The organism is Marisediminitalea alba, assembly GCF_002993365.1.
Classification (GTDB): domain Bacteria; phylum Pseudomonadota; class Gammaproteobacteria; order Enterobacterales; family Alteromonadaceae; genus Alteromonas; species Alteromonas alba.
Genome location: NZ_PVNP01000180.1, coordinates 1 through 42101 on the forward strand (window position 1 = coordinate 1; position 42101 = coordinate 42101).

A 42101-nucleotide genomic window follows, 5' to 3' on the forward strand; every position below is an offset into this window, starting at 1 on the left:
CGCTCTAAACACCCTAAACAATCACAGCAAACCCAAGATACTTTTAAAAAACTTCCAGTTGGAAACGATCCTTCACACTCCAGGTCATCTCCCTCTGGATCGCGTTGACGTCTGGTTCCAAGACGAAGCACGATTCGGTCAGCAAAATCAGACGTCCAGAATATGGGCTGCGAAGGGCAGCAGACCAAGAGTGGTAAAGCAACAGCAATTCGATTATGGCTATATCTTTGGTGCGGTGTGTCCGAGCAATGGCAATACCCAGGCGCTTATCAGCCCTCTTGTCAATAAAGAGGTGATGAAGCAGCATCTGAAATTGATCAGCGAAGCGACAGAGCCTGGGCGTCATGCCGTTGTTGTGATGGATGGCGCTGGCTGGCATACATTCGACACGGCCAGCCCATTTACCAACGTCAGTCTCGTAAAACTCCCAGCCTATTCTCCGGAGCTGAACCCGATGGAACAGGTATGGCAATGGCTGCGGCAGCGTTGCTTATCCAACCGAGTATTTCGAGGTTACGAAGAAATAGTAGAACAGGTCTCTCGCGCCTGGAATACATTCATTGCGGATGTTGAGCGAGTCAAAACTCTCTGTTGGAGAGAGTGGATAAATTTGGTCAATTAATTAATGCAATGGTTATAAAACTTTACTTATGTTCATCATCTTTCCTACACCTGATTTTGTTTGAATGGGTATTTCGCTGGCGATACAACTGCTCAGACCCTAGGATTGTAGGCCGATATAGAGGCTTTCGTCGCTGACAAAACCATGACGCTTAGATGACAAATTTAATCTGCCTTATTTCATTCGCTTAGCCTGGAAATGTCATTTCTTTGTCATCGTCGTCATTTGTTTTTCATTTGTTCTGCTAAACTTTAGTAGCAGATAACGGGTTAGCTTTGTAAAGATTTGCTCCCATGACTTACGATAAACCTTCAAGAACAATTACCGACTCAAAGGGTGAGCAACGGGTACTTTCACCACAGTGTGGTGACCTGTTAGATTTGCTAATGGAAAATGAAGGTGAGATTGTTACCCGTGCCGACATGCGCCAGTCAATATGGGGCCACAAGGTAGTCAGCGAAGACCGGATAAACCACCTTGTCTGTCGACTGCGAAAAGAGCTTAAATCACTTCCCGAACCGCCGCCCTGGCAAATTGAGGTTATCCCCAAGCGCGGCTATCGCTTGACGACTCTTGAACCCAGGCATAATATTCCCCTGTGGTTACACCGCTGGATTGACTGGGTGCATGACATCATCCGCTAGCTTATCCCTTGTAATATCCCTTTCGCTTTGCATTACGTTACAGTCCCTTACAATTCGACAGGCTCATTTCGCCTGTAACACTGTCTGTCCAATCACTTAATACGCTATGATAATAAATTAACAGGCACAGGAAACAGGTATTATGATGGCAGAAAAAATATTACGCAGTGCAAGCTTTAACCCGAAAGTAAAAACTTACTGGCTTATCAGCCTGTTGATTGTCTCCGGGCTTACCGTCATTGGTATTCCGCTGCTGTTAATCTCTATTCCCATAATGTTGTTTATCAGTGAAAGAATGCTGCGGGCGATGTCGGCAGACCTTACCGAACGAAAACTGGTGGTGAAACGTGGTGTATTCTTCAAAGTGGAAAAGTCGATTCCTTTGGAAAAGATCACCGATGTAGCCATGAGTCAGGGTCCATTGATGCGTGCCCTGGGGCTTTTTAGCCTGAGCTTTGAAACCGCAGGTCAATCAGGCCAGGGCGCTTTAGTTTCAATGCTTGGGATCGACGACGCGGCAGATTTTCGCGAAGCAATACTGAATCAAAAAGACAATTGTTCAACCTCCTCCCGGACAGACACATCGCATTCTGAGCAGCCAGCTTCAGAACTCACTGAGCTTACCGAAAGTGTGAAGCGCATCGAGAAAATGTTGGCGACACTCATTAATAACAATGCTTAACCATAGCCATAACAGATAAGTACCTGACTGGACTCATACGTATAAAAAAAGCGGACTAACGAGTCCGCTTTTTAGCTTTCAACATAGATGAAATCATAACCGTTAGGCGACGGCGGCCTGCTCTTCAAGCTCTTCTTCTGTCTGGTGAGACAGCAGATATTCAAAGGCTGCCAGTGAAGCTTTAGCGCCCTCACCCATCGAGATAACAATCTGCTTGTAAGGCACAGTGGTTACATCACCTGCTGCATAAATACCTGGTTCAGAGGTGTTACACTTACTGTCGACCACGATTTCGCCGTATTGAGTGAGGTCTACAACACCTTTCATAAACTGGCTGTTAGGTACCAGGCCAATTTGTACGAATACCCCCGCCAGTGATAACGAATGCTCTTCGTTTGTCGCTCTGTCCTGATATTCGATAGCGCTGACTTTACCGTTTTCCGCCACAATCTGTTTAGTTGCCGCGTTTTTGATGATGGTAATATTGTCGCGCTTTTCAGCCTGGTCAATCAGTACCTGATCCGCTTTTAACGTTGGCATAAACTCAAACACGGTCACCGACTTAACGATACCGGCTAAATCCAGTGCCGCCTCGATGCCGGAGTTACCACCACCAATTACCGCCACGTCTTTGCCTTTAAAGAACGGGCCGTCACAGTGTGGGCAGTATGCTACGCCGTTACCTACATTTTCTTTCTCGCCGGGTACACCAAGCTCTCTCCAGCGGGCACCAGTCGCTACAATAAGCGATTTGGTTTTAATCTGTTCGCCAGATGATAACGTCAGGGTTTTAATATTCCCTTTTTCGATGTTGTCCACGCGGACATGCTCTTTTAGGGTAATATCGTAATCTTTCATATGCTCTGTCAGATTACCAACCAGCTCAGGACCCGTGGTTTTTGGCACAGAAATCAGGTTTTCAATACCCATGGTGTCTTTTACCTGACCACCAAAACGGTCGGCTACCACTGTGACTTTCAGGCCTTTACGAGCACTGTAAATTGCCGCGCTTACGCCTGCCGGACCACCACCTATAACGGTAACGTCCTGAAGCGGTAAAGACTGACCTTTATTAGCCTCTTTCAGGCTCGGGTCGAATTCCAGTAATTTGTCGATCAGTGTGGCGGCGTCAACTTTACCATTTGCAAAGAGTTCACCGTTTAAGTACACACTGGGTACACCCTGAATATCGCGCTCTTCTACCAGAGACTGATAAAGACCGCCGTCAATCATTTCTGATGAGATATTCGGGTTGAGCAGCGCGAACTGATTTAACGCCTGGACAACGTCCGGACAATTATGACAGCTCAGGCTGATAAATACTTCGAACTTAAGTTCGTCTTTTACACCTTTCACCAAAGATGCAACGCTGTCATCAATTTTTAGTGCGGTGCCTGACGCATGCAGCAGTGCCAGTACGAACGAGTTAAACTCGTGTCCGCCTGGGATCCCGGAAAAACGAATACCGGTATCTTCACCATCAGCTTCCAGTAAAAAACTGATTGAGCTGCGTAGTACGCCGTTTGTATCACGTTCTTCCAACTGGATCTTGTCGCTCACTTCTGCCACACCAGACAGAAACTGCTTCAGCTCGTCACGTTTAGTGTGCTCGCCGGTTTGCAGAACTAACGTGATGTTTTTCTGCATCGACGCGAAGTAACCTTTTAGCGCCTTTTTAATATCTTGCGTAATCATATTTAATTCTGCCTTAGATAATGTGGTTGAGGAAATGTGCGGGCCACAGCCCGCACCGACATTACTCGTTGGTTAAAACGGTAATTAGATTTTGCCTACCAGGTCTAATGATGGAGCTAAGGTTTCTTCACCTTCTTTCCATTTAGCCGGGCATACTTCACCTGGGTGAGACGCTACGTATTGAGCCGCCTTAACTTTACGTACCAGGTCATCTGCGTCACGGCCGATACCTTCAGCAGTGATTTCCATTGCCTGAACAATACCGTCTGGGTCAACTACGAATGTTGCGCGGTCAGCCAGACCCATCTCTTCACGCATGCAGTCGAAGTTACGGGTAATTTCGCCTGTTGGGTCGCCGATCATGGCGAACTTGATTTTACCGATAGTTTCTGACGCTTCGTGCCATGCTGCGTGAGTAAAGTGAGTGTCAGTTGATACTGAGAATACTTCTACGCCACGAGATTGCAGCTCTTCGTATTTGTCGGCGATGTCACCTAACTCCGTTGGACATACGAAAGTGAAGTCAGCCGGGTAGAATACAAATACTGCCCACTTGCCCGCGATGTCTTCGCTGCTTACTTCGATTAATTCACCATCTTTAAACGCGTTCGCTTTGAATGGTTTGATTTGAGTGTTGATTAAAGCCATTTACTTTCTCCTAAAGTTAGGTTTATTTAACGCTTTCAATATTAACTGTGTGAACAGGACGACAACTTAAATCCACCACGTTCACACCGTTGATGTGCAGTTTAGGTTACGGGAATTCAACCTTTACGGTTTGCTTCTTTCTCGTTCCCTTTCGACTTGGGATAAGAATAGCGACTAACCTCAAAGATTTATAATTGGATTTGTTGAAAGTCTGATTCGAAAAAAACTATCAAGATGATTTTTTTGAATAGGAATTAATCAATTAAATTAAACCCGCCTGAATTGGCGGGTTTATTGCGGTATTTATTCTGGTGTGACGTGAACGGCGGCTTCATTGAGAGATAGCGCACTGAGATACTCATCGCACTTTTGCTGTTGATTAGCCGGCAAACTGCTATTACTGAGCATATCTGCGGCATTCATTGCCATCTCATGCTGGCTGTCTGATAACGGCTCATTCTTATTAATCTGCACCAGCACTTTTAGCAGGCTTAGCGCTATCGACTTATCGTGAGGCGACAAGATCATGGCCTGGCAAAGATTATTGTAGGCTGGAAAAATGCGGTTTTCGCGGTAGTTTACCGCCGCCATCTCTTTTAGTTCTTTGGTGGTAAATTTGATTTCCCGACGTTCAATTTCTTCACGTTTGAGGTATTCATCTACCACCTGACTGGCCAGGGTATCACCCGCCAGTTGCGCTCGCAGCGTGTCGAGAATAGCAAGGCAATCTTCTTTCATGCCAAGTTCATGGTACGCCTTCATTAAATCCAGGTTATCTTCCAAATTCATCGCTGCGTCGGCTTGCAGGTTTTCTTTCAGCAGTTTTTCGGCATCGCGTTTATTGTTTTTCAGCGACTCGATACGCGCCTTTATCACCAACATTTTGTTAGCCAGAGCAGGCTCCACAAAGTCGCCGCGGGTTAAACCTTCAATCTCGCGGGTTACCTGACGCAGCAGTTTTTCCGACTCTGAGCCCGATACAGTTGCGGCCAAATCAATCATGGTGCGCACCACGTTAAGGCCAAGCTCCGGTGAATCATGAATGGAGTTTCTAGCAAATTTTGCCATATTCTGCACGGCGGACAGCTGCCCGTATTTGTCGCGGTTAAGCCTGGCCAGATCCCACAATTTTTTATTTCGTTCAATATTGCGAGGAGCCAGTTTACTTGCCGCTTTGACCTGCTCATAAGCAACATCAAACTGCTCTTTGCTGATGTAGTACTGAGCCAGTAAATCGTAAGTTAAGAAACGGGTATCATTGCGCTGCAATAAATCTTCGATCAGCAGCTCGGCTTCATCCACTTTGTCCTGGCGGAAGAGGGTTTTAGCCAGGCCAATATGCACCCAGGCATGATCGTATTCTTCCTTGAGCCGGCTGAAATAGCGCTCAGCGGTGGCATAATCACGCAGATGGATAAGACATTCGCCTATCATTCTTTTCAGGCGCGGGTGATACTCAGCTACGCCTTCATCTTTGAGGCCACGCTCGGCATGATAGATCGCCGCCGCGTAATCGCTGTTATCCATGCAATGCATGACTTTGTGTAATTTACGGCGGATATTCACCAGGTAATTAAAGCGCTGCTGAACCCGACTGGCATCCAGCGGTTTTACCCAGAAGTCATCCGGTTGCAGTTCGATAATGCAGTTAACCAGCTCCATACTGGTTTCTGCACTTAAGAACACCACGGTAGACTTGTCGCCGATATAATTGTTGTGTTTGAGCTCTTCAAACAGGTGGAAACCGTCTTTGTCGCTGCTGACGTTAAATGCCAGCAGAACAACATCGAAGGTGTCTTTCTGACACAGGCGAACGGCATGAAAAGCGTTTTGCGCGCTGCTCACCTGTTTAACGCCCAGTTCCAGCAGGGCCGACTTGATTAGGTCATGAATAAGCGCCTGGTTGTCTACAACCAGTACTTTTAACTCATCAATTGCTTTCGGTAATGGGATTTTATCCATTGTCACAACCACTTAACACGAAAATGCTTTCCTTGTCTGTGCAATGCCCGGCTTGCGGCAGCTCGGTGTTGACCACGTCTGCCACTGCACGAAGCGCTAAACCTGAGGGTATTTATTACCTGATGTTATCCCGAATTTCATAAAACTGCCATACTGATATTTGGCAACAGGGACATATTTAGCCACTTCCGGACAGAATCCGCTCTTTATCGCGGCGGATCGACCCGTTGTGCAGTAGAACTGTTCACCCTGAACCAACCGGCAATTGAGAACCGATCACGCCTGGCAGGCAGTACTTCATGCGGAAACTCCTCACTGAGAAATATCACCATAGTGCCAGCCAACGGGGTGACGGAAACCGCTTCATCCGGCGTTGCCGGCGGGTAAATTACCAGCTCACCGCCGTCGTCCTGTGTCCAGTCAGAATTAAGGTAATAAACCGTCGACAGTACCCGGTTTGATTCGCCCTGAAACGCATCCATATGTCGTTTATAAAAACTGCCTGGCGGGTAATGGGCAAAGTGACTTTCGTATGAGAACAAGCCCAGAAAAAGCCGCTTATTAAGATACGCTTTTAAACAATCCATCCAGTTTAACCACGCAGTCGTTACCGCAGCGGTACCCTGGATCCAGCATATTTCATCGGTGCGAACGAATTCATTCTGATGATACTGCCCGGCCCGGCCAATCCCGGCGGGATCAAAATTAATCGCTTCCTGCGCATAGGCTGTCAGCCGGGTAGTCAGTGCCGGCGGCAGTGCGGCAGGGATGACACTGTAGCCTCGCTGATATAGATCATCAGCAATGCGTTCAAACAATTCCTCAGGGGCTTTAGACCCGGCAAGAACATAATTTTCTAAAGAAGTTGTCAACAGAAGGGTTATCCAAATAAATCAGGCGTGTTAAATATACTGAAAACAGCGATTAGACAAGTTATTTTTTGTACGATCCGGTATTTTTTGCTCCAGCCTGACCGATTACGCCACTAGTACTGATCAAATGCCCTGGCCGCAAGGTATAGGTTTGTAATAACTGGAAAACTTGGAGTGCATCACAGGTGCATGCTATGTTGCCAACAGACAAGTCATTTTTGAGAAAGTAGCATGAGCGACGAATTATATACTGAAGATACTGAACACCATCTCGACCTGAGACACCTGACCCTGGATGACTACCAGGATGTGAAGGAACTCATGGACGATGTCTATCGCAATGTTGGTGGTGCCTGGCCCTATAAAAACTATAAGGCACAGATAACCACTTTCCGCGACGGTCAGATTTGTATAGAAGACAAAGGCAAGGTAGTGGCCTTTGCCATTTCAGTCATTGTGGATTACGACCAGTTTGGTGATAAGCATTCCTATGATGAAATTACCGGCGATGCCTATCTCACCACTCACGATCCAAATGGCGACGTGCTCTACGGCGTAGAAGTTATTGTCTCACCGGAATACCGCGGTTTACGCCTTGGACGACGCTTGTACGAAGCGCGCAAAGAGTTATGCCGTAACCTGAACTTAAAATCCATTATGGCCGGCGGGCGTATTCCTAACTATGCCAAGCATGCATCGGAAATGACGCCCTACGAATATATCGAGCGGGTAAAATCGAAAGACATTTTCGACCCTATCCTCACCTTTCAGCTTTCCAATGGATTTGAAGTTAAGCAAATCATGCAGGCCTACCTGCCTGAAGACAAAGCGTCAAAGGGATATGCCACGCTGCTGCAATGGCACAACATTTATTATGAGCCCGGCAATCCGCAGCTGATCGGTGGTAAGAAAAGTTCGGCAAGAATTGGTTGTGTGCAATGGCAGATGCGCTACTTTGAAAACGTCGAAGAGCTTATTCAGCAAGTAGAGTATTTTGTCGACGCGTTGTCGGATTACGGCTGTGACGTGGCCCTGTTCCCGGAATTTTTCAATGCCCCGCTGATGGGCCTGGCAGAGTCAGAATCCTCTATTGATGCGATCTGGCATCTGGCCGAATATACCGACGAAATCCTCACCGCCACCTCGCTACTGGCTGTTTCGTACAATATTAATGTTATTGCAGGGTCCATGCCGGTAATTGAAGACGAAGAGCTGTATAATGTGAGCTACCTGTGCAAGCGTGATGGGACCATAGAAGCTCAGTATAAATTGCATCCCACACCGCACGAGAAAAAAGACTGGATCATGAAAGGCGGTAACTACCTGCGCTGTTTTGACACCGACTTCGGTAAAATCGGGATTTTAATTTGTTACGACGTAGAATTCCCGGAGCTAGCCAGGGTGCTGTCTGAGCAGGAAATGCAAATACTGTTTGTGCCGTTCTGGACCGATACCAAAAACGGTTACCTGCGGGTACGTCGTTGTGCCCAGGCACGGGCAATTGAGAACGAGTGCTATGTAGCCATTGCCGGCAGCGTAGGGAACTTGCCGAAGGTAGATAACGTGGATATTCAGTACGGCCAAACCGCGGTATTTTCACCGTCTGATTTTGCTTTCCCGCACGATGCCATTGTCTCGGAAACCACGCCTAACACCGAAATGACGCTGATTGTTGATTTGGATCTGGATAAATTAACTACCCTGCAAAATGAGGGCTCAGTACGTAACTACCTCGACCGTCGCCGCGACCTTTATCGGGTGGAATGGCTGGGTGGTGAAGACTAATTATGTTACGTAAATTCACTGCGGTATTAATGCTGGTTGTTGCCTGGCCTCTGCAGGCCGGCGACGACACCGGTGTTTTTTATCAGCGCTATGATAACGAGGCCGCGATGGTAGAGCATACCATCACCCAGGCCAGCGAGAATCAACAACTGGTTGCCCTGGTGCTGGGTGCCGCATGGTGTCATGACTCACGGGCGCTGGCCGGTTATTTTAGTGATCCGGCACTGGCACCTGTCACCGAAAACATAGCTGTGCTACCTGTGGACGTAGGCTATTTAGAAAACAAACGAACATTGTTGAGCCAATTTGGCTACCCGGTATATTTTGCTACACCTACATTGCTGTTGATTGATCCGCAAACCCGGCAGGTGATTAATCGCGCAAGCTTACCTGCCTGGCAAAGTGCCCACAATGAATCTGCCGTGACTCTACAAGACTATTTGCTGGCTCAGCATCAGTACTGGCAAACCCAGTGGCTACCGGCCCCAATGGTGGCCGAAGTTGAGGCTTTTGAAACACAGCAAGCCAACCACTTATATAATCACTACCAGCAGCTTGGCAAATTACTGGCTAAAGAAGATAACGGCCAGCCAGCGCCAGACCTCAACGCGCAGTGGCGTGCTGTAAAGCAATACCGCATGGCATTGCAGTCAGACCTTATCCGGATGCATCAGGCGGGTGAAATTGGGGATAAAACACCCAACTATCCACCAATCGACTGGTAAACTGCCAAAAAGTGCCGGCTAACATTGGTATTGCACAGAAATTAGCGATAACATCAGAGGATAAGGGCCCAGCGCCCGTTTTCATGAATAATTATATCGCCACAGTTGTCATTAAGAGGGAATATGGCTAATAACTCGCGCAACGATGACTTTCCCACAATCAGACTCGACGAAGAAGACCGTCGCGGATATCAAACCAAAACGGCACCGGTTCACCGCTCGGTGACTACTTCACAGACAGCGGCTACCAGTGAACCAGTCAATGCCAAAGGCGGCTCAGGCTGGGGTGTAGTTGCCCTGTTGGTAGCCATTGTAGGTTGTGGCGCGGCAGGTTACTTATTTACAGTTACGCAAAAGCAAAATGCAACGCTGCAAAACGCAGAGCAACGCATCCAGCAGTTGGAAAACAAACTGTCTGCCACCGGCGAAGAGATTGGCGAGTCAACCGTAGCTTTGCAGGTAAAAGTTACCGAACTGACCAACAAAACCGCTGAATTATGGGAACAAATGGATAAGCTCTGGGCTTCCGCCTGGCGCCGTAATCAGAAAGAAATTGCCGACCTGACCGATAAAGTCGCCGGCGATAAGAAAGATCTGCAGGAGTCTGTATCACAGGTTTCACGTAATCTGGATAGCCAGAAAACGCAGTTAGCAACGCTTAACAGCAGCCTGGAAACCGTCTCGGATGAAATGCTCGCCATCAATGTTCAGATGGAACAGGTTAATGCTAATAGCAGCTCTCGCCAGCAGGAAATTAAAAGCCTGAGCGATAAACTGGCTTTACTGGAGCAGCGCAACAACGCCCTGTCTAGCCGAATAGCTTCTCTGGAATCTGAAATTCGTGAACTGGCTACCAAAGTAGTGAGTTCACCTTCGGCTAGCGTGCCCGCTTCACCTTCCGGTTCTACCGGCGGTTAGTAGGCGTCTGCCATCACCCCTATCAAAGTTTGGTTAATTAAATGCCGCCGGATCCACTCCGGCAGCATTATATTGTGCATTTTTTAAACTATTCAGACTAATTTTGCGTAATAATAGCTTTCCATGCTGCACCGCAGCACTTTTCAGGGATGCTACTTATGAAATCCGTAAAATTATCCTTAGCATTACAGGGCGGTGGCGCTCACGGTGCTTTTACCTGGGGCGTACTTAACCGCCTGCTCGAAGAATCCTGGCTCACCATTACGGGTATTAGCGGCGCCAGCGCCGGTGCCATGAATGCCGTGATGTTCGCTGAGGGCTGGCGTAAAAACGGTCGAGAAGGCGCTAAACAACAACTGGATGACTTCTGGTATACCGTAGCTGAGCAAAATGTCGGCTTTGAACTCCCTGGCGAACTCAAAAATTCGGTGACCAAGTGGTGGCTGAGTGCGTTCCAGTTTCTTTCCCCTTACGATATCAATCTGCTGGACATCAATCCGTTACGTGACATTGTAGATAAGCAGGTTGATTTTAAAGCCTTACAACAGGCTAACCCTCTACCCTTATATATTGCTGCCACGGAAGTCAGCACCGGTAAGCTGGCCCTGTTTAACACGCCGGAACTCACCACCGACCATCTGCTGGCTTCAGCTTGTTTACCTAACGTATATAAAGCTATTGAGATAGACGGCAAACATTATTGGGACGGCGGTTATGCCGGTAACCCGGCGATATTTCCGCTGATGAACGAATGTGCAGGTAAAGATGTACTAATTGTGCTGTTGCAGCCGTTAGAACGCGAGGAAGTTCCCAAAAGCTCTGATGATATCAGTGATCGTATTACCGAAATCGGTTTCCACAGCAACTTTATGCGTGAAATGCACGCCATTGCCAGTATTAAACGTCTGGTAAGCGGTAAGCGTTTTTTATTAGGCAAGGTTGAACGACAAATGAAGCAGCTGCGCACTCATCTGCTGACCAACGGTGAGTTGCTCTCCTCCCTCGATAGTGCCACCAAGTACGACAATCGCAAAAAGTTTCTCGAGTATTTACGTGAAGCCGGTGTAGAAACGACTGAAAAATGGCTGGCAGAAAACGCCGACCATCTGGGTAAAAAGGCCAGTTGCGATATTCAGGCGATGTTTGATTAACCCTGCTTGAACAAGTAAAAAAGCACCCGAAGGTGCTTTTTTACTGCCGGAGAATGCACTATTAATTATTTATTGCGACGACCAGCAATCCCCAGTCCGACAAGGCTTAAGCTGAGCAAGCCTAAAGTAGCAGGCGCTGACGCTTCTACTGCAGTAACGTTTAAGTTATCAAATGAGCTAAAACCACCGTTGCTTTGCAATTCAACAGAGTAAATACCTTCGTAATTGAAGTTAAATAAACCGCTTCCCGTGTAGTTGTCTGAGCTTCCAACCTGGATGCCGTTATCATCAAAAACGCGGACACTCCAACTAGCATTGCTTGATGCATTATTAAACCAGCCAATGTTCATCGCGGTGAAATTAAAGGCCTCGCCATTTTCCTGACTTAAAGAAAAAATAGAATAAGTATTCCATGTTTCGAGGAAACGACCGGTTGCCCCCCACCCTGCCGCGGCAGCGGGTTGAGTACCGTAACCAGAAAACGCAATTGCTTCACTGGTGCTAAATACATTTACGCAGTTCTGACAGCTAACATCTAAAATGAAACCGTTTTCGGTATATGCAGGAAAGTTTTGGGCTCTAAAGTCATCAGGGATATCTTCAAACCCGATAATAGTGGCATTTGCCTGACTGGCAAACATTAAACCGATTAACGCTGAAGCTGAAACTTTAAAAAGGGATTTAAACATCTGATTATACCTTGTACTACTAAACCAATTAATGATTGAAGAGCTAAAACCATGCCACTTTTTATTTCTCTTATTTTTCATAGCTCTACACAAGGTTTTCACTATATTTAACACTAAATGTAAAAAAAATTGACACAAATAAGAAATAAATGACTAAGAGTCAGATGAAATAAACTCTCTCTTTATCGGGTCTGTTGCGGTATATCTGATTTTGAGAGCGCAGACATGTTGAAATCAATTGGCCGCAAAGTGATGGTGGGCTACCTAGTTCTTATTATAGCCATGGTGCTGACTGGCATCATATTTCAGTTAAGTCTCAATCAAATCAGTAAACAAAACCGGCACTTTACAACGCATACCCTGCCCGCTTTTACGTTGCTTCAACAAACACAGGATGAGCTGGCTCAACTGCATAACCTTAGCTTTGCCCTCTATGGTTACACTATTGACAGTGATTCTTATGCTGAGCGCTCTGAACAGCTAAAATCGCAACTACACGACAAACTCTCTCAGTTAGGTGGGCGTCACCTGTTTAACACAGAAGCTCTGGAAACCTCATTGTATGAACTATTCACTGCCATGGACCGTTTGGAGACTATTCTGAACGCGGCGGATACTGACTGGGATGCGGCAAGGCACGCTCTGACGTTGATTGAAAATGCCAAGCACACTAACCGAGAAGTGCTCAGCCTGATAAGCCAACAGTCAGCGCAGCAGGTGTTTCAGGCCACAGAAGAAGTCAGTGTCACCATGGGCCTGATGCGCTGGATTAATTACGCCTCAGTGATGCTGGTTGTGGTAGTGGCCTTGCTCTCTTATCGCTATCTGTATCAAAAACTGGTCACGCCATTACTGAGTATCACTGCAGCACTCACCAGCCTGAGTCACGATAAGAACCTGGAGGTGGTGTTACCTAATGTCGGTAATGATGAGCTCGGACAGGTGGTTAATGCCCTGAAAAATCTGATTAAAGCCTTAACCGAGGATTACACGGCTCTGAACGTTATGACAAGCCAGTTGCGCAGTGCGAGCATAACCTTTATTGAATCAGCCGCATCTTCTGATAAACAAGCCCATCATTTATCCGATCTTGCGGTTCAACTGGACAATGCTATCGCAGAGGTAGGAGTGCAAATCGCCAGCGCCTCTGAAGATTCAAAAAGCGTGTCCGAATCAGCGGCGTCTACTGCGGCTCTGGTGAGCCAGGGCAAGCAGGAAGTGGCAGTCAGTGCCACACAGATAGCCACGTTGCAGCGTGAAATCAATGAATCTGCCCGGCAGCTTTCGTCGTTACAAAACGCCGGGAATCAGGTGGGTTCGGTAGTAAAGGTCATTGCAGAGATTGCCGAGCAAACCAATCTCCTTGCGCTCAATGCAGCTATTGAAGCCGCCCGCGCAGGCCAACACGGCAGGGGCTTTGCGGTAGTTGCAGAAGAAGTTCGTACCCTGGCCTCGCGCACTCAACAATCGACACATCAGATCAACACCATACTGGCACAAATAGTGGATTCCATTACAACAACTGTGCAGGGAATGGAAGCCAACCTAACACTTACCACTGAGGCATTTAAGCAAGCTAACCATACGGAAAACGCCCTTAAACAAAGCCAGCAAAGTGTATTATCGCTAAGTGATGATAATCAACAACTGGCAGCTTCAACCGGGCAAGTGGTGGTGGCCACACAAACCATTCAGAGTCAGGTTAAGGGGATTAGCCAGCAATCCAACGAATTACTGCAGCAAAGTGAACTTACTCGCGCCAAGGCAAGTGAACTCGATGAGCTAATGACAACCCTCACCCAGATAGCCACGCGTTACCGTTTTTCATCCACCTGACCGCTCAGCCCCGGCTCTTTTCGACAAACCCAACCATTAAAACCATCAAAAACCTGGCTATAGTGCCGGGAGATTCCTTAAAATGAGGCTTTGGCTGAGCACTCGCTCTGCTTATCCGGCCCCTGGCTGATTTTTCCGGAGTCTATTATGTTAGAAGTCATTATTTTAGCGCTGGCGTTAAGCATGGATGCATTGGCTGTTTCCATCGGGCTCGGCTCGAAACATGTTCTTAATGCCAAATCGCTGTCTTTATCAGCAGCTATCTATTTCGGCGTTTTTCAGGGGATTATGCCATTAATTGGTTACCTGGGCGGTCAGGGGCTATTTGGCCTGATTGGCAGCTTTGCACACTGGATTGCATTTATCTTATTACTCTTTATCGGCGCTAAAATGGTTTTTGAGGCAATGTCTGAAGGAATTGAAGAAGGTATCGCCAAAATCACATCCCGGGTCATGCTAGTGCTGGCGATTGCCACCAGTATTGATGCCATGGCGGCCGGGTTCTCGCTGACATTAATGGATTTAAACCCCTTCCTCGCATGCCTGATAATCGGTATCACTACTTTTATTTTTAGTTTTCTGGGTGTGCATATCGGTGCTAAAACCGGTACCTGGCTGGAGAGTAAAGCTGAGCTTATCGGCGGTATAGTGCTCATCCTGATAGGGTTTAAAATATTATTGTTTTAGCTCTGGTCAACACCACCGTGCCTTCTGTAGAACCCCGAGACCAGGCTTATGCAGCGCTCGGCCTTGCCAGTGAAATGGTTAAAACCGCACCGGACAGGTTATTCAGATTGATAACGGCGGATTTCGGTTATTATTAATTCACTGAACCGGCCAAACGCCGATTCTTTCACCCAGGCTTGACCCCGTCGCCATCATCATTGTCAGCAACTCAACGACAAAGAGGCGATAATGATGATTAGACATCGACAAATGAGTTTGTCAATTACACGGGGGGCGGCAATAGCTTTAACCGCCATACTGGCAAGTGGCTGTGTTTCAAAATCCTCGCTCCCGGCAATATCCCAAACCAATGATGCTGCCACTGTAACTATCTATCGTTCAGATGAATTACAGGGCAGCCTGACCGATGTGTACATTGGTTGGGATGATGAGTACTTTATTTCACTGGCACCGCAGCAGCATACCCAACTGTCAGTTAACCCGGGATTTAAAACCTTCAAAATTCGCGCTCACGCTGACTGGAGCAATGAGCTGGCCCTTGATTTAAGCCCACAACAAAAGGTGTGCCTGATAGCCGAGGTGAATCCACAAAATGTGGTGGGGCTTAACTGGGTTGTGTCTGGCTATCGGTTGCGACAGCTTCCCTGTGAATCACTTACGCTGTAAAGAGAGCCTGTTTCATTTACCATAAAAAAGCGGTAACTTATCTTTAACCAGCCACTCATGAACATTACAAGGATTGTTATGTCGGCCGTTTCGGGATATTTAGTTGCCGCTTTACTTAACCTGGCCAGTGTTACCCCGGCCGCTTATCAGAAGCCCGCATTTTTGCACAACCACTCCTCTGCCGTAGTATCGCTATACCAGACGCTCAGCCAGTACAGCAACAGTAAAGATGACGCTTCAGAGGTTATCCAACAAGTGAATAGTCTGCTTGCTTCAGGGGTTGAATTAAAGCTTGCTGATATGGTGGTGATAAGTATGGCGATGCAGAACGCCATCAACTATCAACCGGAGCAGGTAGAACAAATTTACCTGTCGATAAAGTGTCGTTACAAGCATTCCCGCAGGTTAAGAAATTATTTTTTTAGTTGCACTTTATCCGGCCGGCAAAAATTACGTTCAACCATAAAAGCCCTACGTTACAGCTTGTCTATGCCGAGCGAATTTGAACAAGAGTTGTCTTTTATAGGCCATACCTCGGATGATGAGGAGCTAATGTCACTGGCTAACACCCGATACGGTGAGATCAGCTATGAATCGGTGTATCAGGCTTTTTTGTATCGTGCTCTGACAAGTAATCCCCTCGAGCATCCAAATACCATCGCACTATTGTTACGAAACCTGGCCCTCGCCCATAACCAAATTGGCAGTAAAAATATTGAACGACGGCTGATTGTACTTATCAGGGAGTTGGAAACAGAGAACGTTATACCCCATTTAACCAACGGCCCTTCAGTATACAGCTACCTGACTCCGTAATAGTCACCGTTCAGATGTAAAGAATCCACCTTCTAAAGAAGGTGGCTTTGCATTCCCCTCCTACAAGGGGGCTCTGTTTAAATCGAAGAAAAGACAATAATTATGCCCTTCTTCAGTGTTGTGATTGTCACTGGCAGACATAACAAACTAGAAGAATCATCATGGATGAGGATTCAGTCGATGCGGCACAGGGGTGACGAATAACCGAAATGCCAGTGGCATTTCGCAGTATGAGGAACGACACGCCATGGATGGCGTGGCTGGGATGAATCACAGGGACGTTTGTTACTATAGCTGTCGGCGACTCCGACAACAATGTATAGACACCTTTCTTTGCCAGCTTAAATCTAGGCGGGCAAAGCCCTACCACGAATGATAACCACCGACTGACGTAGGTGGTTTAGGGCCGAAAACAAAAAAAGCGCCATTCAGGCGCTTTTTTGCGTTGGTCAATCGCCGATTAGCGACGCAGACCAAGACGTTTGATCAGATCAAGATAACGTTCTGCGTTTTTACCTTTCAGGTAATCAAGCAGTTTACGGCGCTGGCTAACCATGCGCAGCAGACCACGACGTGAGTGGTGATCTTTCTTGTTTGATTTGAAGTGTGATTGCAGCTTGTTGATGTTGTGCGTTAACAGTGCAACTTGTACTTCAGGTGAACCAGTATCACCTTCTTTAACGCCATATTCAGCAACGATGCCTGCGGTTTCTTCTTTAGTTAGTGACATAATTTTCTCCTGTTTTTAAACCTGCCGGACCGATCACTAATTCAGTCTGACAAAACTGAGCGCGTATTATACTTGGCGTGGCCCCATGCGCAAGTGATTTTAAGCGTTTACGACTCTGCGCTGTAAACCACACTACGTCGGGGCGCAACAAACACCTGATCAGCCGGGGCTTTTTGATCTTTAGGTGCACAGACCCCCTCGCCGACGCCGAGAAAACGAGCGGGAGTGGTGCTGCTATCGTAAATACGATACTGCTGCCCTTCGGCAAGGCCATCCGTGTGCAATGGCGTGACACTCTGGCCGTGCTGTAACCGGTGTGTTTCAGCTGCGGATAGCTCAACAGCAGGTAAGCTTTTTACAGCGGTGTCCATCGGTAACAACAGCGCATCGATGGCCTCGTACTCGCGCTTGGCAATCTCCTGTTCCACCATCGCTTCGAGGGCTTCTACGGAAATCATATTCGGCGTTGGATAATCTGCCACTTTGGTTCGGTGTAGCCGGGTGACATAAGCGCCACAGCCTAACTGCTGACCAATATCATCTACCAGTGAACGGATGTAAGTTCCCTTACTGCAGCGCACCCGCAAATCCACTTCAGGCAGCGCGATACGCGTAATTTCCAGCTCAAAAATAGTGATATCCCTGGCTTCCCGAGGCACTTCAATGCCCTGTCTGGCATAATGGTATAATGGCTTACCCTGGTACTTAAGCGCCGAAAACATCGATGGCACCTGCTTGCTGCTGCCTAAAAACGACAAACACGCAGCCCGCACTTCCTCTTCAGAGCATGAGACATCTCGCTCTTCAACGATTTCGCCATCAGCATCAGACGTAGTGGTACGAATGCCAAGACGGGCGGTGACTTCATACTCTTTATCGGCGTCGAGCAAGTACTGAGAAAATTTAGTGGCTTCACCTAAACACACCGGTAACATGCCGGTAGCCAGCGGATCGAGTGCACCGGTATGGCCGGCTTTTTGAGCCTGATATAGCCAGCGCACCTTTTGTAAAATTTGATTTGATGAACCGCCCAGGGGTTTATCAACTAACACAATGCCGTTTACTGCCCGGCCTTTGCGTTTTCTTGCCATGCCTGATTATTCCTGCTCGTCGTCGTTATTCGACCGTTCTTTATCACGAGCGATAGTTTCACTCACAAGATTAGATATACGCATGCCTTCGGTAATCGACTTGTCTTCAAAGAAATGCAGGTGCGGTACAGCACGCATACGCAAGCGTTTAGCTAACAAGCTACGCAGAAAACCGGTATTTTCGCCCAGCTGTTTCATTTGCGCTTTGGTTTCCTTTTCATCACTGTTATAAAACGTGATAAAGATCTTGGCATGCGCCAGGTCCCGGGACACCTCCACATCAGAAAGCGTAATGAAAGGCAGACTTCCTACCCGATGTTTGTATTCATTTTGCAGCAAACTGGCCACTTCTTTGTGGATTTGCTGGGCAACCCGATCAGTTCGAGAAAATTCCCGAGCCATAGTTACTCTCCTCTGTTTTGCAATCTGCTCTGCCTTTAGTGTAGCGGACTATTGCACAGACAAAAGCGGGGGCTTCAGAGCCCCCGCTATACTTTAGTTATTCGCTGAGCTTAGATTTCGCGTTTAACTTCAACTACCTGGAAGACCTCGATTTGGTCGCCCACTTTTACGTCGTTGTAATTTTTAACGCCGATACCACATTCCATACCGTTACGAACTTCCTGAACGTCATCTTTAAAGCGACGCAAGGATTCGAGCTCACCTTCGTAGATAACCACGTTTTCACGCAGTACGCGAATCGGATTACTACGTTTAACAGTACCTTCAGTTACCATACAACCGGCGATCGCGCCCAGTTTCGGTGACTTGAATACGTCACGTACTTCGGCAAGACCCATGATTTCCTGTTTGAACTCTGGTGCCAGCATACCACTCATGGCCGCTTTCACTTCATCAATCAGATCATAGATAACGCTGTAGTAACGTAAGTCGATTTCTTCTGCTTCAATCACGCGACGTGCCGTTGCATCGGCACGAACGTTAAAGCCCACCACGATAGCACTTGATGCTGCAGCAAGACTGGCGTCGGTTTCAGTAATACCACCTACACCGCTACCCACGATATTCACTTTAACTTCACTGGTAGACAGCTTAGTCAGTGACTCAGAAATCGCTTCAACAGAACCTTGTACGTCTGCTTTCAGCACTACATTCAGCTCGCTTACGTCACCGGCTTCCATGTTAGCAAACATGTTTTCCAGCTTGGCTTTCTGCTGACGAGCCAGTTTAAGTTCACGTTTCTTCTGATGACGTTTACCGGCCACTTCACGCGCCTTACGCTCATCCTGCACTACCAACGCGTCCTCACCCGCAACCGGTACGCCTGAAAGACCCAGAATCTCTACTGGCGTTGACGGACCGGCCACTTTGACATCGTTACCGTTCTCATCACGCATGGCACGAACACGACCGTATTCTTCACCACACAGCAGGATATCTCCTGATTTAACTTCACCTTCCTGCACCAGTACCGAGGCAATCGGGCCACGACCTTTATCCAGGCGAGACTCAACTACAATACCGCGACCAGGTCCGGTTGGCGTTGCTTTCAGGTCGAGAACTTCAGCCTGCAGGGAAATAGCTTCCAGCAGTTCATCAACGCCCATACCCGTTTTGGCTGACACGTTTACAAACTGGTGCTCACCGCCCCACTCTTCAGAGATAACTTCCAGTTGCGACAGTTCGGTTTTAACCCGATCCGGATCAGCAGCTTCTTTATCCATCTTGTTCACAGCAATGATCAGTGGTACGCCTGCTGCGCGACTGTGCTGAACCGCTTCTTTAGTCTGCGGCATGACACCATCGTCTGCAGCAACAACCAGCACAACAATATCCGTTGCCGTAGCACCGCGTGCACGCATAGCCGTAAAAGCGGCGTGTCCGGGCGTATCCAGGAACGTGATCTTGCCATTTTCAGTGTCTACACTGTAAGCACCAATGTGCTGGGTAATACCCCCCGCTTCACCGGCCGCCACTTTAGCGCGACGAATATAATCAAGCAGTGAGGTTTTACCGTGGTCAACGTGACCCATGATGGTTACCACCGGCGCACGGGTAGTTTTATCACCATTACCAGAGCCCGCTAACAACTCGTCTTCTAACGCGTTGTCATTAACCAGCTCATATTTATGACCCATCTCTTCAACTACCAGTACAGCAGTGTCCTGATCCAGCACCTGGTTGATGGTTGCCATTTCGCCCATTTTCATCATGGCCTTAATGACTTCCTGCACCTTGATTGCCAGACGGCTGGCCAGTTCGCCTACCGTGATGGTTGCACCAAGCTTAACCACACGCTCAACAGGCGCGGCCGGCTTGTTAAAGCCTTGTTTCAGGCTTTCACTGGCTTTCTTGTTCGGCTTCTTACGACGACGTGAAGAACGCTCAACCTGCATATCTTCTTCGTCTTCCGCTTCCTGAGCATAACGGTTAGAGTGCATGTGCACTTCTTCGGCTTCTGCTTTCTTACGGCGCTCTTCTTCTTCTTTCCAGCGACGTTCGTTCTCTTCAGCCAGTTTACGTGCTTCATCAGCGGCTTTTTTGGCGTCTTCTTCCAGTTTACGCTGCGCTTCTTCTTCCTGCTGCTTGCGTAAACGCTCTTCTTCCTGACGCGCTTCTTCCTGCTCTTTTAACTCTTCTTCTGACAGCTCAGACTCAGCTTCTGCGCGAGCAGCAGCTTCCTGCTTGGCTTTTTCAGCACGGCGAGCTTTCTCTTCTTCCGCCGCTTTACGGGCTTCTTCAGCCTTACGCGCTTTTTCTTCGGCCGCTTTACGGGCTTCCTCAGCCGCTTTTTCTTCCGCTTCACGCTTCAGACGGGCTTCTTCTTCGCGGCGTTTGGCTTCTTCTGCCTGACGCTGCTCTTCAATGTCCGTTCGTTTCACGTAGGTACGCTTCTTACGAACTTCAACCTTTACTTCTTTCGACTTACCTAAACTTAACGTGCTGGTTGTTTTACGTTGCAACGTCATTTTCTTAGGTTCACCACCATTGGTGCCACCGTGCTGTTTGCTCAGGTGGTCCAGTAGTTTGCGTTTCTCATCTTCAGTCACGTTCTCACCGGCGGCTTTTTTAATGCCGGCGTCGCTAAACTGACTCACTAACCGGTCAACGCTAGTCCCGATATCACTGGCGAGTTTTTCAATGGATACATCTGCCATTACGCGTTTTTCCCCTTGTCGACCTTATTCTTCGTTGAACCAGACTTTGTTTCGTGCAGCCATAATCAATGCACCGGCTTTCTCTTCGTCCAGTCCTTCTACATCACTGATATCATCGGTGCCCTGTTCAGCCAGCGCTTCCAAATCGATAATACCTCTACTTGCCAGAACGTACGCCAGGTGCTTGTCCATACCTTCAAGGTTCAGCAGTTCCTCGGTGGGTTCTGAGCTCTCAAGCGATTCCTCGTTGGCTAGCGCCTGAGTGGTCAGTGCTGCACGTGCACGATTACGTAATTCTTCAACGGTGTCTTCATCAAGGCCGTCAATGGCCAATAATTCGCTGACTGGCACATAGGCAACTTCTTCTAATGAAGTGAAGCCTTCCTCAACCAAGACACTTGCGAAGTCTTCGTCGATGTCCAGACCGTTAACAAATACCGCCAGAACCCTTTCGTTTTCTGCCTGGTGTTTCTGGTTCAAATCTTCAATGGTCATTACGTTCAGTTCCCAGCCAGTCAATTGACTTGCCAGACGAACGTTCTGTCCACTCCGACCGATAGCCTGAGCCAGGTTATCGGCTTCTACTGCTACTTCCATGGTATGCGTGTCTTCATCAACCACAATGGATGCGACCTCAGCAGGTGCCATTGCGTTGATAACAAATTGCGCCGGGTTTTCGTCCCATAACACAATATCGACTCTTTCTCCGCCCAGCTCACCGGATACTGCCTGTACCCGTGAACCACGCATGCCTACACAGGCACCAACCGGATCAAGACGCTTATCGTTGGTCTTAACCGCGATTTTGGCCCGTGAGCCAGGATCCCGTGCGGCGGATTTAATTTCTAATGTCTCTTCAGCGATTTCTGGTACTTCCAGACGGAACAGTTCAACCAGCATCTCCGGATGGGTACGGCTTACGAACAGTTGCGCACCGCGTGCTTCAGGGCGGATGACATACAGTAAGCCGCGCACCCGGTCACCCGGACGGAAGGTTTCGCGCGGCAGCATATCATCACGGTAAATAACGCCTTCAGCATTGTTACCTAAATCGATGATGATGTTGTCACGATTAACTTTTTTAACGGTACCGGTTACCAGTTCGCCAACTTTATCTTCATATTCGGCAACCATTTGTGCACGTTCTGCTTCGCGAACCTTCTGAACAATAACCTGTTTGGCGGTTTGTGTAGTGATTCGGTCAAAGGCTATCGACTCGATCTGTTCTTCAACATAATCGCCCAGTTGAATTTCCGGTTCGTCGATTTGGGCTGCTGACAGGGTCAACTCCGCAAATGGGTTTTCCTGTTCCTGATCGTCGGCAATAACCAACCAGCGACGAAACGTATCAAAATCACCGGTTTCACGGTCAATGCTTACGCGTACTTCAATTTCGCCTTCGTTTTTCTTTTTTGTGGCACTTGCAATGGCAAATTCTAACGCCTCAAAAATCTTTTCTCTTGGCACTTGTTTTTCATTAGAAACGGCTTCGGCCACTAACAAAATTTCTTTATTCATTTTTGCCTCACTGGTTGCATGCGGATGGGCACGCAGTTTTATTCCGTATTATTCGAATGTTGGAACCAAATTACCTTTTTCAATCCCGCTGACCGGCAAATTAAATTGCTCGCCATCGACCTCGATAGTTAACGTGCCATTTTCACACGCCAGTAATTTCCCCTTGAAATTGCGTCGGTTATCCAACGGCAATGCCATTCTGACAGCGACGGTTTCGCCCACCAACTGTGCATAGTGCGCCTCTTTAAATAGCGGACGGTCCATACCAGGCGATGAGACTTCTAAGTTGTATTCAGTATTGATTGGATCTTCCACATCCAGGACCGCACTGACCTGATGGCTGACATCCGCACAATCATCTACGTTGATGCCATTCTCATGATCAATGTAAACCCGCAGGATTGAATGCTTTCCGGCGCGGACAAACTCCACTCCCAATAATTCAAACCCCAATGCTTCTACCGCCGGATTCAACATTTCGCTTAAACGTTGCTCTAGCTTTGACAATCCAAACCTCCAAAAACGAAAAAAGGGCATAATGCCCAATATACTGATACCTTGCTCGGTATCGCTTTGTGCGTGAGACCGAGCTAACAAAAAGCCCCGATTAAACGGGGCTTTTTGCAATAAAAATTCGGTCCCTTTTGCCCATATCAGGCAAGGTTGCTATTGGTGCAATACAACAATAAAAACCCGTAAGGCTTAGGCGCAGGTAATCACTAATTACCGGTACCAGCCATAATCTGACATGCATTATACTGCCTGCTTGTTGATTTAGCAACCGCCAATCCCGCTTCAGACTGGATTGTCACGATAATTTAATCTTCCCGCCAGCGTTCCTTAATGGTCAGAATTTCCTCAAGATTTTCTTCTAGTAACGTAATAAGGAGGGGTTCGAAGTGTTTGCCTGATTCGCTTTTCATTACCGCCAGGGTTTTCTCTACTGTCCAGGCTTCCTTATACGGGCGTTTACTGGTGAGTGCATCAAACACATCCGCTACTGCCACAATACGCCCTTCTACCGGAATATCTTCCCCTTGTAAGCCGCTGGGATAACCAGAGCCATCCCACTTTTCGTGATGGGTCATCGCCACGGATTTTGCAATCCGTAATAGATCGGAGTCTGCCTCGCCTAAAATTTCCGCACCTATTTCCGGGTGCGTTTTCATCACCGCAAATTCTTCATCGGTAAGTTTACCGGGCTTGAGCATAATGTGATCCGGAATACCTATCTTGCCAATATCATGCATGGGAGCAGCATGCAGCAGAGTCTCGGCCTGCTCTTCATTTAAACCATAGGCCAATGCCAATACCTTTGAGTAATGACTCATGCGCAAAACATGCATCCCGGTTTCGTTATCTTTATATTCAGCCGCCCGGCCTAAACGTTGTACCACCTGCAACCGGGTACGCTTGAGTTCATCGGCCTGTACCAGCGATAAATGGGTTTTGATACGCGCTTTCACCACTGCGGGTGAAATAGGCTTGGTAATGTAATCCACACCACCTACCGCAAAACCTTCGGTTTCGTCCTGTTCTTCACTTAGCGCGGTAACAAAAATCACCGGGATAGCCCGGGTAATGACGTTTTCCTTTAGCGCCTGACACACTTCAAAGCCGGTCATCCCGGGCATCATTACATCAAGTAAAATAAGATCCGGTAACTGAGCCTCTGCCACACGTAGTGCCTCAGGGCCATTTTTGGCAAATGCCAGAGTGTAATGCTCTGCCAGCAAATGTTTGAGCACCCTCAGGTTTGCCGGTTCATCATCAACCACCAAAATAGTCGGTTTTAGAGCAGTGTTATGCATGGTTACTATTCGTCCAGTTTGTCGATTAGTGCAGACAGCAATGTAATCGCCTGTTCAAATTCAAAGTCTTCTATGGCATCCAGTATCGCTTGAATGTCATTGGCAAAGCAGCTGTTCTGGTAGCCACCCAGCAAGGCGAGTTCCGCCTCTTCAATGCGATTATTTTCAACTGAACGCACAATACGCTCCAGTATAGCCCTTAATGCCTGACTATCGACTACAGCAGACTGCTCCAGCGCACTTTCCTGCTCCGTAGCAACAGCGCTCTGAACTGCTGGAACCAGGTTGTACAGGTCTGCTACCGAATCCGCAGGCGCCACCTTATCGTAGCAATCCTGTTCGATAGCTTTGCAGGCATGCATGATTTTTATCAGGCCGAGGTTGCCAGCCACACCTTTAAAACGATGCACCAAGGCTTTCAGATCTGTGAAGTCCTGCTGTTCAGTCAGGCTTGCAAAGGTTTCCCTGGCAAGGGTGATATCATTACAAAAGCGCTTTATCTCTTTTACCAACTTGTGTTTGGAACCCCATAAACTCTCGCCACGGGACCAATCGATAAGAAGCGCTTCCTTGGGTTCCGCGCGCATTGCCAGCGCACTGCCCTGAATGCCCAGCACCCGGGCGATTTCATTACACAGCACCGGGAAGTCAATGGGCTTATTGGCAAAACCTTCCATGCCGGCCTCACTAGCCGATTTTTTATCCTGAGCCAGTACGCTGGCGGTCAGTGCGATAATCGGGGTGGCCTTGAGACCATTGGCTTTTTCGTATTCACGACGTTGACGGGCAGCGGTTAAGCCATCCAGCACTGGCATTTGCAAGTCCATCAGCACCACGTCGTACTGATGTTGCGCCATCTGTTCGAGGGCCTGCTGACCATCCCGGCCAATATCCACGCTATGACCGCTGCGTTTCAGTAATAAATTGAGCAGCTCGATATTTTGTTCAATGTCATCCACAATCAGGATCCGCAGGGCGGGTAACTGAATGGCGTGGAGACGCTGTACATGGCTTGTACTATCGATAGCGGTAAGCGGCAGTATAAAGCTGAACTGAGTTCCTTCTCCCGGCTTACTGCGAACCTCTATAGAGCCGCCCATCAACTCTACCAGCTGCTTGGAAATCGTGGTACCAAGTCCTGTGCCACCAAAGCGTCTCGACATCGAGGCATCCGCCTGAGCAAATGCATCGAACACCCGCTGGCATTGTTCCTGTGTCATACCAATGCCAGTGTCGGTGATAGTAAATTGCACATGGTCGTCGTTAACCTGATTCACGCGCAGACTGACCTGGCCTGACTCGGTAAACTTCACCGCGTTGCCAATTAAATTGCTCAGTACCTGACGGATACGTTCTGGCGCGCCGCGATAGCCCTGTGCGAGGTTATCGCCTAGTTTCACCTGTAAGTCGAGTCCCTTACGTTTAGCTTCCAGCCAGAAAGTAGATATCACCGTGTCGATTTCTTCGCTCAGGATAAAATCCACCAACTCCAGTTCCAGCTTTCCTTTATCCAGTTTGGCACTGTCGAGGATGTCATTTAACAAATGTAGCAATGAGCGGGCTGAACGATTAATCGTCGACAGATGCTTGTGTTGTTCAGTATTGAGCGGCGTATCCAGCAGGATGTCACTAAAACCAATCACGGCATTCATTGGCGTGCGGATCTCATGACTCATGTTGGCCAGGAATGCGGCTCGGGCCGCGGCAGCCTGTTCTGCAGCATCTTTAGCGATCAACAAGTCATCTTCCATTTGCCGGCGATCGGTAATATCCATGATAAAGCCATCCAGCCAGAGGATTTCGTTGTAATCGTCGCGAATATACCGGCCATGCTCACGCAACCAGCGGATCTCACCAGCTTTGTTGAAAATACGGTACTCCATACTGTATTCGGTTTGGCCAACCAGCGCCTGCTCGATAGTGTCCAGATCATCCGGATGAAATAAATCAACAAAGCTTACCGTCGGGTCTGGCAGTAAAAATTCATCCGGGTCGTAACCGGTAATTTTCTTTACCGCATCGCTGATAAACACCATGGGCCAGTCATGCTTATTCAAACAGCGATACGCGATGCCCGGGATATTGGCAATCAGTGAACGGAACTTCAGTTCGTTCTCACGAATGACTTTTTCCATCGCCAGTCGTTCACTGATATCGGCGATAAACAATATAAACAGGGATTCTCCGGCAACCTGGGTATGCGACAGGCTGATCCGTAATGGTACTAACTCACCGTCGCGGTTAAACGCTTCTACATCGCGACTGTTACCAATCAGTTGTATCCCCTCAGGTTCCTCTGCATATTTAAAGAACCGATAGCTGTAAAGGTGACGGCGGTCCTCGGGCAGAAACTCGGTGAGTGGCGTGCCCACCAGTTCCATTCGTTGCCAGCCGAGAATGGTGGTTACCGCTTCATTTACGGTTTGAATAATGCCTTCGTCATTAATGGTCAGGATACCCTCAACGGCAGATTCCATCAGGCTGATCATTCTGACCTGCGAACGACGGGCATCGGCTGATGCCTCACGGTATTTAACCAACAGGCTAATCCCGAGCACCAGTGCAATCATAATGGATGCGATAAAAGTGACACTGGCCGCCAGATAGAACGACATTTCTGAAGGCTGATCCGACAGTTCCAGCCCGGGAGGGCTAACAAAGCGAGCGGCCGCCATACCTGTATAGTGCATGGCTGAAATGGCACAGCCCATTACCGCCCCGGCCAGAATATTGGTGGTGAACGTGGTGAACCTATTGTTTAACAGGCGCTGCAAGCCGTGTCTTACCCATAACGAGATCATCGCCAGTACCACGGCTACGACCACCGACAATAAAAAGATGCTCAGGTCATATCGCAGCAGCGGCGCCATATCCATGGCTGCCATGCCAATATAGTGCATGGCGCCAATACCGGCGCCCACTAACCCCCCACCGATAACAATTTGTTTGTTGTTGATACGGTGTTGAGTCAGGAGGTTAAGGGCCACCCACGCAGCGGCTATTCCAGGAAGCATAGAAAGCAGGGTGGTAAACCAGGTATAAGAAACCGGCGTGCAAAGTTCAAAAGCCAGCATACCAATAAAATGCATTGACCAGATGCCACTACCCTGAGCAAACGCTCCTACGGCAAGCAATCCCCGGCGTCCCCGGCGGGTTTTGGCATTGGCAGCCTGAGTCGCCACCTGAAATCCCATAAAAGAGGCAAACACAGCAATGGCAACAGAGAGCAACACCAGTGAAAGGTTATATTCCCCCACCAGGAGTAAAGAAGTATCGGGAATAGAAAACAGGTCCGAAACAGACGGCATTACAGTAGGCCTTAGTATTTATAAACAATGTCGTCGCTAACTAAGCCTGCCTGCTTATTGCCAGCCATCTATTAACAAAAGTAAATAACGAGCTTCCCTTATTTTATGAAGCTTGCCGTAAATCCATTACGCTTGTCAAACGCTAGTACAAAACTAAATCATTCAATTACGCAGGCTTTATAAAAATACTTTATTAACCGGCATATATTGCCACATTCACTCTGTAAAACAAGGCACTAGCTTTCATCACCTGGCTGACAATGTATCAGGTTATGGATTTTAACAGGCACTTTAAACCGATTTCGGGCTGACTTTCATAATAAACTTCACTTTTCAGCACTTCACTGTTCAAATTGCGCACAACACTTAAACCTAATCCAGCATTCCCTGCCCCTCTGCGAGTAGTGAAAATCCGCTCTAACACTTTCGATAGTAGCCCTTCACTCACGCCCACGCCAAGACCATGAATAATTGTGTTTGACGTTAAGGCGGTTAGTATTTGCGTAATCACCGCAGGGTAAGTGGTGACCACAGCACCAGGTGGAATTTGGACGGCGAAAGTGATTTGTGAAGATTTGTTATGCATACCGTGAGCTTCGACAAAATCATTAACACACTCAGCAATATCTACGTGCGCCAACATATTTGCTTCATCAGTGTTTTTCACCGCCACCTGTTCAGAGATAGACAGTAATTTGGATGCCCGGCGCATGTTTTTAAGCATACTGGCCGACAGATCCTTAGCGGTATCCAGAAATTCTGCAAAGGATTCCGCATCAAGCGCCCCGCTGTTGTATTTTTTGGAAACTTCCTCGAGCAATTCAATTAATAACGTGCAATTGCCAATATTGACACCCAGAGGCGTATTTATCTCGTGGGAAACGCTCGCTACCAATCCGCTCACCGTTTCATTGCTCACGGCTTCCTGAAGTGCTGGTTGCGGGTGTTTTGTAAAAGGTGATGAATTGCTATCGTTCATAGTGTGTCTGACTATTGTGAGCCAACTGCAGGGGCTTTTGGGCAGGCTACCGCAGAATATGGACTTTAATATCGGGATTAGTCTGTTTTGGCAATATAGTGCACAACACCGCATTGCGCCAGCGCTCTGCCGTAACGGAGTCCACTGAAACTGATACAAGCCTGTAACCGCTTATAAAGGGCCCGGACCCTGTGTCCTGATCAGGTTTTCTTTCACCCACTGGCAAAACACGGCAATCCGTTTCTGCTTGGGGTTATTCTTTGCGTAAACCAAATGTGATTTCCAACTCACCGGATGCGGTATATCCAATGGAATAACCAGTTGCCCGGTCCTGACGTATTCGCCAACCATAATGTCTGATGCCAGCATAATCCCGTGCCCGGCTAACACCGCAGATAAGGCAAGATCACTTGAGGTAACTTCGGTTTTTCTCAGTTGGTTTGAGGTTACCTCAACCCCGGCAAACTCAAACCAACTCTCCCAGTCCACCTTATTTTCGTAGGCCAGACTAAACAATCTGGCATTCTTCATACTCTTAGCGTCGTTTATGGCATTTTTGCTAAGGTAGTCACCGGAACACACCGGGTAAACGTCGTTTTCATCTAACCGCTCAATAACCAACGACTCATCTGTCAGGCCCGTGCTTGACGTGTTAAAGCGTATAGCCACATCGATATTACCATCATGCAGATTTTCAATGCGGTTAGAGCCCTGCACGTTAACATTGATCCCAGGGTGAAGTTTAAAGAACTCAAATAAATGCGGTACCAGCCACAGAGCGCAAAAAGCCTGGGTTGAGCTGACTTTTAACTCGCCATCAAGGGGCGCTTCCTGAACCTGATTTAACCCATTAATCACCTCACCAAAGCCTTTCTGGCAAGCGCTGAGCAATACTTTACCAGACTCTGTAAGGCGCATTTTTCTGGCCTCACGGTGAAACAGCTTTACATGCAAATTACTCTCTAATTGGCGCATTTGCTGGCTAACCGCCGCCTGAGAAATAAACAACTCCTCAGCAGCCTTGCTGTAACTCTGGTGCCGGGCTGCCACCTCAAAGCACATTAAATTGTTTAACCAGCGCAGACGTTTATCCATATCAAAGCAAAATAAGTTAAACTTATATCTAAGCGTAATTTTAATCGTTGGTGAAGTACAGCAATAAACATAACAATCCTCACTCACAACAACGTTGAGGACATAAGATGCAATCAATCGAAAAGGTTTCACCTGCCAACACTGAACACAATAAAGCTGAAAATACGCTTATAAAACACCGGTTCTGGCGATTATTAGGCCTGGCAAGCAATAAGTTAAACTTATCTCAATGGAGTTACTTCAAATAGAATGGAAGCACCGGGGCGGCAAAACTGAAGTAAATTCACCGGAGTACTCTCGGTGAAAAACAAAAAAGCCCCGACGTGAACCAGGGCTTTAAAGGTGGTTGCGGGAGCAGGATTTGAACCTACGACCTTCGGGTTATGAGCCCGACGAGCTACCAGACTGCTCCATCCCGCGTCTGAAACATTGCACGTTTTATCGTGATATTCTTAGCGACGCATTGCTGCGTTTTATTCTGGTATCAACTGCCTGTTTTCACAAACATTGATTATTTGGTTGCGGGAGCAGGATTTGAACCTACGACCTTCGGGTTATGAGCCCGACGAGCTACCAGACTGCTCCATCCCGCGTCTGAACTGGTTTGAACCGGACCGCGTATTGCGCTGTGCCGTTCAAGTGGTGCGTATTATACATAGGGATTAGAGGTTGGCAAGGCCTGTTTGGTGAATTGTTTCAATTTTTTGACCAACCGGTTAAATACCCACCACAACGATTATTAAGTACACTATTTACTACGTGTTTATTTAAAATAGAGATTCATTTTTTGCGCCAGTTTAAAGTCCAGTTCGCTGAGACCGCCCACGTCATGGGTGGTTAATCTGACTTCAACTTTATTATAAACATTAAACCACTCAGGGTGGTGCTTGAGCTTCTCTGCCCAGATAGCAATTTGTGACATCCAGCCAAAAGCGCCAATAAACCCCTTAAAAGTAAACGTACAGGTAATGGCATCGCCATCGCGCTGCCACGAACTGCCCTCTGCAGAGGTTGTATTTAGGGCGGCCAGTTGCTCTGCAATTTCAGTATCATTTAACTTAGTGGTCATAAGGACTCCTTTTTTGCTGATGTCATGACTACCTTAACGAATGTCGGCGCCCCTACAAAGACATAGCGGCTTTCTTTAGGCTGTCATCTGTAAAGTAATCCATGCAGCATGGGTAATCCTTTCGTGTTTAGCAGGAAAATTTTACTGACGCGACGCTCTCAACTTATACCTGTCAAATTAAATATTTCATTAAATCAGCAGGTTAAATAACAGTAACCGCTGGTGCAATGCTTGCACTATCCGTTTCAGACAATCAATCCGATGACTCACAGTCTGTTTGTGGAGAATTATGAAAGCACTACAGCTCGATACTTTCTGGCAACTTATCAATGAAAAGCTTGAACGCTGGGTCGAAGCGAGCATTAAACACCTGCCTAATATTGCCGTGGCCATCTTTATTGCCATGGCTTTTGGGCTGTTAGCCAAAATTGTTGGTAATCTTGCCCACCGTGTGTTATCCCGCACTTTTGATTCAACGCAAATTGTCGGCTTACTCACCTCCATTATTAAAGTCGCCATTGCAACCGCGGGTATTTTTATCGCGCTGGACTTTATCGGACTGCGGGGAACGGTAACTTCATTGCTGGCCGGTGCAGGTATTGTTGGTCTGGCCATTGGTTTTGCGTTCCAGGACATTACCGAAAATCTGATAGCCGGGATTGCCATGGGGGTGCGTAAACCCTTTCAGATTGGCGATGTTATCGAAGCCGAAGGCGTATTTGGTAACGTAGAGGCAATAAACCTGCGTAATACGCATGTAATGACATTCTTTGGCCAGCGGGAAATCATTCCCAACAAGATTCTGTTTCGCAATATTCTTACTAACTATAGCGTTAACGGCCATCGCCGGGTTGAAGTGCCGGTCGGGATTTCCTACGCGGACGATCCTCAGCAAGCCGCCGAAGTGTTAACTGAAGCCGTTAATGAATTTGACTTTGTGATCAGAAAAGAAGAAACCGGTGTGTGGGCTGAGTCTTTTGGCGACAGCAGTATTAATTTGCTGGTCTGGTTCTGGATCGAATACCCGGGTGAGCCTGGTTTTCTGGCGGCAAGACATCAGGTAATCGTTGCCATTCAGAGAGCATTGAGCGATGCTAATATACTCATTCCCTTTCCTATTCGCACACTGGATTTTGGTGCTAAGGGAGGTGAGAAACTCAACGCTATGCTTAACGATTCTGTTTTACCTCAAAACCAAACAGATGATGGTGCTTCCCAGCCATCGGCTAGTGAAGACGATAATAGCCCTGGCGATGATAGTTAGAAAACAGTTTTAATTTTGTTTGGAGACATCCCATGAAGTTTCGTAATGTACGTCTTTTTTTATTCGGATTAATTGCTGTTGCCGGTATGACTACGGGCTGTGCAACGATGGAAGGACTCGGCAAAGATATTAAAAAAGCAGGTGAACAACTCGAAGAAGCAGCAGACAAAAACTAAGGGAATTACCAGAATGCTTAGCGGTGTCCCAGCTGGTCTGACAATCAACCAATGTGATAGAAATGTTGATTTTCTATTAATAATGGTAATAATGACTGCAGTTAACTGGTTGGGCCACTTCTTATATGAATTTAAACCGAATCGATTTAAACCTGTTTGCTGTATTTGACGCCATTTATACCGCAGGTAATCTTACCAGAGCCGCTGATATCCTTTGCATCACCCAACCGGCAGTGAGTAACTCGCTGGCCCGGCTTCGTGATCTACTTAACGACCCGCTGTTTGTCAGAACCGGGCATACAATGAGTCCTACGCCGGTAGCACAAAACCTTATCGGCCCAGCCCGTCAGGCACTGGAGCTGTTACGAACCAGTGTATTACAAAGTCGCGAATTTAATCCGGAAGTGGCTGAAAAAACCTTTCAGTTTGCCTGCCGTGACCTTATTGAAGCCAGCATATTGCCGCGGCTGATTGCAAAAATTGAAGCCCAGGCCCCGGCCATTACCATCACTAATTACGACATTGATAAAAAACAGGTGGTAAATGCCCTCGCAAGCGGACAACTCGACTTTTACGCCGACAGCGAAACGCTTACCGATCAGTATCTGGCGCGTCATAAAATAGCCGAAGATCGTCTTGTCGTAGTTGGCCGGCCGGAACATCCGGCCTTCAGCGACCCCCTGACTATGGAAAGTTTCCTGACCTACGGCCATATAAAGGTATCCCAACGCCAGGACCAGGCCAGTGAAGTGGATATTGAGTTATCCAAGCTCGGCCACCAGCGGCGTATTGCCATGCAAAGTCATCACTTTCTTACCATCCCCAGCGTACTGGTAAAAACGGATCTTCTTGCCTGTTTACCGTCACACTTAGCCAAGCATTACAATCTGGCCGTGAGTGAACTTCCCTTTGCTTTACAGCCCCTCGATTATTATGTGTACTGGCACGTTAGTGCCAATGAAGATCCTGCCCACCGCTGGGTACGCCAACAGTTAATTGATATCGCTCAGGCGTTTCTTTCGCCGCCCTTAAATCAACACGCCGCCTGAATTAAGTGACCTTCAGGGCCTCGCAATACGGAGCGAGGCCAGTAGTTCTCATTTTAAAAAGCTTGTAAACCACGGCTCTCTGATCTTTTTAAATTCCAGCCTAAAATTCACTTATTCCATATTATTCAGTATTTTATAAAGGTAAGGCCGAGATGGATTATGCCTATAGGTATTTACCTTCATAACAATGTATGGTCCGCGCAATTTACCAGTCCCGCAGACAGAGCTTTAATGATCTCGACAAAACAAACAACTGATTGACCACCTAACTTAACTTATAACCTATCTTTCAAGGAGCTAACCATGTTGAAAATTGTTAAGTCCTCTTTGTTTGCTTTAACTGCAACGCTGGCGCTTACCGGCACCGCGAATGCTAATGTAGAAGAAGCACTGGCCAACATCTGTACTATCGTAAGTGCCGATGATAAAGGCGAGTTACGTAAGAAAATGCGGGCTGTTCAATCGGACTACCGTCTCAAGCTGCACGACTACTACTCAGGTATTTCATGCAATGGTCAGAGCTTAATTCGCACGGCCCTGCAAAATAATGCCGTTGAGGTTGGCACGCTGCTGGTGAAGAAAATGCCTAGCCGTGAACTGGGCGAACCAGAGAAAGACGGAAAAACGCTGCAAGCGTGGATCAATGAAAATGGTCTGCAGGACCATGCCATTGCCAAGGAGTTAATGGACCGTCTGTAAGGCGGCCACCGTATCCATTTCATGATAGCCATGTAAACAGTTCAACATGGTTGCAGGGAATTTAGCAGTCCCCTGCATTTAGAAGGCGCCGAGAGGCGCCTTTTTTCTTTTTGTTTCAAACCTGTTCTTAATGCCAACCTCAACACTTTGATTTTATTATCCTTTACGCCAGTATGAAAAGGTATTAAATCCAATACCAATGTATCACCTAAGCTGTTTTATCAACCTTATACTTTAGGTTTAATAGACCCAACAAAACAAAGCAAACAAAATTATTTCCCTTAAAGGCTGCTAAAACTAACGAGGATTACCACCATGTTGAAATTTGCTAAAACTGCTGCTCTTGTATTAACTGCTTCTTTTGGTATTAACGCCACTGCCCACGCTAACGTGGAAGAAGCTCTAGCTAACATTTGTACTATTGTAAGTGCTGACGACAAAGGCGAGCTGCGTAAAAAAATGCGTGCTGTACAGTCTGACTATCGTTTAAAGCTGCACGATTACTACTCAGGCATTACCTGTAATGGCCAAAGCCTGATCCGCACCGCGTTACAAAATAACGCGACGGAAGTAGGTACTCTGCTGGTGAAAAAAATGCCCAGCCGTGACCTGAGCGAGCCAGAAAAAGACGGTAAAACACTGCAAGCCTGGATCAACGATAATGGTCTTCAGGATCACGCCATTGCCAAAGAAGTAATGGATCGTCTGTAAGACGTTCTCCCCTCTTTCATGATAACCATGTAAGCTGTTCAACATGGTTGCAGGGAGCATAGCAGTCCCCTGCATTGGAAAGGCGCCGCAAGGCGCCTTTTTCCTTTTTGGCTGATCTTAAACAAACCCAACCCACTGATTTTTAATAATTAAAACCTCAAAAACCAGGTGTTAGAATAAATACCAATGTATCGGCCCTGCTGTTTAAGCGGTTGTTAGTTTGGGTTCTAATAGTTACAACAAACAAAACAAAACAAACAAAACAAACTTTTAAGACTGCTAAACTTAATAGGATTACTACCATGTTGAAATTTGCTAAAACTGCTGCCCTTGTATTAACTGCTTCTTTTGGAATTAACGCCACTGCTCACGCCAATGTGGAAGAGGCGCTAGCCAACATCTGCACCATCGTAAGTGCTGATGATAAAGGCGAACTGCGTAAAAAAATGCGTGACGTTCAGTCTGACTACCGTTTAAAACTTCGCGATTACTATGCCGGTATCACTTGTAATGGCCAGAGCCTTATCCGCACGGCATTACAAAATAACGCTACTGAAGTAGGTACCCTGCTGGTGAAAAAGATGCCAAGCCGCGATTTAAGCGAGCCTGAGCAAGACGGTAAAACATTGCAAGCCTGGATCAATGACAACGGCATGCAGAACAACGCCATTGCTAAAGAAGTACTCGCTCGTCTATAAGACTCACAACGAATTCATGTCAGCCATGTAAACATTTCAACATGGTAGCAGAGCTCCGGGCTCTGCGGTGGGGCGCCTTAGGGCGCCTTTCCTTTTTCAAAAACCAACGTTTAAACATACACTTGCAGATACAACGTATGAAATCAAATACCAATGTATAATTCTCAGTGTGTCATCACTTCTTCAACTAAGGTGTAATAAACTCATTGCTGACCGAGATCAATACAAGCGAGCGTATTATGAAAATTAAAATCGTTACCCTTAGCCTGCTGACCTGCAGTTTTTTCACAGGCACGACCATGGCCAACGATCATAATAACCAACCTGCTTCTGTTGACAGTGCCCCACAACTGGTTAAGAAACTGCGTGCCGACGTTACACGTTTGCCGGTTGATCAGTTACTCAATAAATACATCAAAAAATATAATCAGTCAGAAAATACCTTCACAACAGCACCAGGGTTGTCATTAAACGGTGCTAACCAACAGCCGGGACAACAAGCCGGTCGGTAATCAGCTGCACTGCCAACCCTGTACCAATTATTAGTTATCACAAATTGTTGCATTCATTGACTACCCCTCAGGCCTAATTGTCACTACACTATGGGCCAATTACTGCCGATAAACAGTCAGGGCGATTTATGCAACAACCTCAGTCATCTCACTCCTCGTGCTGTACTCGAACGTTGGTGCCGGCAATGTCATTGCTGGCTACTGCGAGTCTCTCTGCTTCAGTGTTTGCACAATCTTCTTCTGCAAAGCCTGAGTCCGGGCTGGAAACCATTGAGGTTACCGCACAAAAGCGCTCTCAGAACTTACAGGAAGTCCCGGTAGCCGTTACCGCTCTTAGTGGTGAGCTGCTAGCAGAAAAGGCCAGTTTCGATATTTTTGACATCGAGCGCAGTGTCCCTACCCTATCGGCTTTTCAAAGCCAGAGTGCGACCAACAGTGCATTCGCAATTCGCGGGATTGGCACCTCGTCGCAAAACTTTGGTTTCGAATCTTCGGTGGGCTTATATGTGGATGGCGTTTATCGCGCCCGCCAGAACTCGGTGATTAACGATTTGGTAGATATCCAGTCGGTAGAAGTTCTGCGAGGTCCACAAGGCAGCTTGTTTGGTAAAAATACACCTTCCGGTGCGGTGGTTATTAATACCGTTAATGCCGACTTTGATGGCCGGGGCTTTTTCCAGGTCACTGCCGGCAATTACAATACACTGAATATCAGCGGCGCTAAGTCTGTAACCCTGATTGACGACATACTGGCTATGCGGGCGAGCGGCTTTACCGCACGCCGTGATGGCTGGGTTACCGATCAGACTCACCCCGGCAAAGATCTTAACAACCGCGACCGCTCAGGTTTTCGTCTGCAAGCCTTGTATACCCCCATAGATGCCGTGTCGGTAAGAGTGATAGCAGACTATGCCGAGCTCGACGAACGCTGTTGTGCGGCGCTCACCTGGCAAAGTAACGCACAGGCAAACGAGATACCGGGTAAATATGGTACCGATAGCCTTATTGCGTCGCCATTAATTGGTGGCCGAGTATTTAGCCAGGCGCAGTATTTCGATTTCACCACGGCGCTCAGTTCAACGCCGCGTTCGGCCATGCAGGATCGCGGACTGTCAGCAGAGATCGACTGGCAAATCAGCGACACCTTATCGCTGGTGTCTGTTAGTTCACTGAGAAAATTTGATAGCTTTGACTATATCGACTCTGATTTCTCCGATGGAGAGCTATTATCCACTACTAATGACTCGGCCCAACGTGCGGTGACTCAGGAACTCAGGGTTCACTATGCCTCGCCCTCGTTATCTGCCATTGCCGGTGTCTTTTACTTTCATCAGCGCCTTGACCTCGATTTCAATAACATGATTGGCAGTGATTTTCCGGCCTTTTTTGCCACCAGCGCAGCCGAACTGCAGCCTCTTATTGAAGGCATTAATACGCTCAGTACATTGAGCGGTGGCCTGATAGCACCAGTGGCACCCGCCACGCCGGGAGGCACCGACTTCCCGCACAGTGCCGATCAGACGCAAGACAGCTATGCGGTATTTGCCCAGACAGACTGGACGTTTCTGCCTCAATGGAGTCTGACTACAGGGATCCGCTGGACCACCGAGGATAAAACGCTCAACGGCGAATTCAGCGAAATTGGGCCAGGCATTAATGGTTTACCCACTCAGGGGCAAGATATTCCTAACCCCTATGCCGCGGTGCCAGCTTTAACTGATATCGCCACTGCGCTCGCTTCCATGCAGATGCCCGACGCAGACTCACTGGCAGCCATCGCACCGTTTCAAAATCCGGGCTGGGGCTTTTATTTTCTTAATACGGCTTCTATTCTGCCGCGGCCCTCCATGCAGGAATCCTTATCCGATGATAATGTTTCGGGCACGGTTAAAATTAGTTACCAGCCCAATGATGAACGCCTGATTTACCTGTCCTGGGCGAATGGATTTAAGTCTGGTGGCATCAATACCGACCGCATAGCGCCCGGATTCGATCCGGTATTCAAAGCCGAAACGTCCCGGGCCTGGGAGTTAGGTGTGAAGCAGGAATTCCCTGACTACGATTTACGCTTTAATCTTGCCCTGCATAAAACGGATATCGACGACTTTCAGGCATCCACTTTTACCGGGACTGGCTTTAATCTGCAAAATGCTGGCAGTATCGGTACCAAAGGCGTTGAATTTGATTTGGTCTGGTTACCCGTTGCCTCTACTCAGATATCGCTAAACTTTGCCCGTACTCTGGCTACCTTCGACGAGTTTGACAATGGCACCTGTTGGGTTGCCTATACCTGGCACACCGGCATTGACGATCCGGGCCGTCAAAACACGGAAGATCCGTATTGTTCACGAGCCGGCGATCGGATTGGTTTTGAACCAGAAACCCGCTATACGCTGGGTCTTGAGCATTACATTGACGTCTTTAGCTTCCCCACCACAGTGCGCGTGGATTATCTGTACACCGGTGATCTCTTCATGGATGACACCAACGATCCCTACAAACATCTCGACAGCTTTGATCTGGTTAACGCCAGCTGGATGTGGGAAATGCCGGCATGGGATAGCCAGTTAATTGTCTGGAGCAAAAACCTGTTTGATACTGAGTACGTGGCTAAAAATGGTTTTGACGTGCCGGTTCAGGCGGGCAAAATTATGGCTTACCCCGGCATGCCGCGCACCTGGGGCATTACACTCAGAACCCACTTTTAATGACTACTATTGGTTACCCGGTGTTCCCCTTTTACCGGGTAACTAAAATCTTCTTCGCCGCGTTTTATTGAACGAGATCAAATCGTCTTTGCTCAGAGTCTGTATGCTATGGCTTATCAGGAACTATCCGGTTCCCATAACGAAAAACAGATGAATTCAGGCTATGCAAACTATCGATTTTTTTGACCCGGCGCTACTTAATAAATACAACATCAACGGCCCGAGATACACTTCGTACCCTACCGCTCTGGAATTCAATAACGATGTGAGTGATGCCACCCTGCTAACGGCCGCGCAAACCAGTCCTGCGCAGGATTTGTCGTTATACGTGCATATCCCGTTCTGTCATTCACTGTGCTATTACTGTGGTTGCAATAAGGTCGTTACCCGTCACGCCGATAAGGCAGACCGTTATCTGGATTATCTGAGTAAAGAAATTGTTCTGCGCGCAGCCGCTTTCGGCCATTACACAGTACGGCAGTTACACCTTGGCGGCGGCTCACCGAGCTTTCTTTCTCCTGAGCAACATCAGCGTTTAATGCAATTGCTAAGAGACGCCTTCAACTTTGCGGACGATGCGCAGTGCAGTATCGAAATAGATCCCCGCACAGTCGACACCGACTACATCAGCGCCCTTGCCAGCGTGGGCTACCGCCGAATCAGCATTGGTGTACAGGACACCGACTATAACGTTCAACAAGCGATTAACCGGGTTCAGAGTACGTCCCATATAGCCAGTCTGGTAGATCATGCCAGACACGTTGGCTTTGAATCGGTTAACCTCGACCTCATTTATGGTTTGCCACATCAATCCGAGGAAACCTTTAAGACCACCCTGGCGGCAGTAAAAGCGATGGAGCCGGAGCGGGTTTCACTGTTTAGCTACGCACACCTGCCGGAGCGTTTTGCGGCGCAGCGTAAAATTAAAGACGAATGGTTACCTTCTGCTGAGCTTAAACTGGCATTAATGAAACAGGCCATGGCCACCCTGAGTGAGGTAGGTTACGAACTGATTGGCATGGATCATTTTGCTAAAGCCGACGACGAACTTGCCGTCGCTCAACGTCAGGGTGAGCTGCACCGTAACTTTCAGGGCTACACCACCCGGGGGGATCTCGACCTGCTCGGTTTGGGTGTTTCGTCTATCTCAGCCGTTTACAATATGTACGGCCAGAACCCTAAAACCCTAAACGATTATTACGCAGCGCTGGATGCACCTGCGAGCCTTACGACCAAAGGTGTGTTATTGAACCGCGATGACATGCTGCGCAGACAGGTCATTATGCAACTGATGTGCAACCTGAACCTGGCTATTTGCGATATAGAATCAGAGTGGGAGATTGATTTTAACAACTACTTTGCCGATGCCATTGCCGCTTTGGATCCCTTTATTGACGATGGACAGGTATCGGTCACCGCGCAGCATATCCGGGTAGCCCCAAAAGCGCGCTTACTGATCCGCATCATCAGTATGTCTTTCGACGCCTACCTGGCCAGGCAGGTACACCAGCGTCGATATTCACGGGTAATTTAGCCTGCTCCGCCGGGCTTTAAATAACTGCCAATGGGATTAGCAGCCAGTGACGCATGGCACTGGCCCATCAATTCATCCATGTTGTAGCCGCTATTGCCATCACAACTGGCTATGGATGACTTAAAGCGAATATTTAGCGGTAATTTTGTACCACTGCTGAACAGATAATTGCCCATTGCCTCATTTATTTTGCCCGCGAAGCTAAGCCCTTGCTGTTCACTAACATTCGGTAGACTGATGGCAAAGGTGGCGCCACTGATCCGACAGCACTTGGCCAGCGGTATATTAAGTTGCCCCTCAATTACCCGGGCAACCGCCTGAATAGCCTGATTGCCCTGATGGAATCCCTGATGCTCGTTGATATCGTGAATACCGGCAATTTTTATCAACAGCATTGAAAACGGCTGATTATTGATTTGGCAGTACTGCAGATGCTCGCTAACTTCCTTCATTAAATAATGTTCGGTCTTCATACCGGTAAGCGGATCGTCATAACCAGTATGAAACATGAAATCAGCAATAATTTTGCTCTTCAGTAAGTTTTCAGCACGCTGCTTGAGGGTATTGCTGATAACCGGCTTTTTCACAAAGTCATTACCACCAGCAATCCAGCAGGCTTCCTGAATATTGCGCTCAACCGAAGAGGTAATAAATAAAATGGGGATTTTAACAAAGTTGTTATTAGAACGGACTTTTTCGCAGAATTCCAGACCTGACATATCCGGCATCTGAATATCCAGCACAATCAAATCAACCGGATGAACTGCCAGAAAATTAAAGGCTTCCTGAGCATTACCTGCCGCTTCACAATGACAGATGTCGCTTAATACCGCTATCAGCATTAGTCGGGTAATTTCATCATCATCGACAACTAACACTGAACACTGGTCGATGTGTTTCACCATGCTACTCCGAAACCACTTTCTTGTTAAGTTATATACGTTCTTTTAACAAAGCGCCATACAACTTTAGTAGTCATTATTTTGATGAGTGACATTATATTGACGGAACAGTTAATCATCTTTGATAAATTGTTCAAAAAGCGCTGGCTGTTCGGCTCACGCCACTTATAGGCGCAATGGAGTTCAAGAAAACAATATTGTCCCAATACGACGAATATTTGTTTTTAATCACCGTTGCCACTTCACGCTGATTTATTTTTCAGGTCACCAACCACCAACTGGTTATAAGAAGCGGTTATGTAATTAACGGCGATCATGGCAACGACAACAATGATTATCGCTGCAGCAAGTGAATACGCCCTGGCTGATATTTTCAAACTCACAACCATTCATGAAGCTGTTTGATAACCGCTCACGAGAACTTTCACCAAAGAATATTGTTGAGACTAGCGTAAATTTACGTATTTACGACAGCTGTAAGAAAATAATCGTCAGAGTAGCGATGATTTTTGGTAAATGCTGACTTTTAACCTCATCAATTATAAATTAAGGCTATGTTCTGCTAAATTGTTGCTATACTGTATATGAATACAGTTGTTAAGGATTGATCATGCTCCCAGCACAATTTACAAAGCTTATAGCCGAGTTAGAACACTTAACAGATAGTCAAACCCGTTATGTTGAGAAGCTGCTGAAAGGCACTGATAGCGTCTCACAGTTGATAACAGAG

General features: G+C 47.5%; 36 protein-coding genes, 2 tRNA genes and 2 pseudogenes. 21 read left to right on the forward strand and 19 right to left on the reverse strand.

Annotated elements, in window-relative coordinates:
* From C6Y40_RS15655 to C6Y40_RS15665, 3 genes and pseudogenes are all read left to right on the forward strand, one after another.
* A pseudogene (locus tag C6Y40_RS15655) lies at window positions 1-622 on the forward strand (IS630 family transposase); the annotation flags it as partial.
* A gap of 293 nt (window positions 623-915) precedes the next feature.
* Entirely contained in the window at window positions 916-1266 is a 351-nt protein-coding gene (locus tag C6Y40_RS15660; protein WP_105935371.1) for a winged helix-turn-helix domain-containing protein, read from the forward strand.
* Window positions 1267-1411: 145 nt separating this feature from the next.
* Window positions 1412-1948, forward strand: a complete 537-nt coding sequence (locus C6Y40_RS15665; protein WP_105935405.1) for a PH domain-containing protein — start codon at window positions 1412-1414, stop codon at window positions 1946-1948.
* A 102-nt stretch (window positions 1949-2050) separates the two neighbouring features.
* Here the strand turns inward: C6Y40_RS15665 and ahpF are convergent, their stop codons facing one another.
* The 4 genes from ahpF to C6Y40_RS15685 form a co-directional block, all read right to left on the reverse strand.
* On the reverse strand, window positions 2051-3643 hold the full coding sequence (ahpF, locus tag C6Y40_RS15670) for an alkyl hydroperoxide reductase subunit F (RefSeq protein WP_105935372.1): 1593 nt from the start codon (window positions 3641-3643) through the stop codon (window positions 2051-2053).
* Between the two features lie 84 nt (window positions 3644-3727).
* Window positions 3728-4291 (reverse strand): alkyl hydroperoxide reductase subunit C, encoded by a 564-nt coding sequence (gene ahpC / locus C6Y40_RS15675; protein WP_105935373.1) that lies wholly within the window; start codon window positions 4289-4291, stop codon window positions 3728-3730.
* Between the two features lie 303 nt (window positions 4292-4594).
* A complete protein-coding gene (locus C6Y40_RS15680) occupies window positions 4595-6253 on the reverse strand; it encodes a response regulator (protein ID WP_105935374.1) in 1659 nt (552 codons plus the stop codon).
* A 206-nt stretch (window positions 6254-6459) separates the two neighbouring features.
* A complete protein-coding gene (locus tag C6Y40_RS15685; protein ID WP_105935375.1) occupies window positions 6460-7125 on the reverse strand; it encodes a 2OG-Fe(II) oxygenase in 666 nt (221 codons plus the stop codon).
* A 231-nt stretch (window positions 7126-7356) separates the two neighbouring features.
* Here C6Y40_RS15685 and C6Y40_RS15690 point away from each other — a divergent pair, with 231 nt between their 5' ends.
* The 4 genes from C6Y40_RS15690 to C6Y40_RS15705 all read left to right on the forward strand — a co-directional run bounded on the left by C6Y40_RS15690 (window position 7357) and on the right by C6Y40_RS15705 (window position 11704).
* On the forward strand, window positions 7357-8910 hold the full coding sequence (locus tag C6Y40_RS15690; protein ID WP_105935376.1) for a bifunctional GNAT family N-acetyltransferase/carbon-nitrogen hydrolase family protein: 1554 nt from the start codon (window positions 7357-7359) through the stop codon (window positions 8908-8910).
* A 2-nt stretch (window positions 8911-8912) separates the two neighbouring features.
* Window positions 8913-9635 (forward strand): thioredoxin domain-containing protein, encoded by a 723-nt coding sequence (locus tag C6Y40_RS15695; protein ID WP_105935377.1) that lies wholly within the window; start codon window positions 8913-8915, stop codon window positions 9633-9635.
* A 123-nt stretch (window positions 9636-9758) separates the two neighbouring features.
* The gene (locus tag C6Y40_RS15700; RefSeq protein WP_105935378.1) at window positions 9759-10553 is read left to right on the forward strand and encodes a hypothetical protein; all 795 of its coding nucleotides are present in this window, start codon (window positions 9759-9761) and stop codon (window positions 10551-10553) included.
* Window positions 10554-10711: 158 nt separating this feature from the next.
* Window positions 10712-11704 (forward strand): patatin-like phospholipase family protein, encoded by a 993-nt coding sequence (locus C6Y40_RS15705; RefSeq protein ID WP_105935379.1) that lies wholly within the window; start codon window positions 10712-10714, stop codon window positions 11702-11704.
* Between the two features lie 65 nt (window positions 11705-11769).
* On the opposite strand, the gene C6Y40_RS15710 is transcribed toward C6Y40_RS15705, so the two are convergent.
* Window positions 11770-12393 (reverse strand): hypothetical protein, encoded by a 624-nt coding sequence (locus tag C6Y40_RS15710; protein ID WP_105935380.1) that lies wholly within the window; start codon window positions 12391-12393, stop codon window positions 11770-11772.
* A 225-nt stretch (window positions 12394-12618) separates the two neighbouring features.
* On the opposite strand from C6Y40_RS15710, the gene C6Y40_RS15715 reads away from it, so the two are divergent.
* The 4 genes from C6Y40_RS15715 (at window position 12619) to C6Y40_RS15730 (ending at window position 16398) form a co-directional block, all read left to right on the forward strand.
* Entirely contained in the window at window positions 12619-14229 is a 1611-nt protein-coding gene (locus C6Y40_RS15715) for a methyl-accepting chemotaxis protein (protein ID WP_105935381.1), read from the forward strand.
* A 147-nt stretch (window positions 14230-14376) separates the two neighbouring features.
* Window positions 14377-14916, forward strand: a complete 540-nt coding sequence (locus tag C6Y40_RS15720; protein ID WP_105935382.1) for a manganese efflux pump MntP — start codon at window positions 14377-14379, stop codon at window positions 14914-14916.
* A 228-nt stretch (window positions 14917-15144) separates the two neighbouring features.
* Entirely contained in the window at window positions 15145-15582 is a 438-nt protein-coding gene (locus C6Y40_RS15725) for a hypothetical protein (RefSeq protein ID WP_146129592.1), read from the forward strand.
* A 78-nt stretch (window positions 15583-15660) separates the two neighbouring features.
* Window positions 15661-16398: a hypothetical protein gene (locus tag C6Y40_RS15730; RefSeq protein WP_105935384.1), complete on the forward strand. Its 738-nt coding sequence runs from the start codon at window positions 15661-15663 to the stop codon at window positions 16396-16398.
* A 460-nt stretch (window positions 16399-16858) separates the two neighbouring features.
* Here the strand turns inward: C6Y40_RS15730 and rpsO are convergent, their stop codons facing one another.
* From rpsO to C6Y40_RS15795, 13 genes are all read right to left on the reverse strand, one after another.
* Complete coding sequence (rpsO, locus tag C6Y40_RS15735) at window positions 16859-17128, reverse strand: 30S ribosomal protein S15 (RefSeq protein ID WP_105935385.1); 270 nt, start codon at window positions 17126-17128, stop codon at window positions 16859-16861.
* Window positions 17129-17235: 107 nt separating this feature from the next.
* Window positions 17236-18219, reverse strand: a complete 984-nt coding sequence (gene truB, locus C6Y40_RS15740) for a tRNA pseudouridine(55) synthase TruB (RefSeq protein WP_105935386.1) — start codon at window positions 18217-18219, stop codon at window positions 17236-17238.
* Window positions 18220-18225: 6 nt separating this feature from the next.
* Entirely contained in the window at window positions 18226-18621 is a 396-nt protein-coding gene (gene rbfA / locus C6Y40_RS15745; RefSeq protein ID WP_105935387.1) for a 30S ribosome-binding factor RbfA, read from the reverse strand.
* Between the two features lie 110 nt (window positions 18622-18731).
* Complete coding sequence (gene infB, locus C6Y40_RS15750; RefSeq protein ID WP_105935388.1) at window positions 18732-21338, reverse strand: translation initiation factor IF-2; 2607 nt, start codon at window positions 21336-21338, stop codon at window positions 18732-18734.
* A 24-nt stretch (window positions 21339-21362) separates the two neighbouring features.
* Window positions 21363-22856 carry a transcription termination factor NusA gene (nusA, locus tag C6Y40_RS15755; protein ID WP_105935389.1) on the reverse strand — a complete coding sequence of 498 codons (1494 nt, stop codon included), beginning with the start codon at window positions 22854-22856 and terminating at the stop codon, window positions 21363-21365.
* A gap of 48 nt (window positions 22857-22904) precedes the next feature.
* Window positions 22905-23363, reverse strand: coding sequence for a ribosome maturation factor RimP (rimP, locus tag C6Y40_RS15760; RefSeq protein WP_105935406.1), 459 nt, complete (start codon window positions 23361-23363; stop codon window positions 22905-22907).
* A 311-nt stretch (window positions 23364-23674) separates the two neighbouring features.
* Window positions 23675-24667: a response regulator gene (locus tag C6Y40_RS15765; RefSeq protein WP_105935390.1), complete on the reverse strand. Its 993-nt coding sequence runs from the start codon at window positions 24665-24667 to the stop codon at window positions 23675-23677.
* 5 nt (window positions 24668-24672) lie between these two features.
* Complete coding sequence (locus C6Y40_RS15770) at window positions 24673-27975, reverse strand: MHYT domain-containing protein (RefSeq protein ID WP_105935391.1); 3303 nt, start codon at window positions 27973-27975, stop codon at window positions 24673-24675.
* A gap of 265 nt (window positions 27976-28240) precedes the next feature.
* On the reverse strand, window positions 28241-28954 hold the full coding sequence (locus tag C6Y40_RS15775; protein WP_105935392.1) for a sensor histidine kinase: 714 nt from the start codon (window positions 28952-28954) through the stop codon (window positions 28241-28243).
* Between the two features lie 171 nt (window positions 28955-29125).
* Window positions 29126-30049, reverse strand: a complete 924-nt coding sequence (locus tag C6Y40_RS15780; protein WP_105935393.1) for a LysR substrate-binding domain-containing protein — start codon at window positions 30047-30049, stop codon at window positions 29126-29128.
* A 343-nt stretch (window positions 30050-30392) separates the two neighbouring features.
* Window positions 30393-30469 (reverse strand) — tRNA-Met (locus C6Y40_RS15785).
* Between the two features lie 96 nt (window positions 30470-30565).
* Window positions 30566-30642 (reverse strand) — tRNA-Met (locus C6Y40_RS15790).
* A 170-nt stretch (window positions 30643-30812) separates the two neighbouring features.
* Window positions 30813-31118, reverse strand: coding sequence for a 4a-hydroxytetrahydrobiopterin dehydratase (locus C6Y40_RS15795; RefSeq protein WP_105935394.1), 306 nt, complete (start codon window positions 31116-31118; stop codon window positions 30813-30815).
* 289 nt (window positions 31119-31407) lie between these two features.
* On the opposite strand from C6Y40_RS15795, the gene C6Y40_RS15800 reads away from it, so the two are divergent.
* The 9 genes from C6Y40_RS15800 (at window position 31408) to hemN (ending at window position 40469) form a co-directional block, all read left to right on the forward strand.
* Complete coding sequence (locus C6Y40_RS15800) at window positions 31408-32382, forward strand: mechanosensitive ion channel family protein (RefSeq protein ID WP_105935395.1); 975 nt, start codon at window positions 31408-31410, stop codon at window positions 32380-32382.
* 32 nt (window positions 32383-32414) lie between these two features.
* Window positions 32415-32558, forward strand: coding sequence for an entericidin A/B family lipoprotein (locus C6Y40_RS15805; protein WP_105935396.1), 144 nt, complete (start codon window positions 32415-32417; stop codon window positions 32556-32558).
* A 125-nt stretch (window positions 32559-32683) separates the two neighbouring features.
* The gene (locus tag C6Y40_RS15810) at window positions 32684-33607 is read left to right on the forward strand and encodes a LysR family transcriptional regulator (RefSeq protein ID WP_105935397.1); all 924 of its coding nucleotides are present in this window, start codon (window positions 32684-32686) and stop codon (window positions 33605-33607) included.
* 303 nt (window positions 33608-33910) lie between these two features.
* On the forward strand, window positions 33911-34306 hold the full coding sequence (locus C6Y40_RS15815; RefSeq protein ID WP_105935398.1) for a DUF3718 domain-containing protein: 396 nt from the start codon (window positions 33911-33913) through the stop codon (window positions 34304-34306).
* A 315-nt stretch (window positions 34307-34621) separates the two neighbouring features.
* Window positions 34622-35017: a DUF3718 domain-containing protein gene (locus C6Y40_RS15820; RefSeq protein ID WP_105935399.1), complete on the forward strand. Its 396-nt coding sequence runs from the start codon at window positions 34622-34624 to the stop codon at window positions 35015-35017.
* A gap of 302 nt (window positions 35018-35319) precedes the next feature.
* Window positions 35320-35715, forward strand: a complete 396-nt coding sequence (locus tag C6Y40_RS15825) for a DUF3718 domain-containing protein (RefSeq protein WP_105935400.1) — start codon at window positions 35320-35322, stop codon at window positions 35713-35715.
* Window positions 35716-35954: 239 nt separating this feature from the next.
* Window positions 35955-36227 (forward strand): hypothetical protein, encoded by a 273-nt coding sequence (locus C6Y40_RS15830; protein ID WP_146129594.1) that lies wholly within the window; start codon window positions 35955-35957, stop codon window positions 36225-36227.
* Window positions 36228-36355: 128 nt separating this feature from the next.
* Complete coding sequence (locus C6Y40_RS15835) at window positions 36356-38935, forward strand: TonB-dependent receptor (RefSeq protein ID WP_105935402.1); 2580 nt, start codon at window positions 36356-36358, stop codon at window positions 38933-38935.
* A 163-nt stretch (window positions 38936-39098) separates the two neighbouring features.
* On the forward strand, window positions 39099-40469 hold the full coding sequence (gene hemN, locus C6Y40_RS15840; protein WP_105935403.1) for an oxygen-independent coproporphyrinogen III oxidase: 1371 nt from the start codon (window positions 39099-39101) through the stop codon (window positions 40467-40469).
* Here the strand turns inward: hemN and C6Y40_RS15845 are convergent.
* A complete protein-coding gene (locus C6Y40_RS15845) occupies window positions 40466-41374 on the reverse strand; it encodes a diguanylate cyclase response regulator (protein ID WP_105935404.1) in 909 nt (302 codons plus the stop codon). The genes hemN and C6Y40_RS15845 overlap by 4 nt on opposite strands.
* Before the next feature lie 607 nt (window positions 41375-41981).
* On the opposite strand from C6Y40_RS15845, the pseudogene C6Y40_RS15850 reads away from it, so the two are divergent.
* A pseudogene (locus tag C6Y40_RS15850) lies at window positions 41982-42101 on the forward strand (IS1595 family transposase); the annotation flags it as partial.

What these genes read in the sequence shown, in the direction of transcription:
- C6Y40_RS15700 (WP_105935378.1), top strand. Translation starts at nt 9,759, where the DNA reads ATGGCTAATAACTCGCGCAACGATGACTTTCCCACAATCAGACTCGAC.
- C6Y40_RS15660 (WP_105935371.1), top strand. Translation starts at nt 916, where the DNA reads ATGACTTACGATAAACCTTCAAGAACAATTACCGACTCAAAGGGTGAG.
- C6Y40_RS15720 (WP_105935382.1), top strand. Translation starts at nt 14,377, where the DNA reads ATGTTAGAAGTCATTATTTTAGCGCTGGCGTTAAGCATGGATGCATTG.
- C6Y40_RS15795 (WP_105935394.1), bottom strand. Translation starts at nt 31,118, where the DNA reads ATGACCACTAAGTTAAATGATACTGAAATTGCAGAGCAACTGGCCGCC.
- C6Y40_RS15835 (WP_105935402.1), top strand. Translation starts at nt 36,356, where the DNA reads ATGCAACAACCTCAGTCATCTCACTCCTCGTGCTGTACTCGAACGTTG.
- rpsO (WP_105935385.1), bottom strand. Translation starts at nt 17,128, where the DNA reads ATGTCACTAACTAAAGAAGAAACCGCAGGCATCGTTGCTGAATATGGC.
- C6Y40_RS15705 (WP_105935379.1), top strand. Translation starts at nt 10,712, where the DNA reads ATGAAATCCGTAAAATTATCCTTAGCATTACAGGGCGGTGGCGCTCAC.
- C6Y40_RS15810 (WP_105935397.1), top strand. Translation starts at nt 32,684, where the DNA reads ATGAATTTAAACCGAATCGATTTAAACCTGTTTGCTGTATTTGACGCC.
- C6Y40_RS15845 (WP_105935404.1), bottom strand. Translation starts at nt 41,374, where the DNA reads ATGGTGAAACACATCGACCAGTGTTCAGTGTTAGTTGTCGATGATGAT.
- infB (WP_105935388.1), bottom strand. Translation starts at nt 21,338, where the DNA reads ATGGCAGATGTATCCATTGAAAAACTCGCCAGTGATATCGGGACTAGC.
- C6Y40_RS15730 (WP_105935384.1), top strand. Translation starts at nt 15,661, where the DNA reads ATGTCGGCCGTTTCGGGATATTTAGTTGCCGCTTTACTTAACCTGGCC.
- C6Y40_RS15820 (WP_105935399.1), top strand. Translation starts at nt 34,622, where the DNA reads ATGTTGAAATTTGCTAAAACTGCTGCTCTTGTATTAACTGCTTCTTTT.
- C6Y40_RS15690 (WP_105935376.1), top strand. Translation starts at nt 7,357, where the DNA reads ATGAGCGACGAATTATATACTGAAGATACTGAACACCATCTCGACCTG.
- C6Y40_RS15715 (WP_105935381.1), top strand. Translation starts at nt 12,619, where the DNA reads ATGTTGAAATCAATTGGCCGCAAAGTGATGGTGGGCTACCTAGTTCTT.
- C6Y40_RS15830 (WP_146129594.1), top strand. Translation starts at nt 35,955, where the DNA reads ATGAAAATTAAAATCGTTACCCTTAGCCTGCTGACCTGCAGTTTTTTC.
- C6Y40_RS15825 (WP_105935400.1), top strand. Translation starts at nt 35,320, where the DNA reads ATGTTGAAATTTGCTAAAACTGCTGCCCTTGTATTAACTGCTTCTTTT.
- C6Y40_RS15680 (WP_105935374.1), bottom strand. Translation starts at nt 6,253, where the DNA reads ATGGATAAAATCCCATTACCGAAAGCAATTGATGAGTTAAAAGTACTG.
- truB (WP_105935386.1), bottom strand. Translation starts at nt 18,219, where the DNA reads ATGGCAAGAAAACGCAAAGGCCGGGCAGTAAACGGCATTGTGTTAGTT.
- C6Y40_RS15815 (WP_105935398.1), top strand. Translation starts at nt 33,911, where the DNA reads ATGTTGAAAATTGTTAAGTCCTCTTTGTTTGCTTTAACTGCAACGCTG.
- hemN (WP_105935403.1), top strand. Translation starts at nt 39,099, where the DNA reads ATGCAAACTATCGATTTTTTTGACCCGGCGCTACTTAATAAATACAAC.
- C6Y40_RS15765 (WP_105935390.1), bottom strand. Translation starts at nt 24,667, where the DNA reads ATGCATAACACTGCTCTAAAACCGACTATTTTGGTGGTTGATGATGAA.
- C6Y40_RS15805 (WP_105935396.1), top strand. Translation starts at nt 32,415, where the DNA reads ATGAAGTTTCGTAATGTACGTCTTTTTTTATTCGGATTAATTGCTGTT.
- rbfA (WP_105935387.1), bottom strand. Translation starts at nt 18,621, where the DNA reads ATGGCTCGGGAATTTTCTCGAACTGATCGGGTTGCCCAGCAAATCCAC.
- C6Y40_RS15775 (WP_105935392.1), bottom strand. Translation starts at nt 28,954, where the DNA reads ATGAACGATAGCAATTCATCACCTTTTACAAAACACCCGCAACCAGCA.
- ahpC (WP_105935373.1), bottom strand. Translation starts at nt 4,291, where the DNA reads ATGGCTTTAATCAACACTCAAATCAAACCATTCAAAGCGAACGCGTTT.
- C6Y40_RS15770 (WP_105935391.1), bottom strand. Translation starts at nt 27,975, where the DNA reads ATGCCGTCTGTTTCGGACCTGTTTTCTATTCCCGATACTTCTTTACTC.
- C6Y40_RS15780 (WP_105935393.1), bottom strand. Translation starts at nt 30,049, where the DNA reads ATGGATAAACGTCTGCGCTGGTTAAACAATTTAATGTGCTTTGAGGTG.
- C6Y40_RS15710 (WP_105935380.1), bottom strand. Translation starts at nt 12,393, where the DNA reads ATGTTTAAATCCCTTTTTAAAGTTTCAGCTTCAGCGTTAATCGGTTTA.
- C6Y40_RS15665 (WP_105935405.1), top strand. Translation starts at nt 1,412, where the DNA reads ATGGCAGAAAAAATATTACGCAGTGCAAGCTTTAACCCGAAAGTAAAA.
- C6Y40_RS15800 (WP_105935395.1), top strand. Translation starts at nt 31,408, where the DNA reads ATGAAAGCACTACAGCTCGATACTTTCTGGCAACTTATCAATGAAAAG.
- C6Y40_RS15695 (WP_105935377.1), top strand. Translation starts at nt 8,913, where the DNA reads ATGTTACGTAAATTCACTGCGGTATTAATGCTGGTTGTTGCCTGGCCT.
- ahpF (WP_105935372.1), bottom strand. Translation starts at nt 3,643, where the DNA reads ATGATTACGCAAGATATTAAAAAGGCGCTAAAAGGTTACTTCGCGTCG.
- nusA (WP_105935389.1), bottom strand. Translation starts at nt 22,856, where the DNA reads ATGAATAAAGAAATTTTGTTAGTGGCCGAAGCCGTTTCTAATGAAAAA.
- C6Y40_RS15725 (WP_146129592.1), top strand. Translation starts at nt 15,145, where the DNA reads ATGATGATTAGACATCGACAAATGAGTTTGTCAATTACACGGGGGGCG.